Genomic DNA, 56,595 nt, shown 5'->3' with positions numbered 1-56,595 from the left:
CGTGACGATCCGTTCGCCTGGTGGGAGCAGCCCGTCTGTTGCCAGCTGTTGTTCTACGTGAAACGACTTCACTGCCTGACGGACGACGAGGTCGGTCTGCTCGTCGGTCCACGACGACTGCTCCCCGTGCGCGTAGACGGCGGCGACCCATCCGTCGAGATCGAGGTAGGCGGCGCCGGTTCCTTCGAGCAGCTCGTCGCGGATGTCGAGGGCCAACTCGCCGGGCGTTGCCCGGATGTGTTCGCCGCGGATCAACGAGTCGGTCACATGAAGCCAGGAGTCGGCGCTGGTGATCTGCCACCGGCGCGAGATGTGGAGCTTCTCCTCCACGGTCACGTCGATCCCGCCTCCGGGGCGTTCGGGGCTGTTCCAGTGCAAACGGAGGCCGGAGGTGATCGGCGCGCTCATTGCGAGCACCGACGCCCGCGGGCCGTGGGTCGGACCGTTCGACGAGGTGAGGATCGGCGGATCGAATCCGGAAGTCATGTGCAGCTCCTGGGTGGCGATCGCCCGAGGCGGTCCGCGAAGTGGTGAGAATCAGCCCGTGGAACGTAACACTTGTCCGAATCGGAGGTCGATCGGATGATCTACGACGAGCGGGCGGACAGTGATCCGGGGTTGTCAGGCGTCCAGGAGTTCGTTGGCAACTGCATTCAGCGAACGTCCGGTGCGCGCGGCGATCTCGGCGAGGCGCCGGTGGACGCGAGGTGTGGTGCGGACGAGGAATTTGCCTGAATGCCCGATAGGCCTCCGAAATTCAGTACTGTGATCGGAGGCGGAGGGAAGATTGCCCTCGAATGCCCGTGATGCGACTGACTTTGGTGGAGCCCGCACCCTATGACCACGACGCGGCAGAATAGCTGCGCGGATACGTTTCGTACGCCATTTTCATGTGATCCTTGCGGCGCAACGCCCAGCACGTCGGTAGATATGCGTCGTCGCCGGACGACGCCCTCAGCGGGCGGACCGCGGCGCGAACATCTTGCCGAAGTTCTCCATCCACTGTTTTGCCGGTTCGTCGAGGGTTCCGAGTTCAGCTGCGCGTTGACACCACTGGTAGGTCATCTGCCCGAACTTCATCGGGTTGTAGATGTCCTCTTCGCGGCTCCACAGGCCGTCTCCCGCGTAGGTCAGGATCGTCATGTTGGTCGCGGTGAAGACGGATCCGTCGCCGGGGTCGCGCATCGGATTGTCGATCTCGCAGATCACGCGGCCGGTCTCGGGGTCGGAGACGTGCCAGAGCGACGGGTACTCGGCCATGTGGCTCCCGGGGAACGCGAACATGGTCTTCTTGACCCATGTGCGGATCGCCTCGCGGCCCTTCATCGTGCCGTACGCGTGCTCGATGTAGTCGGCGTCCTCGGTGAACTGATCGGCCCATACGTCCCAGTCGTCGCTGATCGCGACCTCGGCGGTGGTCTTCTGGAACTGGGCGAACGCAGCGTCGAGCTCGTCGGCGGTGAAGCGGGGAGTCATGACTGCCGATCGTAGGTGGGCGAGCGCGAAGAATGAAGGGGTTCAGGCGGTTTCGTCTCGCGATTCCCGCGATTGCGCTGGATGCGTCTGCTCCCGGATCACGCGGTCACGAAGTGCCCGGTCACCAGCCCGGCCGTTTGCCGCTGCCAGTCAACCGAAACTCACTACATGACATAGACCGCCACTGATAAAAACGTATGTTCGATCCATGGGGTGCAAAGGGGGTTTGAGTTAGCCAGACAGGCTGGCGATCAGCAGTAGGCGAGAGTCGTTCGGTCAGTTGTGTGGACACGGTCGAATTGAGAAGACCCGGTAGCATGCGGCGCATGTTCGAAGTCGGGGAAGAGATCGCGGGGTACCGGGTCGAATCGGTGCTCGGAGCCGGCGGCATGGGCGAGGTGTACCGGGTTCGGCACCCGCGTCTGCCGCGCAGTGACGCGCTGAAGGTCCTGCGCTCCGCACACGCGGACAGCCCCGTCGTGCGGGCGCGGTTCGAGCGGGAAGCCGACCTCGTCGCGCCGTTGACACACCCCAATCTGGTGCGCGTCTACGACCGCGGTGTACTGAACGATCTGCTGTGGATCGCGATGGAGATGGTGCCGGGCACCGACGCGTCGCGGATCATCAAACAGTCACCGGGCGGGCTCGACGCCCGGTTGGTCGCCAATATCGTCGACGGCGTCGCCGCGGCGCTCGACGTCGCTCACCGCAACGGAATCCTGCACCGTGACGTGAAGCCGGCGAACATCCTCATCACTCCCGGCCCGGACCCGATCTTCCCCGAGGCCATCAAGGTGACCGACTTCGGCATCGCGCAGGCGATCGGCGACGCCGAAGGCAACCTCACCGGAACCGGGACCACTGTCGGCACGATGCGCTATTGCTCGCCGGAGCAGATCGACGGTCGCGCGGTGGACGGCCGCGCCGACCTCTACTCACTCGCTGCAACAGCGTTCGAGCTGCTCACCGGCAGCTCTCCCTACGATTCGCAAAGCTTGCAGGGCTTGATGACGGCGCACATGTTCGCGGAGCCGCCGCGGGCCAGCGAACGAAACCGGTCGTTGCCGCCGGCCGTCGACTCAGTCCTGGCCGCTGGACTCGCGAAGGACCCGAGTCAGCGTCCCCCGACGTGTGGGGCGTTTGCTCACGCACTGCGAATCGCACTGTTCGAGGGCCGAGCCGTGGTGGTTCCGCCGTCGTTCGCGAACACCCCGGGCGCGCCGGTCCGCCAGGGGAATCCGGCCGCGTTCGCTCCGAACTTCGCACAGACGGGCGCTTTCCAGAGCCCGCAGCCGACCTCACCGGTGAAGTGGTACCGACGGACTCCCGTCCTGGCGACGGCGGCGATCGCTGTCGCGGCGGCCGTCGGCATCGGTGCCGGATTCCTGTGGACGTCCGGTACGGCGCTCGCCGCACCTTCCGGTTTTACTGCGGCATCGTCGACAAAGGGTGTGGAACTGTCGTGGAACAGAGTGGACGGCGCTGACAGCTACTTGATCAAGGAAGACGACACGGTGATCAAGAAGGTCACAGACACGTCGTTCACCATCGGCTCGCCGTTCCCAGGACGGCACACATACTCGGTCGCAGCCCGAAGCACCACCAAACAAGGCTCGGGCTTCTCGTCGTCCGATCCGGTCGAGGTGATCTTGACCTGGGGCGCGATGCGAGAGGTCGCGTCGATGTACCCCGACCTCGTTCCTTCGACGCCGGTGAGTACAAACGCTTTCGAGTCGCTTCGGTGCCGCGGGTCGGGGCCGCATCTGTCCGACGACTACCCGAACCAGGCGATAACGTGCCAGAAGAAGGACGGCGACACCGTCGTCTACCAGGTGTTCATCGTCGGACTCGGTGACGACACGAACGCGCGGTACGCCGCAGGCAGGGAGCTGCCGTTCACCGCGAAAGATGAATCGGTGACATCGGCGCAAGGCAGCAAGGGCTATGTGACGACCGGTTCGCAGGACGGCGCCGCTCGATCAGTCTGGACGTTCTCCAAAGAGGACGACCCGCGGAGCAGGACGTTCGTCGAGGTGGAGTTCCCCAACCCGAAGGACACTGCGAAGGCTCGCGAACTGCTCGGAAGGCTGCCGTTCTGATGGATGCTCACAACTCTGGGAGCGCGCAGGCTCAGCCGAGTAACCGACGAATCCACCTGGTCATCGCGGTGGCTGCGGTTGCAGTGCTGGTTGCATGTCTTTTGATCGTCCGGTTCTCGGCCGGTGGTGGCGGACCGGTCGACTCGCCGTCAGGCCTGAGCGCGTCGGGTGACGGCGCCGTGGCGAAGATCGCCTGGACTGGAGTCAGCGGCGCAGACTCGTACCAGGTGATCCGTGACGAGACCACAGTCGTGTACTCGGGGTCGGACACTTCGTTCGTCGACAAGACCGCCACCGAAGGCAAGCACACGTACACCGTGGTCGCCGTGGCAGACGACGTGGTGTCGGCTCCGAGCGCGTCGAGTGACGCTACGGTCGGCCCCAGCTGGGGCGAATACTCACCGCTGGTGGCACTTCTGCCCAAGGTCTTGCCGCAGACGCCTGATGCGACCGGGTGGAACGAAGTGCAGTGCGGATGGCTCCTGTCCGCGTTCGACGGCGAAGTCGGCCCGACCGAACTCGGCAGCGGAAAGATCTTCGGGCGAGCCCGTATGTCGTGTCATAGTTCGGCCGTTGCACTTGCGGTGGCCTGGCTCGATTCCAAAGACGCAACTGATTCGGTGTTCAGTGCAGCTTCTGCAAAACCCGGTGCGCAAGCGATCCGCTGGCGATTCGGCACAGGCTACTTCGACGTCGCGAATCATGCTGTCTACCTGCGTCCGGACAATCTTGAGAACATCTGGATAGGGATCGGCACGACCACCGGGACCAAAGATCAACTTCTGGCTTTCGCCAACGATCTTCCCTTGGAATGACGATCTCCACTCGTACGATTCGGCTCGACATCGATGACGCGACCAAGGAGTCACGGATGCAATTCAAGAAGTTCGCGGCAGCGGTGGCGGCCGTCGGTGCGTTGACGTTTCTCACCGGCTGCGGCGACGACACAGCCGCTGAGGCGCCCCAGACGACGGCGGCGACTGTGCCCGACGGTTTCCCGAAGGACGTACCCGTGGTCGGGACGATGTTCACCCCCTACGACTCGCAGGTCGAGGACGCCGTCGGCATGGAAGTGGTCGGGGCGACTGCGACGTCGTTCGACGACGCCGTCACGAAGCTCCGCGCAGCGAAGTACGAGGAGGTCCTGTCTCCGGGCCCTGCGAAGGAGCAGCGGGATGCGACCTTCGCGAACGCGAAGTACACCGTCGCAGTATCGGGTGTGGAGTCCGCAGGTCGGTTCCGGCTGACCTACAGCGTTATCGTCGCGGGCTGACGTGGGCATCTTCCGTCGCCGGCGGAGCGGACCGTCCGCGCCGCAGCCGTCCGACCGGCCCGACCAGGTGTTCGGTCGGTTGTCGGTCGACGACGTCGCTTGGATTCGGGGCCTTGCTCAGCGGACACTCGGCGAGAACGGGGTGGAGGCGACCGTCGACGAGGCGGGCGCCGATCTCATCGGGTCCGACGGCATGCGCTTCGCGCTCGACAATGTGATGACGACGTGCGCGAGCGTGCCGCGGTCGGACTGGCCGCAGATCGTCACCCACCACTTCGCTGCGATGGCCCGGACGACGGGCGCACCGAGTGTGCGTGACCTCGGCCGGGACGAACTCTTCCAGCGTGTCCGGACCAGACTCCTGCCCGTCGACGCCCTGCACATGAACGGCCTCGACCTCGCGACGCACTCGCGTCCCGTCGCCGCCGACCTCGCCGCGGTCTTGTGCGTCGACTTCCCGGAGACGGTCAGCTACTTCGACAGCACCGTCGCCGAAGGGCTGCCGATCGACGAACTGTTCCGAGCAGGTCAGATCAACACCGATGCCGAACCGATCGAGGAGATCGGGACCTCGGACGACGGTGTCCTCACCTTCGTGGCCGGATCCGTCTACACGGCGTCGAAGACTCTCTCGATGGCGAACCTCGTCGATCGGGTGTTCGGCCGCGACATGCCGCACGGCGTCGTGTTCGCCGTCCCGGATCGGAACTGTGTGCTGCTGCATCCCGTGGAGTCCATCGACGTGCTCGGTGCGATCTCTCATCTTGCCGGCACCGCCGAACGGATCTTCACCGACGCCGCGTGGTCGGTGTCGCCGAACGTCTACCACTGGTATCGAGACACGATCACCAGAATCTCGACAGTCGACGACGACCGTCTCACCATCGTGCCGACCGACGAGCTCGTCGAGATTCTCGGGCGGCTCGCGGGCTGACAGACTGCCCGTTTAACATTCCCCGAACCGGCGGGTATCGCGCCCAATTGCGGCCGAATCGGTGAATTCGGGGAATGTTGGACGGCGCGGCGCGTCCGCCACGTAAACGACCGGAATGACGTTTCTGGGTCGAAACGTGAGACAGTCGACGTCAACTCAGTCGTTGTAGTGGGGAGAACTGCGTCGTGCGGAAAAAACTGATCATCGCTGGTGGGGCGGCGGCCGCAGTCGCCGTCCTGCTCGGAGTCACGTTGTCCGGCGTTCTGGCGCCGTCCATGGACGGGACGCCCGCACCGAACGAGGCCATGCGTGCCCTGCAGGGTGTCAACGCGGCGTCGTTGTCACTCGCGGAGGCGCCCGGCGCCACGTACGACGGCACGATAACGCTCGGCACCGGGTCGAAGTCGACGATCGACATCACGAAGATGACCGTGACGGCGACGGGCGACCTCCGCGGAAAGGTCCGGCAGGGCGGCGGCTCCGCCGAAGTCCTGCAGATCGGAAACCTGACTCTCGTCAAGGGCGACTCCGCCTTCTGGACGGCCCGGCCCGGCCCGCGGCAGCCCGCAGGCGTGCTGACCGAGAAGTCGCTGTCCGACAAGTGGGTGACCATCGGTTCGAAGTTCCTCGACGTCGACCTCGGGGTCGCACTGCTTCCGTCCCGACTCGGCTTGCTCCTCGGCCAGCAGGACGCGATCCTCGGCGACGCTGAGGTGACCGGGACCAACGTCGGGCGTCTCACCGAGACACCCGACCGCCGAGTCGCGTCGGGAACCGACCGCCCGAACATCACCGAGGTGGAGGTCGAGGACGCAGACGGCGGCGTCGCCGGCACGCGTAGGTTCACCGCCTCGTCGATGAGCATCGGCGTCGACGACACCGGAGCGCTCGCCGGACTCCGCGGCCCGATCGGGCCGCGCGTCGAGGCCGATCTGCGCGTCACACCCGCCACGTCGGTCGCAGTCAAGGACTTCTACTCGTCGGCGAAGTCCGCCGTCGCCGAGGGGCGGATCGGGTCGTCGACGATGACGATCGGCGACCCGACAGGCAGCCTCGACTGCAACGGCCCGACCTGCTCCATCAACTACGACCTGACCAATGCGAACTCCGGTCTCGTCGGCGGAACGGTCACAATCGGGTTGACCACGGATTTCAAGGCCGTCGATCGCAAGGTCGGATCGTGCAGCGGGAGCGGAACGATGCCGATCAACGGCCGCGGCCACGTCGCCTGCACCATCCGATACACGCAGACCTCCGACATGACGTCGCAGTCGCGGTTCACCGTCACAGTGAACGGCACCGTCGACCCCGTCGCCATCGACGCCGCGGCCACCACCGGCAACCGCATCGCCGAGGCCGCCAATGGCTGGGAGATGACCGCACCGAAGGTGAGTGAACCCGCCCGCCGGTACAACCGGCAGATCACACACGCCCCGTCGAGCTACACACTGAAGGTCGGCGGATTCAACTTCGACGGTCGCGCGAGAGACGGCACGCTGCTCCTCTCCTACGGTGTCGGGTACGACGGGCACCTCCTTCCCGATGGCGCGATCGACCCGGCGTGGCAGGGCACCGAACAGGTCCTGTCCCAGGCCCGCGACGCCCTCGCCGCGGCAGGCGACACCCAGGTGCGTCTGGTTTTCGCCGAACAACGCGCCGCAGACGCGGTGAACAGAATGCTCATCGCGAACAAGCTCGAGCGTGTCCAGGTGGTCTTCGTCCCACTCAACGCGGAGGCTTAGGGCGGAGCGATGGCTGGCCGCACTCTGCGGTATGCGTCCAACGTGACGACGCGTCGATCGCCGTCATAGCAGTGGTGATCCTCCCGATCGGTGTGTCCAAACGGATCGTGATGGGGTTGGTGGTCGTTCCGGTCGCCTTCGTCTGGATCTGGTTGATCTACCCGGCCGTGGCGGCGATTCCTGGCATCGCAGTCTGCATGGTCACCGTTGCTGTGAGCCGTCGGCGTGCGCGCCGCGACACGGCCGACGCGCAGGTGGAAGTTGCGTACACCACGAACCTCCCATAGTGTGCGGCCTGTCACATTGCCAACCGACGGAGGCCGTTCTCGTGTCTGACCTGACTCAACTCCAACTTCTCAAAGAGCTGGAGCCCGTCGCCGAGAACGAGCTGAACCGGCACCTGTCGTTGGCGCGCGAATGGCATCCGCACGACTACGTCCCGTGGGACCAGGCCCGCAACTTCGCGGCGATGGGAGGCGAGGACTGGGAGCCCGAGCAGTCGCAGCTCAGCGAAGTCGCCAAGGCGGCGATGACGTTGAACCTCCTCACCGAGGACAACCTGCCGTCGTACCACCGTGAGATCACCGACTACTTCTCGCCCGACGGCGCCTGGGGCACCTGGGTGGGACGCTGGACCGCTGAAGAGAACCGCCACGGCATCGTCATGCGCGACTACCTCGTCGTCACGCGCGGAGTCGACCCCGTCGCGCTTGAGCGCGACCGCATGACCAACATGACCAAGGGCGCCCACTCCGACGACCTCAGTGGACTGCTCAAGGGCGTCGCATACGTGACCGTTCAGGAGCTCGGAACGCGTGTCAGCCATCGCAACACCGGCAAGGCGTGCAACGATCCGGTCGCCGACCGTATGCTGCAGCGCATCGCGGCCGACGAGAACCTGCACATGATCTTCTACCGCAACATCTGTGCCGCAGCGCTCGAACTCGCACCCGATCAGGCCATGGAGGCGATCACCAGCGTCCTGGTGAACTTCGACATGCCCGGAATCGGCATGCCGAACTTCCGCAAGATGAGCCTCATCATGGCCAAGCACGGAATCTACGACATCCGCCAGCATCTCGACGACGTCGTATGGCCCGTCATGCGCAAGTGGAACATCTTCGAGCGCAACGACTTCGGGGCTCGCGGCGAAAAGGCTCGCGAAGAACTCGCGGCGTTCCTCGAGCAGACCGAACTCGACGCCAAGCGCTTCGAGGAGCAGCGTGAACGGTTCCTCGCACGCGAAGCCGCTCGGCGGGAGAAGGCGTCCGTTTAGGACGTGTCGAATGTCGCCATGTGCTGATGGCATCGTGACGGCTGTCCGGCGCTACTGTGGGAAAGCACAGAAACTGAAACCTGTTCCCTGTGCTTGTAGCAAGATGCGACGTTAGGGGTCCACATGGAGCGGTTGAGCGGTCTGGATGCGTCATTCCTGTACCTGGAGACCCCGTCTCAGGTGATGAACGTCGCCGCTATCCTGCAGCTCGATCCGTCGACTGTGGTCGGCGGCTATTCGTTCGACAAGATGCGCAACGAGATGGCTCGCCGCGTCACCGCGATGCCGTCGCTGCGTCGCAAGCTCGCCGATTCCCTGACGAACGTCGACCATCCGGTGTGGATCGAAGACGACGACTTCCGGATCGAACGGCACGTCCACCGGATCGCCGTCCCGTCTCCCGGCCGCGTGCAGGAACTCGCGCAGATGTGTGGGCACCTCATCGGGCAGGTCCTCGACCGCAAGAAGCCGCTGTGGGACCTGTGGGTGCTGGAAGGCATGGAGGACGGCAAGATCGCGGTCATGCTCCGGATGCATCATGCGGGTGTGGACGGCGCGACGGTCGCCGACATCCTCGGTGAACTCGCGACCCTCACCCCGGAGCCGCCGGAGCTCGACGTCGAGAAGATGGCGCGCACAGCCGGCCCGGCATCACGTCGTGACATGGCCGTCGGAGGCGCCGTCAACTACTTCCTGCAACGACCGGTCGCCGCGTTGAAGTTGATCCCGAAGACGATTCCGGTTCCGTTCGAGTGGATCCGCAAGGTCCGCTCCGGTGAGGGCATGCCTGCTCCGTTCCTGGCGCCGCGGACCAGGTTCAACGCGCCGCTGTCGCCGCGCCGTTCCATCGCGCTCACGCAGCTTCCGCTCGACGACGTCAAGAAGGTCAAGGACCACTTCGGCGTCAAGATGAACGACGTCGTCCTGGCGATGGCCGGCGGCGCGCTCCGCGAGTACCTGGCCGCGCACGACGAACTGCCCAGCGATCCGCTGGTCGGCATGGTGCCCGTCTCCGTTCGAGGAGCGGAGGAGAAGGACCTCGTCGAGACCGGAACCAACAAGGTCACGGGCATGTTCACGCGACTGCCGAGCGACGTCGAGGATCCGCTCGAACGACTCCGCGAAGCAGGCGTGTACGCGACCATAGCCAAGCAGCACCTTCAGGACATCGACGCCAACATCCTTCGCGGGTTCGCCGAGTTCGCGCCCGGGAACTCGATGGGCGCGCTGATGCGGCTCTACGGCGATCGGCGCCTGTCAGCGCTGCACCCGCCGGTGTTCACCGCGATCGTCTCCAACGTGGCCGGACCCGCGTTCGACATGTACATGCTCGGCGGGCGCGTCGAATCCGTGTACCCGCTGGCGCCGATCTTCCACGGTCTCGGTCTCAACATGACGGTGTTCTCGTCAGCAGGGAAGCTCAATGTGGGCTTGCTGACCTGCAGCGACATCGCTCCTGACATCTCGACGATGACTAAAGCGTTCCATGATCAGCTCGATCTCCTCCTCGCCGCCGTCGAGCGCGGTGAGCAACTGCCTGAGCCCGCGTCGGAGCCTGAGCCTGAGCCGACGGAGGGCTGACGTGGGACTGCTCGCTGTCTACCTCGGCGTTCCGCCCGACGCCGACGAGCGTCTCGGCGACCTCGATCCCGACGGAGTCGTCGACTTCGTCGAAGGGCTGCTCGAGGGTGGGGCGCCGTCGGTCGACGTCGACAAGGCGTGGGACGGCCTGCATTTCCTGCTCACCGGCACCTCTGCGTCCACTCCGATCGAAGACGACGCCCTCAGCGAAGCCGTCGTCGGCGTGTACGAGTTCGAGAGTGACGACTTTCTCGGACTCACCCCGACCGCTGATCTGCCTCGGGTGATCGCGGCTCTTGAGGCAGTCGACATCGACGCGCGGCTGTCGTCGGCCGACTTCAGCGCATTCCACGCCGCTGAGCTGTATCCGAACATCTGGACCGACGACCGTGCCGTCCTCGAATCGATGCTCCGCGCCGCATTCGGCGACCTTCTCGCCGTCCACCGCCTCTGCCTCGCCGACAGCCTCGACCTCCTGGTCTCGATCTACTGACCTTCCCTGTCGCCCCGTTGTGCCGCCCCGCGGACGTCTGCTGCACTGCTCGTTGAGCCGCCCGCGGACGTCTGCTCCGCTGCTCGTTGAGCCGTCTCCGAGGCGTTAGCCGAGGTGGCGTGTCGAAGCGTCGTGAGGTGTGCTGGGACGCAGTCGCATGTGAGCATCTGTTCTTCGTGCGCAAGGTTCCCCGAAATCCGGGTTTTGTGCTGTTTTGTGCGCGTTCTGCGTCAGTTCGGGGAACCTTACGCGCGGCGCGTGGTCGAAGCGGGTGTCACTGCCTGGTTTCAATGTGCTGGCTCGCTTCGACACGGACCTGCGCTATCGCTCCGGTCCGGCTCAACGAGCAGTGGGGTGGCCTCTTGCTCATTGCGCCGGGGAAGCGTGTCGAAGCGTCGTGAGTCGCGGCTGGACGACTACCGATCGCCGTGGAGCTCTCGGAGCCAGGCGGTGGCGGGAGCGTCGGAGGGGGAGCGCCAGTCGCCGCGGGGCGAGAGTGAGCCGCCCGACCCGATCTTCGGGCCGTTGGGCATCGCGGTGCGTTTGAACTGGTTCGACATGAACCGCTTCAGGAACACTTCGAGCCACTTGTCGATGATCTCGCCGGTGTACTCGTTGCGCTGATCGTCGGTCATCATGTCCGACCACGGGCCGCGGGTCTTGTCGCCCCACGCCTGCCTCGCGAGGTACGCGATCTTCGACGGCCGGTATCCGAAGCGGGTGAGGTGGTACAGGAAGAAGTCGTGCAACTCGTACGGGCCGACGGTGTCCTCTGTGCTCTGCACGTTGCCCGCGGCGTCGGCGGGGACGAGTTCCGGCGAGATGACGTCGTCGACGATCTCGCGGAGCGCCTCGATCGTGGCGTCCGCATATCCCGACGTGGCGATCTTCCACCGGATCAGGTGCCTGACCAGTGTCTTCGGCACCGATCCGTTGACGTTGTAGTGCGACATCTGGTCGCCGACACCGTAGGTGCACCAGCCGAGTGCGAGCTCCGACAGGTCGCCGGTGCCCAACACGATCCCGCCGAGATAGTTGGCGAGACGGAACAGGTGCGATGTGCGTTCGCCCGCCTGGACGTTCTCGAACGTGACGTCGTAGACGGGCTCGCCGTCGGCGAACGGGTGACCGAGGTCGGCGAGCATCTGGGTGCACGACGGCCGGATGTCGAGTTCGTTGCCCGTGACGCCGAGCGAATCCATCAGGACGTGGCTGCGGGCGAGCGTTGCGTCACCGGTGGCGAAGCCGGGCATCGTGTACGCGTGAATGTCCGTGCGCGGCAGCCCGAGCAGGTCGAACGCCTGCACGGCGACGAGCAGCGCGAGGGTCGAGTCGAGTCCACCGGAGACTCCGATGACGATCTTGGAGATGCCGGTCGCGCGGAGGCGGGCCACAAGTCCCTGGACCTGGATGTCCAACACTTCGCGGCACCGTTGGTCGCGGTCGGCGGCGCCGGTCGGCACGAAGGGGAACCGCAGGACGGTCCGCTTCAGATCGTCGACGCTGTACTCGGCGTCGATCTCGAAGGGGATCCGGCGGATCGCGCGGGCCTGGTCGGAGAAGTCGCCGACCTGGTCGCGCATGCTGATCAGCCGTGAACGTTCCTGGCGGATGCGGTCGAGGTCGATGTCGGCGACCACCAGCTGCGGGTCCATCGAGAACGTCTCCGAGCGTGCCAACAGCGTCCCGTTCTCGGCGATCAGCGCGTCGCCGTCCCAGGCGAGGTCGGTCGTCGACTCGCCGAAACCCGACGCGACGTACAGGTGCGCGGCGACGTTGCGCGCCGAGTGCGACGTCGCGAGCGCCCGGCGGTACTCCTCTTTGCCGACGGTCACCGGGCTGCCCGAGAGATTGACCAGCAGGGTCGCGCCGGCGAGCGTCGCCCACGTCGACGGCGGGATCGGCACCCACCCGTCCTCGCACACCTCGACGTGGAACCGCAGACCGGGGACGTCGACAGCCTCGAACACGAGGTCGGGCCCGAACGGCACCTCGTACTCGCCGAGCGTGATCGAGTCGACGACCGCGTCGCGGGCTGCGGCGAAGTATCGCTGCTCGTAGAACTCGCGGTAGTTCGGCAGGTACGACTTCGGCGCCACACCGAGGACCTCGCCGTCGTGGATCACGACCGCGCAGTTGTAGAGGCCGTCGTCGATGCGGAGGGGCGCTCCGACGAGAACCACCGAAGACACACGCCGCGTCGCGTCGACGACCGTCATCAGGGCGTCCATCACGTCGTCGAGCAGGGCGTCTTGCTGGACGAGGTCGTCGATGCTGTACCCGCACAGGCCGAGCTCCGGGAACGCGACCAGCGCCGCGCCCTCATGGTGCGCACGGTTGATCAGTTCGACGGTGCGCGCCGCGTTCTCCAGAGGATCGGCGAGAGCGACGGGTGGGACAGCGGCTGCGATACGGGCGAATCCGTGTGAGTAGACCGACACGCCTTCAAGGTTAGTGCCCGTGCGACGATGGACTCATTCCATCCGTCACCAGTCAGGGGTGTGTTCATGTTCGGTGTCGTCAAGCGGTCGGCCGTGGTGGCCGTCGTCATCGCCTTCGCGGCCCTGGTCGCGGGTGTTCTCGCGGGACCGGCCGCCGCCCACTCTGCGCTCACCGGATCGTCGCCGGAGAACGGCGCGTCGATCGCCACGGCGCCCAACAAGGTGACGCTCACGTTCAATGAGGACCTGCAGCCCGCGTTCGCCACCGTCAAGGTGGTCGGGCCCGACAACAACTTCTGGCAGACGAGCGAGCCGATCATCGAGGGCCGCACGGCGTCGGTGACGCTCAACGGTCTCGGCCCCGCAGGCGACTACGAGGTGAACTACCGAGTGACCTCGGCAGACGGGCACCCGGTGTCCGGGCAGACGACGTTCACCTTGACCACGGCGGGAACCGGAACGCCGGGCGCCGCGGTACCGGCCGACTACCAGGCGCCTGAATCCAGCGAGCACGGAATCAAGGCGTGGCCGATCATCCTCGGCGTTGTGGCCGCGGTGATCGTGATCGGCGGCGCGGTGGTGTTCACGCTGGTCAAGCGTCGTCGATGACTTCGTGACTCGCGCACGCGCAGCCGTCGTCGCGGCGTCGGTCGTCGCGGTGATCGTCGGTGTCGGGATCGCGGTCGGTCTCGCCGCTCCGGAGCCTTCCGTGTGGGCCGACGGCCTGGCGCTGTCGTCGGTGTGTCTGTTGCTCGGACTCGGCTTGCTCGGTTTCGTCGACGCGGAGCCGTCACCGAGCGTGATCGCCGCCGTCGCCACCGCGTGGGGCTCGACGTCGCTCGTGTCGGCGTGGCTGCAGGTGGCGCAGCGGGCGGGTGTCTCCGCGGTGGACGTCGGAGTCGGCGATTTCACTGTCAGTCTGGAGACGGGACTGCCAGTGGTGGTGAGTGTCGTCGGGGCTCTCGCAGTGTTGGCCTGGGCGTGGTGGACGCCGTCTGACGTGTACGTTGTCGGCGCGATCGCCGCGGTCGGGATTCTGTCGACGTCGGTGACCGGGCATGCCGGGCAGTCTGCGTGGATTCCCATCGCCGTCGGCGCCCACGCATTGGCTGCGGCCTGGTGGGTCGGGACTCTCGGCGCACTCGTGCTGACCGTTCGGGGACGCGGCGGATGGGCGCGGTCGCTCCCGGCGTTCTCCGATCGCGCACTGCCTGTGGTCGCAGTGCTGACTGCGACGGGACTGATCGCCGCGGTCGGGCGTATCGGGCTCGACGCCGACTGGTGGCAGGCGGGCTACGGACGTGTGTTGCTCGCGAAGATCGTGCTTCTCGCGGCTGTGGCCGCGGTGGCCCGGTGGCATCGGTCGGTGTGGGTGGCGAAAGCCCGACGCCACGGCGCGGACGAAATGTTGTCCATCCGGAACGCCGGTATCGAGATCGTTCTCCTCAGCGTAGTCCTCGGCCTCGCCGCCGCGCTGTCGGTCACGGGGTAGGTGGAGGGCCTTCGACTCGCTGCGCGGGTCCTTAGCGAGACGAAGGGCGATCAACGAGCAGAGAACGCGTGGAGCCCTACTGCTCGTTGAGCGAGCGAAGCGAGTCGAAGCGTCTGACGGTCATGCAGTCGTCGGCCTCGGCTGCGTGATGTTGGTGTGCCAGCGGAAGACCTTTCGCTGCGAGGTGCCGGGGCGTCAGGTCCAGGCGGCGAGGAGGGTGTCGAGGATCTCGATGGCGTGATCGAGGCCCGACAGGTGGCTCTGGCCGGGCATCGAGTGGAGTTCGGCGTTCGGCAGGAGCGCGACCATGTGAGCACCGTGCTCGTACGGGATGATGTTGTCGGCGTCGCCGTGCCACCAGTGGATGCTGGCCTGCACGTCGCCGATCCGGAATCCCCAGTCGCGGACGAACAGCTTGAGGTCGGCGAACGGCGCCTCCATGCGACGGCTGCCGCCGTGCAGGAGGTCGTCGAGGAACATCGCACGGAACTCCGGTCGCGACAGCAGTTCGCGGTCGGCTTCGGGGGAGAGCCGCCCGTAGATGCTGATCGCGGGGTCGGCGATCGGGCGTGCCACGCCGAGCGCCATGCTGAGCGCTTTGCCGATCGGTCGGCCCGCGACGTTGAGCAGTGGTACGGCGTACTTGGCGATGTCGACGGCGCCGCCTTCCACTGCGTCGGGGCCGTTCACGGGCGCGACACCGCCGATGATCGCGGTCGAGACGATGCGGTCGGACAGCACATGGGAGACGGCGAGCGAGTACGGTCCGCCGCCGGACAGTCCGATCACCGAGAACCGGTCGATGCCGAGAGTATTGAGGACCGTCTGGAAGTCCTGTGCGAACTCGGCGATGGAGTCGTACGAGTGGGCCGTCGACGATCCGACGCCTGGTCGGTCGAGGCCGATCAGGCGGAAGCCTCGGACCTCGGCGTATTCGCGGGCCTCGGAGGGGATCTGGCGTCGGGCGCCGGGCGTGCCGTGCAGCCACACGATCGCCGGACCGTCGGGGTTGCCGAACTCGGAGAAGCCGATGCGGCGGGTGCGGGTGTCGCCGACGGCGATCGAGCCTTCGAGCTTGGGGCGATCGATGGGAATCACGACGCGCAGTATGTCAGATAAACGGCCTGGACTGATACGGATTCACAGATTCGTCCAAGGCGTCGCGTGTAGTTTCGATCGCATGATCGAGTCATCAGTCGCGGGCCTCCGTCGTCGTCTCGCGGACGCCGTCGGCATCGCCCGGCGCGGAGTGGGGCACGCACTCCGGCCGTACCCGGTCGCTGACCTGCCCACCGGCCGCCGCATCGACCTTCCCGGCCGTGGGACCACCTACGTGACCGAGTCGGGTCCCGTCGACGCCCCCGTGGTGTTCCTTCTGCACTCGGTGAGCACAACCGGACTGCTGTGCTGGTATCCGGTGGTCCCGAAACTGGCCCGGGATTACCGCGTCATCACGGTCGACCACCGCTGGCACGGTCGAGGCATCCGATCGTCCGATTTCACCCTCGCCGACTGCGCCGACGACGTCGTCGCGGTCGCCGACCAGTTGGGTGTCGACAGATTCATCGCGGCAGGCTTCTCGATGGGCGGCGGCATCGCACAGCTCGCGTGGCAACGTCACCCCGACCGGGTGTCCGGACTGGTCCTCTGCTCGACGGGGCCGTACTTCTCCAGCATCGATCCGCGACGGTTGGAAGCCGAACGTCGGATCGGGCGCTGGCTCCGACCGGTGGACAAGATCCTCCCCGCACCGTCGGACGCCCGCCTCGACAACTGGCAGGGGCACCCGCTGCTGTGGGCGTTGGCCCACGTCGTGTCGACGCCGCTGAGTCATCAGGGCGACTTCTCCGCGGCCATGGCCGAATTCGATGCGCGCCCTTGGCTTTCCGACATCGACGTCCCCGCCGCCGTCGTCGTGTCGACGCGCGACAAGATCGTCCAGCCCGACCGTCAGCAGCTGTTGGTCGACGGGATCCCCGGGGCGCGGCGGTTCGACGTCGACGGCGGGCACGCGTGCTGCGTGATCGGCGCCGAGTTGTTCATCCCCGAGTTCCTCAAGGCGGTCGACGCAGTCAGTCACGCTCACGTGACGGGGTGACCGAGGGCCACCACATCCGGTCGCCGAGGATCACCATGGTCGCCGGGACCAGCACGGACCGGACGATCACGATGTCCAGGAGCAATCCGAGCCCGACGGTGAATCCGATCTGCACCAGGTTCAGCGTGGTGCCGCTCATCAACGCGAACATGGTCAGCGCGAACACCACACCCGCGGTGGTGATGACGCCGCCGGTGCTGCCGAACCCGCGGATCATGCCCTGCATCATCCCGCGGCCCGTCGACTCCTCGCGGATCCGTGACGCGAACAGCATGCTGTAGTCGGCGCCGACGGCGATGAGCGCCATGAACGAGATCGGGGCGACGGACCAGTCCAGCGGGATTCCGATCACGTGCTGCCACACGAGTGTCGACACGCCGAGGACCGCGGCGAACGACAGGACAACAGTTGCGACCAGGATCAACGGTGCGACGATGCTGCGCAGCAGGACCGCCAGGACGATCGTGACCGCGAGGATCGCCACGAGACCGAATACCAGCATGTCGCGGGTCAGCTGGTCGTCCATGTCTGCCGACAGCGAGGCGAGACCGGTGCTCGTCACCTCCGCATTCGAGAGCCCGGTGCCCGCGAGGGCGGCGGCCGCGGTCGGTGCGATGTCGCGGCTGCGTTCAAGGGCCTCCGGCCCGTACGGGTTGATCGACCAGGTGACGACCATTCGCGCCGTGCGACCGTTCGGTGAGATCAGCAGTTTTGCACCTTCGACGAACCGTGGATTGGTCAGGGCCTCCGCAGGGAGATAGAAGCCGCGGCCCGGGCCGGCGGACGTCGCGGCACTCATGTCCGTCAGATAGTCGGTGGCGGTCCGCAGCCCGGCGTGGAGCTTGTCGGTCAGCGACGTGAGCCTCGCGGTGCCTTCGTTCACCTGGTGCAGCCCGTCGGCGAGTTGCGCCATGCCCGTGGACAGTTCGCCGACGCCCGACCGGAGTCGGACGAGGTCGGAGCGGACCTGGTCGGGAGTTCGACCGTCGAGCTGCCCGAGGAGTCCTTGCAGCCGGCCCAGCAGGTCTTTCAACGCGGAGACGGATCGGCCCGCGCGGGCGGACGCTTCCGCGGGAACGCCTGCCGCGCTGCGAAGAGCGGTCAGCGTAGTGCGGGCCCGACCGCCCGTCGCCGCGTTCAAACGGTCGAAGGCCACCCGCGCTGCCGCACAGGCCGGGTCTGCCGAGCACGATGCGGAGCTGCGTGACCGGAGCAGGGGACCGAACAGGTCGTCGAACTGGTCGAGCGCGGGCTGGACCGCGACTGCCGTCCGTCGGAGGTCGGCGAGGACCGGTCCGATGCCGTCGAGCCCCGCGCGGAGTTCCGTAGTGGCGCCGGCCAGGTCCGTGCGCGAGTCGGTCGCAGCGGCGACGAACCGCTCCGCGGAGTCGAGGGCGTCGAGGACGCCGGTGGCCATGCTGATCACCTGGTCGGTGCCGTCGACGAGCTCGGGCATGCGGGCGTTCGCGGAATCCGCGCCGTCGGTGAGCTGCTGCACGCCCGACGCGAGTCTGCGGAGGTCGGGGCGTGCGTCGCCGAGTTGTTTCGCGGCGTCCCCCAGCTGAGATCCGACCTGACCGGGGACATATCCGGCAGCCGACTCGGTGAGCGGTTTGCCGTCGGGACGCGTGATCGAGCGGACGGAGGCTACTTCGTCGAGGCGTGCGACGGCGTCTGCTGCCAGTTCGAGAGCCGCGAGGTCGGAGGTATTCCGCAGGTCGTGATCGGAACGGACGATCAGGTACTCGGGTGCGATCGCATTGTTCCCGAAGTGCTTGTAGACCTCGTCGTAGCCACGCGTGGAGTCGTTGGCGTAGACGAACATCGACGACTCGTCCCAGTTGCGCTGATGGGTGAACAGGATCGCTGAGCACGACACCAGGAAGACCAACGATGCTGCGGCGTACACGCCGGCACGTCGGACGATGCGTGTTCCTCGTCGCTGCCATCGCCGCTCCGACGCCGCGCCCGGTTCGGCGAGTCCACGTCGTCCCGCGAGCGAGAGCAAGGCCGGCGGCAGCGTCAGGGCGATCAGCAGTCCGACGATCACGGCGATGGCGGTCGGCGGCCCCGCTGTGCTGAACATGCCGATCTTGGTGAAGGCCATCGATGTGCATGCGACCGCGATCGTCAGCGCAGAGGCCACCAGGATCGGCCCGGTCCGGCCGCTCGCCGTCGCGACGGCGTCGCCGACGGGCAGTCCCGAGCGCCGCCCTTCGTGATAGGCGGAGAGAGTGAAGATCGCGTAGTCGGTGACGGCGCCGAGTACGAGCGCCGTCATGATCGCGATGGTGAAGTTCGAGACCGACAACAGGTCGTGTCCACCGAGGAACGAGATGATCGGTCGTGTCACGGCGAGGCCGACGCCGAGCGTGATCAGTGGGATTGCGGCGGTCGCGAAACGTCGGTAGACCGCGAACAGGATCAGGGTGATCAGCACGATCGAGACGCCGGTGATGATCAGGAGTGAGACGTCGATCGCGGAGAACAGGTCGGCGAGTGCCGCGGTCGGGCCGGTGTAGTCCACCTGCAGGGTCGACGGCGGTTCCGCGTCGTCGATCACCTGCCGAATCCCTTGCGCTGCATGGTGGGCGCGTGTCGAACCGACAGATCCCTCAGCGGCGACGAACAGCGTGATCGCCTTGCCGTCGGGACTGGCGGCGGCTTCCCTGGTGATCGGGTGCCCCGCGAAGTCGAGGAGGTAGGCGACGTCGTCGCTGTGCAGGAGACGCTCGACCAACCGGCCGTAATACTGCTCGTCCCGCTCGGAGAATCCGTTCTCGTCGACCATCACGATGCTGCTGACCGCGTTCGACTCGGGCGACCCGAAGTCGCGTGCCATCTGCTCGAGATGCTGGTTGGAGTGGAGTGACCGGGGCAGGAAGTCGGCGGACGTCTTCGACACCGTCGTCTCGAGCTGGGGGATCGACAGGTTGAGCACTGCGGCGAGCAGCACCCAGAAGCCGACGACGATCCATGCGCGGCGATGCGTGAATGCCCCGAGTCGGGTGAACGTGCGGCTTGGGCCGTGTGCCATCTGCTGTCCTCTGTTCCGTGGATTGCTGTGACCATAAGTCACAGCAGAACGATCGGTCTACGGTGAGCGCATCACTCGCGATCCTGAATGTGATCGGAGGCACTATTGGGGTCGATCGGTGTGGCTATATGCGTCCCGTCCGCGGTGTGGCAGGCGTTGCCAGGTGCGCACGCCTCGGGCTGCGGCGTGTGGGTTGGTTCGCGCCCTGTAGGGTGGACTCGCTGCATGCCCCTATAGCTCAGTTGGTAGAGCTACGGACTTTTAATCCGCAGGTCGTAGGTTCGAGCCCTACTGGGGGCACAGTGAAAGGCCAGGCCAGGAATGTTTTCCCTGGTCTGGCCTTTGTTCTACCTGGGGCCGCCCCGGCACCACCCCGGTGCCTGTGGGGCAGATGCGTGCCGAGTTGGCAGGAATGTCGGACCTGCGTGAGATCATGCGATGGTGTGTAGCTGGATGCGAGACGCCTGGAATGGAATGTGGGCGATGACATCGGAGAATTGGTCAGCCGTAGGCTCTTGGGCGACTGTCGCGGTAGCCATCGTTGCGGCTATCGTCGCGCTGCGTCAGGTTCGCGAGGCGCGGATCGCGCGTGATGAGCAGGCGCAGCCGAATGTCGTGATGTACACGGAGCCGATGGAAGGCGACTGGCAGTTTCTGGAGCTCGTTATTAAGAACTTCGGTCAGACTCCTGCGTTCGACATCGAGGTGTCGTTGGATAGGCCTCTGCAGGTTAGCCCAGACCACTCAGCTGCGAGTATCGGAAATGTTGCGCTGCCATCCCGCATTCCCATACTTGCGCCCCAGCAGGAGTGGCGCGCTCTCTGGGATCACGCTCCGAGTCGATCTAAGGTCGAAGGCATTGAGAGCGTTCATAAAGGGGAGTTGACATATCGCGGCGAGCGCAAGAAGCGCCAGCATTGGTACGCGCCCTGGCAGACGGACTTCGACGTGTACCGATCGCCGGTGGAGCTGGATTTTAATCTGCTTAAGAACACTCGGCGGGTTGATCGGAAGACTGTCCACGATCTTGCTAAGACACTGGACGCACACCTAGCGAGTGCCGGAGCGGCGCTGGCGGAGATTGGCGCGACCCTTGAGTCGTACTCGGTGGACGAGCACAAGGGAATCTGGGTGTATCCCGCGAGTCCTGAGGACGAGCGTGCCTCTCGCGAAGAACAAGCGCGACTTCGGGCGGAGGACTTGCGTCGCACCCGCGAGGTGGCTGACGCGATTCGGAGGCAGTTGATTCCCCGCGAATCTGCATCGCCGGATGTCCAGGATGTTCCACAGCACGCATCGCCACAGGTATCGGAGCCGGATTCCGAGGAGTCGGGCAGCGGGGAGGTGTCGGACGACGTGGAGCCGCATGATCAGCCGAATAGCTGAATGACGTTGGACGGCGGCGCGTCTACTGCGGCGGCCTGCTGGCTGGCAGCCGGGGCGGTCGGCTCGGGCAGGTTGTTCATCGCGCCGCCGTCCTCTTCCGGAATCCAGTCGCCGTAGGTGTCCAGGGTCAGCACGAACGAGCCGTGGCCGAGCCATTTCGACACCTGCATGAAATGGACGCCGGACGACAGCTGCATCGTCGCGAAAGTGTGACGTAGATCATGCGTGCGGACGCCGAGCTGCGCGGGCTGGTCTGCGGTGGCCGGACGACTGGCAGGCAGGCCGACGGCCTCCAGCGCGGGCTTGAGAATCGTTCGGTACCAGGCGTCCATCGTGATGGGATTCGACCAGTCGTGCGGGGCGGCGAAGCGCTCGCCCTTGATGCGGTGCCCGCCGCCGAGTCGACGGTTCGGCCACAGCGGGGCCGTGGGCTCGTCGGCAAGGGGATGGGTGTCAGCGGGTAGGCGTGGAGCCTTTCAGTCAGCCAGGAGGGCAGCGGGACGGTACGGCGGGACTTCTTGGACTCGGGCGTGCCCGTGATCCAACCGCGGCCACGACGCGCCTTGGTCCGTTCGACCCTGACCGAGCACGGATGGGTTGGCCGGGGCGCGTCGTGAAGTGCAAGGTCGCGTACCTCCAGTCCGGCGTTCTCTGCGGCGCGGACACCACTGTAGGCCGGGAAGTTCACCATCAGCGCGTAGACGGGATAGGCGGGCAGGTCGTCGATCTCGCCGGCGACAGCCGCCGACACGTCCGCCACTTGCTGCGCGGTCAGCGGATGCGCCTCGAAGGCGTTGGCTTCGCCGGTCGCTTGCGCCTTGCCTTGGCTGTCGATCCACTCCTTGGCGTAATGGCCGAACGGCAGGTTCGCCCGCGACCCTCCGATTCGCCGGCCCTATTCTTTGACCGTCTCCCTGACCTGGGTGGTCGGTGGCGCGTGGGATGATCTGCCAGTGACTGTCATCGCAGCTGTTCAGAATCTCGGAGTGGCCAAATGCCGTGCTGCGCTCGCGCAACGAATGCTCGTCGAACAACAGAAGTGACCTCCGCGCTGGGGCGGTGGTGGCTTACCGGGGTGTCGCTCGTCGCAGCGGGTGCGCTCGTCGCAGTGTCACCGGACGACGCGCGCGGCCTTCTCGAGCGGCTCGCGCCAGTCCTTGTGTTCGTCGTCGCGATGTCGATCGTGGTCAACACCGCGTCCGATGCGGGCGCGTTCAACGCAGTCGCGTCAGGCCTGCAGCGCATCCGATTGCCAGGACTGTCTGTATCCGCGGCTACCTGGGCGCGAGTTGTTGTACTCGCTGTGGTCAGCACTGTCTTCCTGTCGCTCGACACGACAGCGATCATGGTGACTCCGCTGGCGGTTGCCCTGGCTCGCCGGGCGGGGGTCGGAATGGCTGGCATCGGGCTCGCCGTGGTGTGGATTGCCAATATCGCGTCGCTCCTGCTCCCGGTATCGAATCTCACCAACCTGTTGGCGGTGTCGGGTGGGGCGTTCACCAGCACTGGTGACTATCTGTCGATGATGTGGCGCCCCTCGTTGGTTGCTTTGGCGATCGCAGTGTTGGCTTCGTGGGTCGTCTACCGCGCTTCGGGGCGAAGGCAGTCCGAGGCGGACGCCGAGTACGACGTCGCCGCGGTCGGCGATCGAAACCCGCGTCTACGCACGAGCCTCATCGTGTTGGGGTGCATGCTTCCCCTGCTGGTCTCTCCGATTCCGTATTGGTTGACGGCGAGTGTCGGCGCGTTGGTGTTGGTGGTCGTATCGCTGCGGGAGGGTGGGCCGGGGGTGGCGCCCGCGTCGATTCCGTGGCGTTCATTGATGTTCGTCGTCCTGCTTTCGTCGACAGCCGCCGTCCTCCATTCGCTCGGTGCGACGGATTGGCTCGCTTGCGTGCTCAGCGGCAGGGGCGAGTCGTCGGGTGGGCTGCTACTCATCGGCGGTGTGGGCGCGCTGTTGGCGAACCTCATCAACAACATCCCGGCGTTCCTCGCCCTCGAAACGGCTGTGGGTGGTCATGCTGGGACTGCGGCACTTCTCATCGGCGTCAACGCCGGTCCAATCGTCACTCCCTGGGCATCGCTGGCGACCCTGCTCTGGCACGATCAATTACGTCGTAACGGTGTCGACGTCCCGTGGCGCGGGTACGTACTCGCGGGCTGCATTCTGATGCCGGTCGCGGTGATGGCACCGATCCTCGTGATCTAGCGGCACGTACGGCGTCCGGGTTGAGCCGAAACCGAAGTCGAAGGCGTCTGTCGGGTTGGTTCACCCGCGCTCGACTCGTCGCCAGGTGTAGGTGAACGCCACTGAAACGACTGCTGGCCTGCGGATTTGTGTTTCTCCGAGCGCGTGCCATAAAGTAATCCTCGCACCCAGCGGGAACAAGCACCGGCCCCCTTCGTCTAGCGGCCTAGGACGCCGCCCTTTCAAGGCGGTAGCGCGGGTTCGAATCCCGTAGGGGGTACGCAGATCGGTTTCACGCCGAGAAGCACCTGAAACACCGATTCGGTGATCAGGAGCGGATCGGCTAGGATCGAAACGCACAAAAGATACAAAAGAATATGGCCCTGTGGCGCAGTTGGTTAGCGCGCCGCCCTGTCACGGCGGAGGTCGCGGGTTCGAGTCCCGTCAGGGTCGCTAGGTTTCGGTTTTAGCCGACGCCGTCTGGCCAGGTAGCTCAGTTGGTACGAGCGTCCGCCTGAAAAGCGGAAGGTCGTCGGTTCGATCCCGACTCTGGCCACAAGAAGAACCACCCGGTAGCGGGTGGTTCTTCTCGTATCTCGGGTGCCGTCTCACGCAGCTGAGGGCTAGCCGCGCGGGGTGACCCCGAACGGGTTGTCGATCACGTATCGCCAATAGCCGTCGGCACCTCTCCGAGCCACGTCGGTGGCGGTGCCGCGGAGGTCGATCGACTGTCCGGACTGTGAACGTCCGATGATCGCCCAGTCGACGATGAGCAACGCAGTGTCGCCGGACTGGATGACGTTTCGGGGATTGACGGATATCGGAATTCCCAGAGAGAGATGTTCGGTGAGCGCGGCCTGGCGGTCTGCACCGACGGCGAGTCTTCCCTCGTCGGTGACCAGCACCGCGGACTCTTCGTAGACGCTCTCGACGATGGCAGGGTCTCCTGACTCGATAGAGGCCGCGAAGGCACGGGCGAATGCACCTGGGTGGTCGTCGGGAGTGATGGCCAACTCGGGGGTGACCGACGGTGGCAGACTATTCGTATCCATGAACTGAGCGAATCAGGGAGCGCTGTGGCTCACCAAACGGTAAGGGCGGTTGAGTGGGACCCGGAACTGGTCCCCACCGCGGACGGACGCACAGTTCGCCCCAGTGAGCAATGCCCTGTTGAAGTGGCGCTGGCCGCTATTGGTGGACGATGGACGACCCTGATCCTGCGTGACCTGGCGGTCGCAGACGGCCCCGTGTCGTACTCGGCGTTGGCTGACGGGCTTCCGGAATTGAGCGACAAGGTCCTCGTTGAGCGGCTCGCAAGACTCACCACGGACGGCTACGTGAACCGGGAATCGACCGGCGGCTATCCGACACGTGTCCACTATCGAATCAGCGCTCGCGGGAGGTTGCTGAGACCGCTGCTGATCGAGCTCTACCGAACCGGGACGGTGTTGAAGGAGACCGATCGACCTGACTCACACGGCTTTGAGGGTGCCTCCGTCAGCGATGAAGTCGGCGCCGGTGAGGTTTGAGGCGCGCGGTGATGCCAAGAAAGCGATGAGGGCGGCGGTCTCCTCCGGCTCGCTCAACCGTCCCGAAGCGATCGACATCGCCTCGGGCACGGCCCGGACGAACTCGTCCAGAGACACTCCGGATTGGTCTGCGAGGTGCCCGGCATAGCCGCTCGGGTCGCCCCAATTCGCGGTCCGCGTCGGTCCGGGGGTGACGGTGACGGATCTGAGTCCCTTATCGCCGAACTCCTCCGACAGCGCCTTGCTCATGTTCGTCAGCGCGGCTTTGGCTGCGCCGTAGTCGACCGGCTGGTACGCGGCACGGGCGCCGATCGACGAGACGTTGACGACCACACCGCGGCGCGACAGCAGCGACGGCAGAAACGCCCGGGTGACTCGCACTGTGGCGAACAGGTTCAACTCAAAGGTCTCGCGCCAGGCGGCGGCGTCGAGCGCGAGAAATCCCGCCGCATCCATACTTCGGGGTAGTACGGCGCCTAGGTTGTTGACCAGGATGTCGACCGGACCGACCATTTCGGCGACGTCGGCGGCCGCGGTCTCGTCGGTGAGATCGCGGGGCAGGAAAGAGACTCCGGTAATCGGAGCAGGCACGGTCCGCGCGATGCCGTGCACCGTGGCGCCCTCGCGGGCGAGCAGCCGGGCAGTCTCCAGTCCGATGCCCTTGCTGGCGCCGGTCACCACCGCGGTTTTGCCGGCCAGTTCGAGATCCATGGTCGCTCCTATGTGATTGCTGTGCTGGTGGTCAGAGTCCGCGCAACGCTGCGTCGGCCAGGGCGGCGAGTCGCGTTGGCGATGGGTCGATACGTGCGAGCACCCGGATCCCGTTGAGTGTCGCGACGAGGAGGTTGCCCGTCGATGTGCTGTCGACAGCGGGGTTGATCTCTCCGGTGACTTGTCCGTGCGCGATAGCTCGGCTGAATGCCTCGACCTGGTCGTCGACCACCTGGGCTAGTAGCGCACGCACCTGTTGGTCGTCCCGTGCGCGTTCGATCGCCGCATTCGTCACCATGCAGCCTCGCCGTTCGGCATCGAGCAGCGACAGTTCAACGACGCGTTCGATCGCCGCACGAAGCTTGGGCAGCACGTCGCCAGGCTGATCAAGGAGCTTGATGACCTGTGAAGACTCGTCGCGGATGTATCGCTCCAGCGCCCTGAGATACAGGTCTGACTTGCTGCCGAAAGTGTTGTAGAGGCTACTGCGTCCGATCCCCATGCCCGCTTCGAGTGCCGCGGGCGTGGCGTCGGCGTATCCGCGTAACCAGAAGACGTCCACAGCGGCGTCCGTTGCAGCGTCCGGGTCGAACTTCCTGGGGCGTCCCATGTGGCTCAGGCTACCAGTTATGTACCTCAAGGTACATAACTGGTGGGGGATTCCGAGTAGTAGGGCCGGTTTCTACGTAGCGTGAACCGATACTCGTGCGCCCGTAGACCGTTCGCTCAATGTTGTTTTGGACTCAAAGCCGCATGCCGCGGTGAACATCGAGTCAGGCTGTGGAAGTGTGGACACAGTCGAATACCCGTGTCGAGGAGAGATGATGACCGAAGGCGCCGACCAGGACACCGCAAATCCTGAGTTGACCATCGTCGACAACGTCGTCGACCGCGGATACACGGTCGAGCGGCTCGTCGAGAACCCTGTCGAAACAGTGATCGACAAGCCGATCACCCTCGAGCGCATCGTCGAACGACTTGTGATCGACACCGTCGACACCGTCATCGACAAGCCCGCCACCGTCTCCCGCCTCGTGGAGAAGCCTGTCGTCACCGTCGTCGACGAAGTGACCGACAAGCCCGTCACACTCAAACGGATCGTCGAACGTCCCATCGTCACTGTCGAGGACGAGCTGACAGATAAGCCGGTAAACGTCCAGCGACTCGTTGAGAAGCCTGTTGTGACGATCGTCGACGACGTCGTCGACAAGCCGGTCGAAGTCGCACGACTCGTTGAGCATCCCATCGTCACCGTCGTCGACAACGTGGTCGAGAAGCCCGTCGACGTGCCGCGCGTCATCGAACAGCCTGCCGTCACCATCACCGACGAGATCGTCGACAAGCCGGTGGAGCTGCCACGTCTGGTGGAGAAGCCGATCGTCACCGTCTACGACGAGATCGTCGATCGCGCGGTTGAGGTTCCGCGTCTGGTGGAGAAGCCGATCGTCACCGTCGTCGACAAGATCGTCGACACCCCGGTCGAGCTGACTCGTGTCGTCGAGAAGCCCGTCATCTCGGTGGTGGACGAAATCGAAGACGTCGCAGTTGAACTGCCGCGTCTCATCGAACGCCCCATCGTCACCGTCGTCGACGAGGTCAAAGAGACCGAGATCGAGATCTCCCGTCTGGTCGAGAAGCCGATCGTCACCGTCCTCGACCAGATCGCCGACAAGCCCGTCGAGATCCAGCGGCTCGTGGAACGCCTCATCGTCACCGTCGTCGACGAAGTGATCGAGCGGCCCGCCGAGGTGCAGCGGGTGATCGAGAAGCTGATCGTGGACATCACGGACACCGTTGTCGAGAAGCCGATCACTCTCGAGCGCATGGTCGAGAAGCCGATCGTCACGCTCGTCGACAAGATCGTGGAAGTGCCGGTCGAGTCGATCGTCGAAAAGGTCATTGAAAAGCCTGTCGAGAAGATCATCGAGATCACCGTCGAGAAGCCTGTCGAGAAGATCGTCGAACACATCATCGAAGTGCCCGTCGAGAAGAACGTGTACACGACGGTCGAGAAGGAGATCGAGGTCCCCGTCGAAGAGGTGATCTACAAGACGGTCGAGAAGCCCGTCGAGAAGATCATCGAGGTGGTCGTCGAACGTCCGGTCATCAAGGTCGTCGAAGTGCCCCGCGAGGTGGTCGTCGAACGACTCGTCGACAAGCCGATCGAGAAGGCCGTCGATCACGTCATCGAGCGCATCGTCGAGAAGCCCAATGTGGTCGAGAAGGTCATCGAGAAGCCCGTTGAGAAGATCGTCGAGCGCATCGTCGAAAAGCCCGACATCGTGGAGAAGGTGATCGAGAAGCCTGTCGAGCACGTCCTCGAGCGGGTCGTCGAGAAGCCCGAGGTGATCGAGGAGATCGTCGAGACCACGGTCGAGCGGGTCGTCGAGCGGGTGGTCGAGATGCCCAACGTTGTCGAGAAGATCGTCGAGAAGCCTGTCGACCGCGAAGTCGAGCGAGTTGTCGAAGTTCCGAACGTGGTGGAGAAGGTCGTCGAGAGGCCTGTCGATCATGTGGTCGAGCGGATCGTCGAGAAGCCGAACGTGATCGAGAAGGTCGTCGAGAAGCCTGTCGACCACGTCGTCGAGCGGGTGGTCGAAGTTCCGAACGTGGTGGAGAAGGTCGTCGAGAGGCCTGTCGATCATGTGGTCGAGCGGATCGTCGAGAAGCCGAACGTGATCGAGGAGATCGTGTCGCGCCCCGTCGACCACACTGTCGAGAAGGTCGTCGAGGTTCCCAACATCGTCGAACAGATCGTGTCGCGCCCCGTCGACCACGTCATCGAGAAGGTCCTCGAAGTACCCGAAGTGACCGAGGAAATTGTCGAGCGTCCCGTCGAGCGGATCGTCGAGAAGATCGTCGAGAAGCCCAACGTCGTCGAGAAAGTCGTCGAGAAGCCCGTCGATCACGTGGTCGAGCGGATCGTCGAGAAGCCCAACGTTGTGGAACAGATCGTCGACAAGGCTGTCGAGCACATCGTCGAGAAGATCGTCGAGCGGCCCGAGATCGTCGAGAAGGTCATCGACACCCCGGTGCACCGCGAGTTCGAGAAGCACGTGCAGACACCGGTGCTCGTCGAGAAGGTCATCGAGAAGCAGGTCAACGTCGTGTCCGAGCGGATCATCGAGAAGCCTGTCGAGCACGTCGTGGAGAAGGTCGTCGAGAAGCCCGTCTACCGCGAGGTGGAGCGGATCATCGAGAAGCCGATCGAGAAGATCGTCGAGGTGGTCGTCGAGAAGCCCGTCATCGTCCGCAAGATGGTCGAGAAGGAGGTCGAACGAGTTGTCGAGGACGACACGTCGACACGGACTGTCACGCACGACGCGTCCCCGGGCGAGCCTGTGCAGCCGCACTTCCTCGACAAGGCGCCGTCGACGGGCGACCGCTGGATCGACGCAGTCACCGGTGAGCACCCCGACGACGGGACCGCAGGGTCGCAGTCGGAGGAGGCGATCGCTCGCGACCGCGTGGAGCCGCAGTACCAAGCCCGTCGCGCCAAGCACCGCTCGGCTGACTAAGGCGATCGCGCTACTGGTACCTCACAGCCCGTCCGATGCCTCAGGGAGGCATGCGCGGCCTGTGAGGTGCCACGAGGGCGTGTCTCCTAATTCGCTTCGCGGGGTCTCGACGGCCAGATGCACTCCCCGCGGCGTTGTCGTCGGTCGTGATACCTACCGGTATCCCTCCCTCCTCCGCCTTGCGGGGCGCACACCTGATCCGCCGATCCCGAGCGGCGAATTAGGAGACACGCCCTAGCGATGTCTTGACCCTTCGGTCGGCGGGGTTCAACGCCAGGCGAAGACCGGCTGGTCGTAGTCGGCGACGCGGACCGGATCGCCGTGCAGTGCGACTCGCGCGAACTGATAGATCACTGCTGCCGTCGGGGCGTGGATTCGCCGACCGATGAGCGGCAGGGACATCACCGGACGATCCGACTCCGGAATGGTCTCGAAGATCGGCGCCACGGTGGCCAGCTCGTCGAGATCGATCAGAAACACGCGCTCCACCTCGGCCGGGTTCGGGCGGAGCGTCACCTCGTCGTCGCACCAGACGACGGTCGGGGATATCACGAAGCCGGACCTGGTCGCGTAGTCGTCGAGGTCGCCGAGGATGGAGTCCGGGCCGAGATGGATTCCCATTTCCTCCTCCAACTCGCGCAGGGCCGCGTCGTGCGTGGTCTCCCCGTCGTCGAGCCGTCCGCCCGGCAGCGCGAACTGTGCTGCGTGACGGCGCATGTCGGACGGGCGACGTGTCAGCCAGATCCCTCTCCCGCCGTCGGCCACCGGAGCCACGACGATCGCCACGGCAGCGGCCCGGGTTCCAGGTCGGAGCGGTATTCTGCGCACCTCGAAACCGTCGAGTCGAGCCCTCAGATCATCGCGTAGCCCCATCAGTCCAATGTAACGTCCATCACACACGGAAGTAAACGGACCGTGGTCCGGTTACATTGATTGCAAGCGATCGCCACACGGCAGACCGCAGGCCCAGAACCTCATCAACGCGCACTTCCAAGGAGACAACGATGACCACCGCACTCGCACCCACCGAACTGACCGCAGGCACCTGGAACATCGACCCGACCCACTCCACCGTCGGCTTCACTGTTCGCCATCTCATGGTCTCCAAAGTCCGCGGCACCTTCGGTGCGTTCACCGGCACCATCGAGATCGCCGAAGACGGCAGCCCCGCAGTGAACGCCACCATCGACGTCACGTCGATCGACACCCGCAATGAGCAGCGCGACCAGCACGTCCGTTCGGCTGACTTCTTCGACGCCGGCAACCACCCGACCGCCACGTTCGTCTCCACGTCGGTCGAGGCCGACGGTGGCGACTACCTCGTCCACGGTGACTTCACCCTCCGCGGCGTCACCAAGCCCGTCACCCTTCAGATGGAGTTCAACGGTGTGAACCCGGGCATGGGCCACGGCGCCGTCGCGGGTTTTGAGGCCAAGACCGTCATCAACCGCAAGGACTTCGGCATCGACATCGAGATGCCGCTCGAGACCGGCGGCACCGTCGTTGGCGACAAGATCACGATCAACCTCGAGATCGAAGCCGTTCGCGCCGCCTGACCTCAACGCATGATGCGCGTCGAGTGATCGCGCACACCCTGTCACCTCCCAGGTATTCGGTACTCTCTCCAGAGATCGAAACAACCTGGGAGGTGATGCGTTTCATGACAAAACGTCAGCGAGAGAAGGCGCATCGCATCGCCGACCGGATGGATCGCCGTTTCAAGACGATGGTCATGCTCGGCGGGCTCAACGCACAGGGGCGCGACCGTGACGAGGTGGAGATCCTCGAACTCGACCCGCAGACGCGCAAACGATTTGCTACCCGTGGCCTGCTGATCGGCGGCATGATCGTCGCGGGTGCCAAGGTGCTCATCGGCGTCGAGACGTTCGTCGCGGTGCTGCTCGCCTTCAACGGCGGACGTTTCGAGATCCACACCGACGCCGACATGGGCGCCGTGCTGGCAGCCTTGCTCGTCGGCACCGTTGCCAGCGTCGTGGCCTCGATCTTCTTCCTTCTTCCGCAGTACCGTTGGTTCGTCACCGCGGAGCCCGCCGACGCACGTCGCAGACGGGACGTGGTCCGCATACCTGCGAGTCTGGTCGTCGCCGACCTCCTCGGTTGGATGACGGCGTTCGGCGTGTACGTGACGATCTCCGACATGCGACTGGTGTTCGTGCTCGCGGTGGGCGGCGCGTTCGCGCTCGCCGCGATCACCTCGTGCTCCCTCACGTATCTCTTCGCCGAGAGCGCTGCGCGACCTCTCGCCATTCTCGCGATGCGCGGGTCCACGTCGACTCGCGTCGTCCATGGTGTCCGTGAGCGGATGATCGTGGTGTGGGTCGTCTCGTCGGCCGTGCCGATGGTCGGCCTGCTGCTGGTGAACCTCGGTCGTGGCCTCGGCTGGGTCCCTCCCGTCGCAGGCACCGTCGACTGGACGGTGATCCTGCTCGCGATCATCGCGCTGACATCCGGCGCACGTGTGGTCGGTCTGGTGAACCGAGCGATCGCCGACCCGCTGAACGACATGCGCGAAGTGGTCGAGGCCGCGCGCAACGGTGACATCTCGCAGCGTGTCGCCGTCTACGACGCCTCCGAGCTCGGCGTGCTTCAGGCGGGCTTCAACTCGATGCTCGACGGCCTGGCCGAACGTGAACGGATGCGCGACATCTTCTCGCGGCACGTCGGAGATCACGTCGCCCAACTCGCCCTCGAACAGGACGGCGAACTCGTCGGATCCAATACCGACGTCGCGGTCATCTTCGTCGACATCACCGGGTCCACGGCTTTCGCCGCGGACCGTGATCCACGTGAGACGGCCGTGGTCCTCAACGCGTTCTTCTCGATCGTCGCTGACGTCGTCGACCGGCACGGCGGCTTCATCAACAAGTTCGAGGGTGACGCCGCATTGATCGTCTTCGGTGCGCCCGCGCCCCTGCGTGACCCGGCACTGGCCGCGTTGACCGCAGCTCGTGAACTCGGCGCGGAGCTCAGTGAGCGTCTGCCCCTCGAATGGGGGATGGGCGTCGCGTACGGACGCGTGTTCGCCGGCAACATCGGGGCGAGGACCAGGTACGAGTACACGGTGATCGGCGATTCGGTGAACGAGTCGGCCCGCCTCTCCGACCTTGCGAAAGAGGGCTATTCGTCGGTCTATGCGAGTCGCGCCGCGATCGAGGCGGCCGCGGAGGACGAGGCTGTGCGGTGGAAGCGAGTCGACCGGCAGGTGCTGCGAGGCCGTGCCCACGTGACTGAGATCTTCGCGCCGTCCGAACTGCTCGTTCGCCACGAGCCGCCGTCTCTCGGTAGTGTTCTCGCCGATCTGGTCAAGTTCGCCATGCCCGGCGAACGGACGTCGAGGGTCACGACCAAGGAGGCGTAAACGTGGGTGGCTGGAGCCGCGACGACATTCCCGCACAGCACGGCCGACGCTTCATCATCACCGGCGCGAACAGCGGGCTCGGTGCCGAGACGGCGAAGGCCGTTGCCGCTGCGGGCGGCCAGGTGACCTTGGCCTGCCGCAATGTGGCCAAAGCACGGACAGTCGCCGAACAGATCGGTCCGGCCGCCACCGTTGCAGAACTCGATCTCTCCGACCTGGCCTCGGTGCGTGCCTTCGCCGACACCGTCGACGAGGCGGACGTCCTTGTGAACAACGCAGGCATCATGGGCGTCCCGTACGGGCGGACGATCGACGGCTTCGAGATGCAGATGGGCACCAATCACCTTGGGCACTTCGCGCTGACGGCGCTGTTGATTCCGAAGATCACCGAGCGAGTGGTGGTCCTCTCGTCGATCGCCCATCGCTTCGCTCGCATCGACGTCGACGACCTCGGCTACGACCGACGCACGTACCGCCGCGCCATCGCGTACGGCGACTCGAAGTTCGCGAACATGCTGTTCGGGCTCGAGCTCGCCCGCAGGTTCGAGGCGGCGGGTTCGTCGAAGATCGCCGTTCTGGCCCACCCCGGCTACGCGTCGACGGGTCTCCTCGGCAAGACCGAGACCACGTTCGACTACGTGATGAAGGCGGGCGATCTGTTGCGCGTCGGTCAGACGCCCGCGATGGGAGCTCTGCCGCAGCTCTTCGCGGCCACGTCGCCCGCGGCACGGAACGGCACGTACTACGGTCCTCGGGGCCTTGGCGGACTCCGCGGCAAGCCGACGGTGGCGCGGACCAGGCGGGCGGCATCCGATCAGGATCTTCGCGATCGGCTGTGGTCGGAGTCGGAGCGCTTGACCGGAGTCGAGTTCCCCGCCGTATGAATCTTCGAACAGGTGTACGATCACCTGTATGGCCGCGGGACTTCAGGCGTCGTTGTTCGACACGGACTCAGACGCGCCTGCGCTGACCTCGCTCGCGCGCGGGATGCGGCGGACCGAATTGGCCGACGGCGCCTGGGTCGATCTGCGGCCCGGTTGGCTGCAGGGGTCGATGGAACTGTTCGACGGTCTCCGTGCCGATGTGCCGTGGCGAGCCGAAGAACGTCGGATGTACGACGCGACAGTCCCCGTGCCACGTCTGCTCGCGATGTACCTCGATCGGGATCGATGGCCGCATCCGATCCTTCGCGTTGCGCGTGCCGATCTCAGCGACTACTACCGCGACGAGTTGCCGTCGGGCTTCGCGACGGCGGGCCTGTGCCTGTACCGCGACGGTTCCGACAGTGTCGCGTGGCACGGCGATCGCATCGGCAAAGGCAGGTCGCAGAACACCCTGGTCGCCATTCTGTCGCTTGGCGCTCCCCGGCCACTGCTGCTGCGCCCGCGCGGCGGGGGAGCGTCCCGCCGATTCGTCCTCGGGTCGGGCGACCTCCTCGTCATGGGAGGAAGCTGCCAGCGGACGTGGGATCACGCCGTCCCGAAAGTCTCCGGTGCCGGCCCGCGGATCAGCGTCCAGTTCCGTCCCTCCGGCGTCTTCTGATCGGCTTCTACAGCGTCCGCAGTCGACGGGCGGCTTCGGCGATCGCGTCGTCGCTCTTGGCGAAGGCGAAGCGGACCATGTGACGCCAGGGGCCGGCATCGTCGACGAACGCGCTGATGGGAACGGCGGCCACGCCGATGCGTTCCGGGAGTTCGCGGCAGAACGTGTCGCCGTCGGTCACTCCGAGCGGCCTCGGGTCCGCGCACACGAAGTACGTGCCCTGGCTTCGGTGAACGTTGAAACCTGCGTCGGTCAGTGCGGTCGACAACATGGTGCGCTTCTCGCCGAGGGCGACGGCGTCGTCGCGCACCCAGTCCATCTCATTCCGCAGCGCGTGGGCGATCGCCGGCTGGAACGGACCGCTCCCTACGTAGGTCAGATACTGTTTGGCGGCCCTCGCCGCGGCGATCAGCTCCCGCGGACCGCTGATCCAGCCCACCTTCCACCCAGTGACGTGAAAGGTCTTGGCGGCGCCGGAGATCCGGAGAGTCCGCTCCTTCATGCCGGGCAGGGTTGCCAACGATCGGTGGACCGCCCCGTCGAAGACGAGATGCTCGTACACCTCGTCGGTGATCGCGACGACGTCGTTCGCGATGCACAGTCGTGCGATCTCGGCGAGATCGCCGTCGGACAGGATGGTGCCGGTCGGGTTGTGCGGCGAGTTCACGATCACCGCGGCCGTCGTCGGGCCGAACGCCGCAGCCAACGCATCACGGTCGAGTCGGAAGTCGTCGCCGTCCGGAACCAGCGGGACGGTTCGGCGAACACCTCCCGCAAGGGCGACAGTCGCCGCGTACGCGTCGTAGTACGGCTCGATCATCACCACCTCGTCGCCCGCGTCGACGAGTCCCAGGACAGCGCCTGCGATCGCTTCGGTGGCGCCGACGGTGATCAGGACGTCGGTGTCCGGGTCGTAGGCGAGGCCGTAGTCGTCGAGTTGCTGGGCGGCGACGGCGTCACGCAGTTCGGGGATCCCCGGGCCGGGCGGGTACTGGTTGAATCCGTCGGTGATCGCGGCGCGCGCGGCGTCGAGCATCGACTCCGGACCGTCTGAGTCGGGGAACCCCTGTCCCAGGTTGACGGCGTCGTGCGCCACGGCGAGTGCCGACATCTCCGCGAAGATCGTCGACGTGAACGGCTGCATCCGGGCGACCAAGGGCATGGCGTCAGGGTACGCGTGCTGACCTTGCTGTCAGTGCAGACAACGACGACCAGCGGAGTATTGCTAGCCTACCCTCATGTCCAGGCCGCGGATGTTAGCCGCACTCAGCGTTCTGCTGGTCGCTGCGGCCATCGCGTCGATCCTGTTCGCGACGCGGTCGGTGTCGGTTGCCGAAGTGGTCACGTCGCTGTGGCATCGTGACCCGAACGACGATCTCTACATCCTGGTCCGGGACGAGCGGATACCCCGGACTCTGATGGCGATAGTCGTCGGCGGCGCCATGGCGGTCGCGGGCGCCGTGATCCAGGGTTACACCCGGAATCCGCTCGCCGACCCCGGGATTCTCGGCATTTCGAACGGCGCCGGTTTTGCAGTGGTGCTGGCAGCGATGCTGTTCGGTGCTCAGAGCTCCGCGGTGTCGGTGCTGTTCGGACTGGCCGGAGCAGCCGTCGCCGCACTACTGGTATTCGGCATCGGCACCCTCGGTGCGGGCGGGAGCCCCATGTCGCTCGTGTTGGCGGGCGCGGCACTGACCGCGTTCTTCGTCTCCGCGACAACCGCGGTTGTCCTGTCCAACAAGGAGAGCCTCAACCAGTACCGTTTCTGGAATGCCGGATCGCTCGTCGGACGCGGGCTCGACGTACTCGGCCCGGTACTCATCCCGATTGTGCTCGGACTCGTCCTCGCCTTCGCGGTGGGCCCGGCGTTGAACGCATTGGCTGTCGGCGACGAGACGGCGACAGCGCTCGGAATCCGCATCGGCTGGGTCCGCACCGCCTGTTTCCTCTCCATCACTCTTCTGACCGGCGCGGCGAGCGCGGCTGTCGGTCCGATCGTGTTCGTCGGGCTGGTGATCCCTCACCTCATCCGCGGAGTGACCGGCCCAGACCATCGATGGCTCCTCCCGTTGTGTGTACCCGCAGGCGCGGTGTTGCTGCTGGTGTCGGACGTGATCGCACGGATCGTCCTGCGTCCGGCGGAGATCCCGGTCGGTGTGGTGCTCGCCTTCGTCGGTGTGCCGTGCTTCATCTGGTTCATTCGCCGACGAAAGCTGGTCGCAGCATGACCATGGAACGCACGACGTCACCTCCGCTGCCGCGTCGTGGCGAGGTCGTGTTGCCGGTACCGAGAATGCGGGTCCGCTGGTACGGCGTGGCAGTCGCCGGGATCCTCACCGCGATCCTCCTCGTCGAGATCGCGTTGGAATTGTCGGTCGGCGAGTACCCGATTCCCTTCGGAGACGCGTTCCGGATCATGTTCGGCGGCGGCGACGATATCGAACGACTCATCGTCGACTCCAGGCTCGCGCGTGCTCTCGTTGCGCTCGGTGCGGGAATCGCACTCGGCTCGGCAGGTGCATTGACTCAGACGATGGCGAAGAATCCTCTCGCCAGCCCCGACGTCATCGGAATCACCATGGGTGCGAGCGCAGCCGCGGTCTTCGTGCAGGTGACTGCCCCGAACTTCGCGGGTGTGTGGAGTGTCCCGATCGCGGCAATGGCAGGGGGCGTGGTCACCGCGACCGTCGTCGTCGTGCTGTCCGCGGGAGGTGGCGTCGACACCATGCGGCTGGTGCTCGTCGGTGTGGCGGTGAATGCCCTCGCCGCAGCTGTCGTCTCGTTCCTTCTCGTCAGCATCGACCTCCAAGACGCGTCTTCCGCAGTCTCGTGGCTGGCGGGCAGTGTCACGAACAGCACCTGGGTAGAGGTCAGTCCGCTCTGGGCGGTGATCGTCGTGTGTGCGGTGGTCGCGGCGGCGACGTCGTTCGACCTACGGGTGATGCGCCTGTCCGACGCGTCGGCGCGGGGTCTGGGTGCTCCGGTGGGCGTCCTGACCCTCGTCTACTGGGCCGTTGCGGTTCTGCTCGTGTCGGCTGCGGTCGCGGCGTCGGGTCCGATCGGCTTCATCGCGCTGGCCGGTCCGCAGATCGCACGCCTGTTGTTCCGCGCGCCCACACCTCCGCTGATCGGCGGCGCACTCACTGGGGGCGTCCTGTTGTTGGGGGCGGATCTACTGAGTCGGTTGGTGTTCTCCGACCTGGCAGTCGGGGTCATCACCGGTGTCCTCGGGGCTCCGTTCCTGCTGGTGTTGCTGGTGATCATGCACAGAAAGGCCACGGTATGACAGGCAAGTCCCTGCACGGCTCGGCGGCGACGCACACGCTGTCGGCACAGAGGATCAGGGTCGGGTACGGCGACCGAACTGTCATCGACGACCTGTCGGTGAACATCGCGCCCAACGCCCTCACCGGGGTCGTCGGACCGAACGGTTGCGGAAAGTCGACCCTGGTCAAAGCTCTGTCGCGGCTCAACCCGGTGTCAGCGGGGGCGGTGATGCTCGACGGTGAGCCGATCACGACGATGTCGACCCGCGCCCTCGCTCGCGCGATCGGTGTGCTGCCGCAGAACCCGATCGCGCCCGAGGGGATACTGGTCGCCGACCTGGTGGCTTTGGGTCGGCATCCCCATCAGAACTGGATCCGGCAGTGGTCGGGGCGCGATTCCGACGAGATCGTTCGTGCCCTCGAACAGACCGGTGTGGGAGATCTGGCGGACCGCCGAGTGTCGGACCTGTCCGGAGGTCAGCGGCAGAGAGTGTGGGTCGCAATGGTCCTCGCTCAGCAGACCGACATCTTGCTGCTCGACGAACCCACGACCTTCCTCGACCTGGCACGAAGTCTCGAATTGCTCGACCTCGTGGACATGCTTCATGTCGAGCAAGGGAGGACGGTCGTGATGGTGCTGCACGACTTGGCTCTGGCCTGCCGATACTGCGACGAGTTGATCGTGATGCGCGACGGATCGATCGTCGTCCAGGGAGCCCCTCGGGACATCGTCACCGAGGAACTACTGTGGGACGTCTTTGGTCTTCGCAGCAGGGTGATCCCCGATCCGGTGTCTGACCAGCCGTTGGTCGTACCTGTCGGGGAGCGACGAGTGCGCCCCAGCACCGTTTCTTAATGAGGTTATGCTCACCTATGCTTAGGCGATCTAGTGCTCAATGACCACCCATCTCCTGGAGGACACATGACCAACCAGCCGAGGCGCACGATCGGTGTCATCGCCGTCGTCGTCGCACTCATCGCGGCACTCGTCGCCTGTGGAAGCGACGACGAGTCGACCAGCGGGTCGAGTCAGGTGACTCCGGAAGCGGGCGCTCTGCCTGTGACTTTGACCCACAAGTTCGGGCAGACGACAGTCACCAGGGCGCCCAGCCGCGTGGTCTCGCTGGGCTACTCCGATCAGGATGCGCTCCTCGCGCTTGGCGTCACGCCGATCGCCGTTCGCAACTGGGAAGGCATGGCACCGGAGGGCGAACCCGCCGGACCGTGGGCGATCGACAAGGTGACCGGCGACAAGCCGAAGATCATCACCTCCGACACGGTTTCGTTCGAGGAAGTCGCCGCACTCAAGCCGGACTTGATCGTCGCCGTCTACTCCGACGTCGACAAGTCGTTGTACGACCAGCTGAGCAAGATCGCACCGGTCCTGGTCCAGAAGGCCGAGTTCGACGACTACCAGCAGCCATGGGATGTCACGACTGAGGAGATCGGCAAGGCGGTCGGCAAGCCTGAAGCCGCAAAAGCACTCGTCGCAGGTGTGAAGGGTCGCATCGCGGACCTAGCCGCACGTCATCAGAACTGGAAGGGCAAGACCGTCTCGATCGCGACCTACGACGGTACTGATCTCGCCGCATTCGCAGGCGCAGATCCGCGAGTCGCGTTCTTCACGGCGCTCGGCTTCGCGCCGAACCAGGCTGTTGACGCGGCGGCGGGCGACAAGTTCTACGCCAAGCTCTCGATCGAGGAAGCGCGGAAGCTCGACACCGACCTCATCGTGTGGGACCAGTTGTCCTACGCCCCGAAGGGCAAGGCGACGATCACCGAACAGACCACACTTGCGAATCTTCCGGCGGTGAAGGACGGGCGGAGCGTGTTCCTCGAAGGCGAACTCGAGAAGGCGTTCGGTTGGCAGACCGTTCTCAGTCTTGGGTACGTCGTCGACAACATCGAGCAGCCGCTGGTCGCCGCGACCAGCTGAACTCGCCTTGCTCGTCGAGCAGGCACCGCGAGTCCTCGCCTCAAGGAGTAGGGCCGACTAGAGGTCGGCGGCGTCGATGATGCGGTAGGCGTAGCCCTGCTCGGCGAGGAAGCGCTGCCGATGGGCGGCGTAGTCGGCGTCGAGGGAGTCGCGAGAGACGACGGAGTAGAAGTGCGCCTGCCCGCCGTCGGCCTTGGGGCGCAGGAGACGCCCGAGGCGCTGCGCCTCTTCCTGCCGCGAACCGAACGTGCCCGACACCTGCACGGCGACGGACGCCTCCGGCAGGTCGATGGAGAAGTTCGCCACCTTGGAGACGACAAGCGTCGACAGTTCACCGCGACGGAACGCGTCGAACAGCTTCTCTCGTTCGGCATTTCGGGTGGAACCCTGGATCACCGGGCAGTTCAGCGCTTCGCCGAGTTCTTCGAGCTGATCGATGTATGCGCCGATCACTAGTGTCTGGGCATCGGAGTGGCGGCCGAGGATCGACTTCACCACCGACATCTTCGACCGCGCCGTCGAGCAGAGCTTGTACTTGTCCTCGGCTTCGGCGACGGCGTACTGGAGTCGCTCCTCGTCGGTCATCGTCACGCGGACCTCGACACAGTCGGCGGGGGCGATCCACCCCTGCGCCTCGATGTCCTTCCACGGTGCGTCGTACCGCTTGGGGCCGATCAGGCTGAACACATCGCCTTCCCGGCCGTCCTCGCGGACGAGTGTCGCGGTGAGTCCGAGCCTGCGGCGTGACTGGAGGTCGGCCGTCATGCGGAACACCGGTGCCGGAAGGAGGTGGACTTCGTCGTACACGATGAGTCCCCAGTCTCGGGAGTCGAACAGGTCGAGATTCTTGTACTCGCCCTTCGACTTCCGAGTCATCACCTGATACGTCGCGATGGTCACCGGGCGGATCTCCTTGCGTTCGCCCGAGTACTCTCCGATCTCGTCTTCGGTGAGCGATGTGCGAGCGACGAGTTCACGCTTCCACTGCCGACCCGCGACCGTGTTCGTCACCAGGATCAGAGTGGTGGCAGCGGCCTTCGCCATCGCGGCGGCGCCGACCATCGTCTTACCCGCACCGCACGGCAGGACGACCACTCCCGAGCCCCCGGCCCAGAACGAGTCGGCGGCAAGTTCCTGGTAATCGCGCAGTGCCCAGCCGTCCTGCACCAGGTCGATCGGGTGCGCTTCGCCGTCGACGTACCCGGCGAGGTCCTCGGCAGGCCAGCCGACCTTGAGCAGCACTTGCTTGAGGCGTCCCCGCTCCGACGGGTGCACCACGACGGTGTCCTCGTCCAGGCGATCGCCCAGCATCGGTGCGACCTTCTTGTTCCGGAGGATCTCCTCGAGCACCGCACGGTCGAACGAGACCAGCGTCAGCCCGTGGGCGGGATGCTTCACCAGTTGAAGCCTGCCGAACCGACCCATGGTGTCGACGATGTCGACGAGCAGCGGCTGGGGGACGGGAAACCGGGAGTAGGTGACGAGAGCGTCGACCACCTGCTCGGCATCGTGGCCCGCGGCGCGCGCGTTCCACAGCGCGAGCGGCGTGACCCGGTAGGTGTGGATGTGTTCGGGCGCGCGCTCGAGTTCGGCGAACGGAGCGATCGCCGCCCGCGCCTTGGCGGCGTCCGGGTGATCCATCTCCAGTAGGAGGGTCTTGTCCGATTGCACGATCAACGGTCCGTCAGTCACCCGACCATTGTTCCTTCCCGGCGCAGGTCCCGGCCACCTCGGGTCCGTTCGGGTCTACAGGAGTTCAACGCGGGTGATGCGGTGGAGGGCGAAACGGACGTCGGCGTCGCCCGCCTCCTCATCGGCGACGAGTTGCCCGGCAGCCAGCGATCGAGCCTTCACGACGTGTCGGCTCGCGCCGCCCTGGGCGTCCACGTACCCGATGCGTAGCCGTCGGCCTGTCTGGAGCGCGAGCTGGATCAGGGTGGACGTGGTCTCTCCCGAGCCGGACGTCGCCTGCGCGGTGATCGGGCCGTCGGCCCGGTCGGCGGTGCGCATGCGGGTCACCACTGTGCTCGCCTGTCCTGGGCCGATCCGCCCTCGTTTCGCGGGTCGTCTGGAGCCCGACTGGCGCGCGGGTACCCGGACACCCGCACTACGGAGATCGACGAGCGAGCCTGACGAATCCTCGCCCGCGGGCGCGAAGCCGGCACCGCGGAGTCTCTCGATCACTTCTCGCAGGGGCGCCGCCGACACCGCGACGGTGGGGGCAAGCGCTCGAAGCGCGAGCTCTGCGGCGGCGTCGCTGCGCAGGACTTCGGTGAGCATCGCCGCATCGTCGCAGCGGACGAACGACGACGCGACGCCGACCCGGAGGCTTCCGTGACGGCGGGCGACGTCGTCGATGAGATACGTCAACGACTGCGGCACCGGAGTCTTCGAGTGTTCGGTGAACAGAGCTGACAGTTCTGCCGCGGTGCGTCCGGCATCCAAGGCACGGCGTACACCGTCCTCGGTCACGCGGTACACCGATGCGGCGCCACCGGATTCGAGGTCGGCGACCAATGCCAGCCGGTCGGCGAGCGACGGTGTCAGCGGGCCGGGCACGGTGACCGTGAAATCGGCCTGGACCAGGAAGTAGTCGATCGGTTCGGGCAGTGACGACGCCATCGTGGCGACGAGCGCAGTGGAGTCCTCGGCGTCCGGATCCAATTCGAGCAGCGCTCGGCCGGCCGACGTGAGACTCCCGTGCGCCACTAGTCCGAGTTCGGTGGCCTCGCGCAGCGTCTCGCCGACCACACGACGCGAGAGCCGCCGGAGCTGGCGCGGATGCCGCCACCCGAGCAGTGCGACCAGGTCGTCGACGCTCACCGGTACCGATCGCTCGGTCTCGGTCAGCGGAGCGAGCACGGTGCGCCGCAGCAGCGGTGCGGCCGCGTCGAACGACTCCGACACCAGCGCGCCGATGATCGCGCCGTCGCGGTCGGTCTCACCGATCTGCCACGGGCGACGAGGCAGATCGAGCCACGCGGTCGCCATGGTGGCCCAGCGACGTTCCGGATCCTGGTGTCGCCAACCGTCGACCGCGGTGGTCGGAGCGAACACCTCGTCTGTAGACAACGCGTCCATCGTCTCGGGCACACCGGCGCCGATCAGGCGGGCGGCGGCGAGGACCTCGACCAGCAGGCCGATTCGGGTGACGCTGACTCCGAGGGACTTGGCGAGACGGCGGAGCTCGCGCACTCCCATGCCGCCCGACCGCAGGACCGCGGCCGGGGCGTCGCCGAGCGCTCCGATCAGGTCCGCGGTGTGTCGGAGCAACTCCAGAGCTTCTCCGGCACCGGCGGCGTCGACGTCGAATCGGGACGGATCCCCGGCGAGCACCGGTTCACGGAGCGTCGCCGTGATCAGCGGCGGTTCGCCGCGCAGCACCTGCCCGACCTGGGGAGGAAGCTCGACCGTCTGCTCGTCGACTCGAGCCAACAGATCGGCGGCGAGGAGCCGGGGGACCGGCGCAGAGGGGTCAGCGTCGGGCGCGGCGTCCCGCGACCGTCCGAGGGCCGGTCCCTGAGCCAGCGTGGTCAGCAGTTCGCGTGGACGTTCGTCGAGTGCGGCCACTCGGTCGGCGATGTCGGATGAGTCGACCGAGGCCATCGGCCCGAGGAGATGAGGAGCACGCCAGGGGAGTGCGGACGGGAGGTGGCTCGCCGCCACCCAACTCGTCGCCTTACGACCGGACGACAGCCCGGACGGCCAGATCAGGGCCCGCTCCGACAGATACGTCAGCCGCGCGTCCACATCGGCGCGCAGTGCACGCCGACCGAGTCGGGAGACGATGTCGTCTCGACTCACCGGTCCGAGTAGATCGTGATGGCTGTCCCCGGGCCGCTCCCTCTCTGCCAGCCGAGCGCAGTCGAGGAACGCCTCGACGACCGCCACGCTGAGAAGATCGAGCCCTTCACCCGCGAGCGCGATCGACGCCGCCGACATCGCGCGTTGCGCCAGCACGCCTGTGCCGCGCGGCGGCGGCGACGCGAGGTCGGGGCGTCGGACCAGCAGTTCGACGAGCTGGTCGTCCGACCGCGACGCCAACTCGTCGGATGACGTGCGCAACGACGGGTCCGGACTCATTCGGTCCATGTTACCGATCGGGACAGATGTACCCGGGTGTGTAGTCCCGCCGGACCGTCGCATGGCAGAATGATCCACGTGGCTAAGAAGAATGGATACGTGGACGCGGGTTGGCCCGAAGAGGCCGGAGACGACCACGCTGTGACCGAACTCCTCGCGCACCTCTCGGGTGCACTGTCCCCGTTCGGCGACACGCAGTTCCCGCTGCCTGTCGACGACCTCCCCTACATTCACGCGAAGACCGTCGTCAATCGCTGACGCCACTCGCAGACACTCCAACGGCCCCGCTCACTGAGCGGGGCCGTTGTTGTTCTGTGGGTCGACGACCGTCGACTGTTACGACCTTTCGACTCGCTTCGCTCGCTCAAGGAGCAGGGGGGGGCGCCAAACAGCACCGTGAGCGAGCGAAGCGCGGCGTAAGGCCGTGCCCAGCAGCGAGGCGAAAGGCGAAGACCCCCACTCCGGAGATCGGAGCGGGGGTCTTCGGGTGATGCTTGGGGTGAAGATCAGAACTTCAGGAGGCCCTTGTTCTGGTTGAACAGCTTGACCTGGTCCTTGGTGAGGTCGTAGCCGGAGTCCTTCGCGGCCTTCCATGCGTTGCGGACCTCGGGGCTGACGTTCGAGTCGTCGAGCGCCTCGTCGACCTGCTTCTTGGCGTCGTCGCTGGTCTTGGCGTCGCCGGCCTTCGACAGGTCGAAGCTCTTGTCCTCAGCCTTGGGGGCCGTCTTGGGGGCAGCCTTCGGGGTCGCAGGAGCGGTGCGCGCGCTCGGGCCCGAGAGGACGGTGCCGCAGGTGGGCCATGCGCCCTTGCCCTGGGTGGCGAGAACGCGCTCGCCGATGGCGATCTGCTGCTCGCGGGTCGCCTGGTCAGCGGTGGGGGCGTACTGGCCGCCACCGTTGGCGGTCCAGGTGCTCGGGCTGAACTGCAGGCCGCCGTGGTAGCCGTTTCCGGTGTTGATGGCCCAGTTGCCGCCCGACTCGCACTGTGCGACCTGGTTCCACTCGGCGTCGGTGGCAGCCGAGGCGTGGCCTGCTCCGCTGAGGAGGGCTGCACCGCCGCCGATGCCGCCGATGACTGCCGAAGTGACGGCGATCTTGGCGAAAGTCTTGGTGTTGCTGGTCGTCTGCTTCGAGTGACGTCCGGTCATAGTGTGTTTTCCTCTCTCCACGCGCCTACGAGGTGAGCTGTCGGGTTCGGGCGAGAGGTGCCCGGCCGGCGGGTTCGGCGTGTGGCCTAGCCGCGGACTTAACCCCAAGGCGGTCGATTGCTCGTCCGCCGGGTCTCACGGGGAGATGGTGGGTCCCCCGTCCTCGCTCCTGAATTGCTGTGTTCGTTTCCCTGTCCGGCGGAGCGAGGCTTGGCGCGGTCGGACAGGGCTATTCGGTTGGATGGACATCACCTTCGATGACGACCGACCTGAACACTACGGGTTGGTACTCGCCAGTTCATCTGTTGTTTCGAGGCGCATTTCTACCGGCGAGTAACGCGTTTCGGACACCTGTCGGCGTCGTTGCAGTTCACGCAGCTGACACCCGGTCTGTATCCGGTTCGTTATCGTCCCGTTATGTGACAAGGATCACATTCAGATTGAGACTCGCGCCACGTCGTTGGCTCAGGATTGTGTTCGGCGGGCTTCGAGGGCGCGGAAAGTCGACGCGTGAAATACGAGTGGTTCGACGCTCGGATCGCTGCGCAGAGCATGAATCTGCAGGAGGACCACGTGGTGGTCGCCTGCGGGGATCTCCTGTAGCACCGAGCAGTCGAGGTGAGCCGCGGCCCCGGAGATCATCAGGGCTCCCGATTCGGTGACGAATCGCTTCACCGAATCGAATCGCTGCTCCGGCGGACCCGCCAGGCGGCGGCAGATCTCACCCTGGTGTCCGGCGAACACGCTGACCCCGAGACGTTCGGCGGTCGTCAGTCGAGGCCACGTGGTCGATCCGTCGCGAACGCACACCGACACCAGCGGCGGATCGAGCGACACGGTGGCGAAAGAACTCGCCGACATCCCGACGTCCTCGCCGTCGGACGTCCGGCGACAGACCGCGACGACGCCGGTCGGGAAGCAACTGAACGCCCGCTTCAGCGCGGCTTCGTCTGATGCGGGCAGAAGATCGGTCATCGACTGCGCCGACCGGAGCGCAACGCGAAGACGAGCCCGAGCAGGAAACCGGCAGGAGCACCCAACGCCACGACGTACAGGGTCGTCACGAGAGCGGTCGAACTGTCGCGTACCGGCGGCAGCAGGAGCGCCAACGACGCGACCATGCCGATTGCGAACAGGATCACCGCAGTGGGCAACAGGCGCGACGGCTTCTGGGTCTCCATGACTTCCACGGTAAACCAGCAGAGTAGAATCGGTTCCAGTGCGTCTCCGCTCTCCTGTCAGCGAGCAAGGGGCGCCTTTTCCATAGCTGGCAGTAGAGATCATTGAGGGTGAGTGCTGTGCCAACCGGCCGAGTGAAGTGGTACGACGCCGACAAGGGCTTCGGGTTCCTGTCGCAGGACGACGGCGACGACGTGTACGTCCGCGCGGACGCGTTGCCGTCCGACGTCGCCGACCTGAAGGCCGGTCAGCGAGTGGAGTTCGACATGGCCGCGGGCCGCCGCGGGCCGCAGGCACTGCGGGTGTCGGTGCTCGAACCCGCGCCCAGCGTGGTCAAGAACAACAGGGAGGCGTCGCGTCGGGAGCACAAGCGCCCGGACGTCGAGCGCAAGAGCCCCGACGAGCTCCACGGCATGATCGCCGACCTCATCACGCTCCTCGAAGGCGCCGTGCAGCCCAGTCTGCGCAACGGCCGCTACCCGGACCGCAAGACGTCCCAGCGCATCTCCGAGGTGGTCCGAGGCGTCACGCGCGAGCTCGACCGCTAGATCGACGATTCAACCGACGAACGCGGCCTTCACGAAGGCCGCGTTCGTCGTTGACGGGAATTGGCTTCCGCTCAGGCGCGGGTGTCGGGCAACTCGGTGACGTTCGTGACCGTGTAGCCGTCGGGGCGGGCGTCGACTGAGAAGACACCCCGCATGAGAATCGATCCGTCGGGGGAGTTCAGGCCGTTGGGAGAGTTGTCGAGGACGGTGGCCACCGACTGAATGTCGACACCGAGCAGGACCCGATCGGGGGTGCTTGTGAGTTCCATCGTGTACTTCGAGTCGGAGCGGTTCAACGTGACGACTCGCTGCAGGCCTTTCGGCGTGGCGTACTGCGCAAACGCGAACCACGGCCCGGACGCGATCTCTTCGGGGACCGTCAGCAGCATCGTGGAGCCGACCGGCGTGGCCGCACGCGCCACTTGGGTCGGGACCTGCTGCGCGGTCCGCGGGTCTGCGGGCGTGCAGTCGGTCATGTCTCGCTCGCACCAATACGCGGGCTGCACCTGGACAAAAGTGTCGCCTGCCTGGACTGAGACGGTCGGCACGTGATCGTCGTCGGACGTGACGACGAGGACCGCGGTGAGCCCCGCGATGAGGACGACCACAGCCGCCGCGGCAGCGGCGAGGATCGTCAATGCCTTCTTGTCTCCGGGGTGCTGCACGAGAAATCCTGTCGGTCGTTCGGTGGAATCGAAAGTCAGCGGGCGGTTCGGCGTGTCGGTGCGCCGCTCGGTCCGGTCGGCGGCTGCGCCTGGAACGGAACCGTGGGGGCGGCGTGATCGGGCCTGCGGCCGCCGAAACCGGGAACCATCGTCGCACCTCGACTGGTCAGCACCGTTTGCACGAAGCCGATTCCGACGAGAACCGCGACGACTGTGAAACCGATCGAGAGAGTCGTCGGCAAGACCACGCCGAGGCTCGCGCCGATCACCCAGCACAGCTGCAGGACGGTCTCAGAGCGGCCGAACGCCGATGCGCGAGACTCTTCGGGGAGATCGTCCTGGATCGCCGAGTCCATGCAGACCTTCGCGATCGCACTGGTCGCGGAACCGATGAAACCGGCCACCACCACGAACACGAGCGAGCCGAAGATCGCAGCGAGAACACACGCGACGAAGGTCGCTCCGGTGGCGAGCAGCACGATCTTCGTCGGATGCTTCAGTTCGAGGCGCGTGCCGAGGCCGTTGCCGAGGAAGTTGCCGACACCCGCTGCCGCGCCGACGGCGCCGAGCATCAGCATCTGCTGCCAACCCGACGTGGTGGGCTGGGCCTTTGCGTAGAAAGCGATGTACAGCGTCAAGAACCCGGTCAGAATGCGGATGGTGCCGTTGCCCCAGAGTCCGGTGACCACGGTCCGACCCAGCGGTTGGCGCATCTTGGCGGCCAGTTCGCGGGAGAAGCTGCCGCCCTTGGGCTGGGGCGCGGTGTCCTCGGCATTCGGATTGCCGCGGTAGGTGATCGTTGTCGGGACCTCGCCCTCCGTCGACTCCACCCATGCCGGGATCTTCATGCAGAAGTACGCGCCCGCGGCGGCGACCAGACACAGCCAGACCATGGCGCCGGGAACATGGAACGGCAACGCCTTGGCCAGCAGGAGCTCGAGGATTCCGGCGATCGCGCCGCCGACCATCGTTCCCGCGACCAGGCCGAACGTGGTGAGTCGCGAGTTGACGCGCACCAGGTCGATGCTCGGCGGAAGCACGCGGGGCGCAACGGCGGATTTGAGGACGCCGAACGATTTCGACAGCACCATGAGGCCGAGCGCCGCCGGGTACAAGACCCACGGCTTGTACTCGAGCTGCATCTTGTCCGAATCCCACGACGAGTTCACGATGATCAGCAGGCCGAGGACCACGCGCAGTCCGAACGTCGTCGCCATGGCAATGCGTCGACCATGCTGAAGCCTGTCCAAGACAGGCCCGATGAGGGGCGCGATCAGCGCGAACGGTGCGATCGTGATCGCCAGATACAGTCCGACGCTCACCTTCGACTCACCGGTCGCCGCAGCGAAGAACAGGGTGTTCGCCAATGCGATCGCCATCGCCGCGTCGACAGCGGTGTTCGCGATCACCGGCAGGGTGAGCGCGGTGAGGCCGGATCGGTCGGCGCCGTCGGCGGTCGCCGCACGATGCACCATCTGTGCGCCGCGCTCGGTGAAGTACTTCGACCGACGAGCCATCACACGGACGACGGTGACCTTCTGCGGCGGAACGTACTCGGCGTCCTTGCGTCGGCTCGCCCCGTCTCGATCGAACGCCGCGGTCTGCTCGTCGAGCGGATCCGACTGCGGCGGGAGCGGCGGAAGGTGCGGATTGTGGGTGCGCGGCGGCAGATATCCATTGCTCGCGGGACGCCCGTGATGGGATTCCGGCGCATCGAACCGCTGAGTGGGGACGCGAGGAGACCGCCGCGGTGCGTCGGCCGGGTAGTTGGCCTGACCGGGGTGCGGCGCGGGGCGGCGAGGACGCCGAGCCTGCGGGTCCTGCGGCATCGGGTTCCCCCGGCGGGCGCCGCCGGGCTGGGGACCGCCGGGCGGGGGATTCTGGCGACCGGCCGCCCCACGGTCGTCACGAGATCCACGGGTGTTCACACCATTGATTGTTCCTCATCGGCCCGACAACGGTGGGAACCCATTCCCCTGACGTGCGTCGGCGGGCCCGACTATTGCACACTGGACGGGTGACTGTTGCATTCGAAGCTCCTCGACTCGTCGATGCGGTCGACGTCGCGCGTGCCGCGCTCGTCGCCGAAGGTGAGCAGCCGGGCGCACACACAGGCGCCCGAGCCGAGGGCGATTACGCCGCGACGCACTACTTCGACGCCGAACTGCCCGGTTACCGCGGGTGGCAGTGGTGCGTGGTCGTGGCGGGTGCACCCGACTCGTCCGAGGTCACAGTCAGCGAAGTCGCACTGCTTCCCGGCGGGGGAGCGCTCCTGGCCCCTGACTGGGTGCCGTGGGTGGAGCGCATCGCGCCAGGGGACCTCGGACCAGGCGATCAACTCGCCGCGCCCGCCGACGATCCACGGCTGGTGCCCGGCCAGATCGACACCGAGGACGTCAGCCTCATCGACGCCGACGAGATCGGCCAGGTCGACGCAGAGATCGGCCTCGGCCGCAGACGACTGCTGTCGTTCGAGGGACGTACCGACGCCGCGCAGCGCTGGTTCGACGGCGAGTACGGCCCGGCGTCCGCGATGGCCCGAAACGCACGCCACTCGTGCGGCACCTGCGGCTTCTACTTGCCGATCGCAGGCGCGCTGCACTCCGGGTTCGGTGTCTGCGCCAACGAGTTCGCCGCGGACGGACGAGCGGTGTCCGTCGAGTATGGATGCGGCGCGCACTCGGACGTGACTGAACCGTCCGGCGCGGGCAGCCCGGCCTACGACGCGTTCGACGACGGCGCGATCGAGATCGTCGCGCAGGCCGTATCCGGTGCCGCCGACGCCTGATCGATCCACTGCCGATCCGTTCGGGACGGCAGCACTGCGTGACGCCACGCTGCGCGCATGGCGGTCGTCACCGACTCGCATGGCAGAGGACGCGGCAGCTGAGACGGAACTCGCCGACATCGGGTATCGCGGCCGACTCCTGACCGAGCTCGCCGCGAATGCCGCCGACGCCGCAGGGGACGACGGCGTGTTGTGGATCCGCCGTGACGGCGACGTGCTGCGATTCGCGAACACCGGTACTCCGTTGACGCGTGACGGTGTCGAGTCGTTGACGGCACTGCGCGTGTCACCCAAATCGCACGCGGCGACTGTGACCACCGTCGGACGGTTCGGCGTCGGGTTCCGGGCGACGGCATTCGCCGCCTCGGTGACTGTCGCGTCCACCACCGGGTCGATCGAGTTCAGTCGGGCGCGGACCGTCTCCGCGACCGGATCACAGGATGCTCCGTCGCAACGTCTCGCGTGGCCGTCCGCCGCCGAACCTCCTCCCGGATTCAGCACCGAGGTGTCGATCGACGTCGGAGACGACGCAACGGCACTGTTCGAGGGTTTCGCCGCGCACGTGCCCGACCTGCTGCTCGAACTCCAGGCGCTGTCGCGCATCGAGTTCGACGACACGGTCTTCACCCGCACCGTCGAGGGCGACCACGTCGTCATCGCCCGCGACGGCGCCGAGTTGCAGCGTTGGCTCACCGCACGGGTCGACGGGACGTCGTGGATGGTGCGCATCGTGGACGGGGCCGTGGTGCCGTGCCGTGACGAGGTACTCCGCAGTCCGACACCCACCGCCGTCGAACTGGCCCTGCCTGCGCGTGTCATCACAGATCTTCCGTTGACTCCGGATCGGCGGGACGTACACCCGGACGCCGACGTGGCGGCCGCGGCACGCGGGTACGCAGACCTCGTCGCGCTCGCGCCGGATCGCGACAAACACCTTCTGGTGCCGCGCCCGACGGTGGGCTCCGGGCGGGTCGACGCCGAGTTGCGCTCGGCGATCCTGTCCGACCTCGCCGACGCCCGATGGGTCCCCGCCATCGGCGGTGACGCGTTGGCACCCGAACGCACGTGGGTGCTCACCGGATTGTCGGACAGGTTGGCCGAGGTGCTCGGCGAAGTGATGGCGCCGCTGGCGCATCCCGACGTGTCCGACCGGGTCAGCGCGGTGGCGCTCGTTCGGCTCGGCGCTCGTGAACTAGGACTCGCGGACATCGCCGACCTGCTCGGCTCCACGGTGCGCGAACCCGCCTGGTGGGCGACTCTGTACGCCGCACTCGCAGACCGCGTCCACACCGGTGACGAGCGGGAAGAACTCGGCGCGCTGCCCGTCCCGCGCATCGACGGGCGCACTCACATCGGGGCGCGTGGCCTGGTGGTGGTCGACGGCCTCGGATCCGACGACGCCGCCCCCGACTGGATGGCGATAGTCCATCCGGACGCGTACGACCCGCTTCTCGATCGGCTCGGGCTCGAGCACTGCTCGATCGCCGACGTTCTCGCCGATCCAGCCCTTGCGGCCGCGATCGATTCCGCCGACGACCACGCCGAGCTCGCCGACTCTGTTCTGCGTCTGCTGAGCGCCGGAGGAATAGCGGAGCAGCAGCCCGGTCTGGGGCGGATCGAGATCAAGGCAGTCGACGGGGACGACTGGCCGGCAGACGAACTGCTGCTGCCCGACGCCCCGATCGCAGACCTGCTCGGTGACGACTCACCCTTCGGGGTGGTCGCCGCCGACGTCGTCGAACGATATGGACGGGCCCCGCTGCGCGCGCTCGGAGTGGGGTGGGGTTTCGGGACCGTCCACGACGACCTGCCGACCGGCCCGGACCACGATCTGCCCGACGAAGAGCAGTGGTGGGACGAGTTCGAGGTTCCCCCGGAACGTCTCGACGCGGTCCGCGACCTCGACCTCGTCGATCCCGGGCGATGGACCGACGCGCTGGCGCTCCTCGCGGACGACCCGTCCACGTCTCAGCTGGTGCACAGCGGCTACACCCGGTGGTGGCTTCGGCGATACGCCGAGATCGACGGCGTTCCGCTTCGCAGGCTCCGGAGCGTCGACGACCTGCGCTTCGCCGGCGTCTTCGATGTGGCTCCGGACTCGGACAGGTACCCGTCGCTGCTGGTGGGCGACGGCCCTGACGATTCCGACGACGCACAGGACTGGATCGACGCCCTCGCGGACCCTGAGCGTCAGATCAGCGCGGGGGTCGCCGCGCGGGCGCACGCGGCACTGGTCGCCGCCGTTCGTGACGGCCGCGTGGAGCCTCGTCGTCTCGAGCCGCCTGACGGAGTTCGAACCCTCGACGGATCGGTCACCGATCGGCCCGTGGTGATCGATCAACCGTGGTGGACCGCGGTGGTTCCCGCGGACCGGTCCGTGCTCCCGGGACCGTTGGTGTCCGAGTCCGATGCGCAGATCCTCGGTGACCTCCTCGACGCCGATCTCGCGAGCAGCCTGTGTCGCGCTGTCCCGGTCGGGCAGGGGCGGATCGTGGACGCCGACTCCGCCGAGGCCGTCTGGATCACCGCTGTCGGCGGCCGAGAGTCGCGAGGACCGATCGTCGTCCACGACCGGCTGATCGTCGCCGTCGACCTCGACGGTGAGGAGCGCCATGTCGCCGTCGAGCAGTGGGTGGACGACGCCGGAACCACACACTCGGTAGGTTGGACGCGTGATGGCTCCGTTCAGCGTTGACCACCGCGTGACAGACGCGGTGGTGTCCGGCCGTCACGAACCCTGGACGTCGCTCATGCAGTTCATCACCGTGTGGGGTGACACACTGACGCTGTCGCTGGTCGTCATCGGTGTCGTGGTGCTGTCGTGGCTCGCCGGACGGATCGATTTCGCCGTGCTCATCGTTGTCGCATCACTGACCGGCTACGGGCTGATGGTGCTGCTCAAACTGATCTTCTCGCGTGATCGACCGCCGGTCGCAGACCGGCTCATCGACATCGGGGGCGCATCGTTCCCGTCCGGGCACGCCATGATGTCGATGATCGTCTACGGTCTCGGGGCCGTCATCCTGCATCGCGTGTACCCGCGCGTGCGACGTCATGCGTGGTGGCTGCTGGCCGCGCCACTGCTTGTTGTCGGCGTCGGGTTCAGTCGCGTCTACCTCGGCGTCCACTGGTTCAGCGACATCATGTTCGGCTGGCTGTTCGGCCTGATCTGGGTCACGGTGTGGGTCGCCGTGCACGTCCAGGGCTCCAAGCGGAGACAAGCGGCACGAGCAGCGGCCCGTGCGGCCGCGACCGAGCGGGCCGCACGCATGGCGAGCCTCTCGAGTTAGGGCGTGTCTCCTAATTCGCCGATCCCGAGCGAAGCAAATTCGGAGACACGCCCTAGTCGAGACCTTCCTGAGCGCTCGTCGAACCGCGACGTACCGCGGCCTTCTGCGCGAAGACCAGTAGCGTGCCCGCGACGCCGACGACCAAGCCGACCAGACACACGGTGAGCGCGCGGTCACCGCCCAGATCCGTCAGCCAGACCACGACTGTGGCGACGAGCCACACCACCATGCCGACGACGATCACCGGCTCTGGTGCGCGGAGTCGCGCGGGAAGCTCGGGGATCGGTGTCTCATCGGCCATGCTCACAGGGTAGCTTTTCACCAGTGGTGCGCAGTTGGCGCACCGACGTTCCTGCATCCGTTACGTGAAGGGTGAACTGATGACCGATGCCGCTGGAAAGCCTGCCGGTGGTGTGCTGGACCGCTATTTCAAGATCTCCGAACGAGGGTCCACGATCGCCAGGGAGGTGCGCGGCGGTCTCGTCACGTTCTTCGCGATGGCGTACATCGTCGTCCTGAACCCGATCATCATCGGTGGTGAGCACAACACCGACGCTGCCGGAAACTTCCTCGACCCCACCCAGGTGACCGCAGTGACGGCGCTCGTAGCGGGTGTCATGTCGCTGCTCTTCGGGTTGATCGCGAACTTCCCGTTCGCCTTCGCCGCCGGTCTGGGCATCAACAGCCTCCTGGCCGTGACGATCGCCCCGCAGATGAGCTGGCCTGCGGCGATGGGTCTGGTGGTGATCGACGGCATCATCATCGTGATCCTCGGTTTCACCGGAGTCCGGACCGCGGTGTTCAACGCGGTCCCCAACGAACTGAAGGCTGCGATCGCGGCGGGCATCGGCGCGTTCATCGCGCTCGTCGGCCTCGCCAACGCGGGCTTCGTCACTCACGGCCCCGAGCACGGACCGCCGGTCAGCCTCGGCGTGGACGGCTCGATCGCCACTGTCCCGACTCTGCTGTTCTGCATCGGTGTGCTGCTGATGGGTGTCCTTGTCGTCCGCAAGGTTCCGGGCGGTCTGCTGCTGGGCATCATCGTGATGACCATCGTGTCGATCATCGTCGAAGCCGTCCTGGACCTGAAGTCGGGTGAACAGGGCGGATGGTCGATGAACGTTCCGAAGCTTCCCGACGGGGTCGGTGGGGTCCCCGACCTGTCGCTCGTCGGTGACGTCGATCTGTTCGGCGCCTTCACCGGTGCGTTCGAGCACGTCAGCATTCTGATCGCCTGCGTCTTCGTGTTCAGCCTCGTGCTGTCGAACTTCTTCGACGCAATGGGCACCATGACCGGCCTCGGCAAGGAAGCCGGCCTCACCGACAAAGACGGAAACCTGCCGGGCATCGGCAAGGCGCTGGCGGTCGAAGGTGTCGGCGCCGTCGCCGGCGGCGTCGCATCGTCGTCGTCGAACACGGTGTTCGTCGAGTCGTCGTCGGGTATCGCCGAAGGCGCGCGCACAGGTCTGGCGAACGTCGTGACCGGCGTGCTGTTCCTGGCCGCGATGTTCTTCACACCGCTGTACAAGATCGTCCCGATGGAGGCGGTCGCGCCGGCCCTGATCGTGGTCGGCGCGCTGATGATGGCGCAGATCAAGGAGATCGACTTCAGTCGATTCGACTACGCGCTTCCCGCGTTCCTGACGATCGTCGTCATGCCGTTCACGTACTCGATCGCGAACGGTCTCGGAGTCGGCTTCATCGCGTGGGTCGTCATGCAGTCGGCCCGCGGCAAGATTCGCCAGGTGCATCCGCTCCTGTGGGCTGTCGCGATCCTGTTCCTCGTGTACTTCGCCCGCGGACCGATCGAGAATTTGATCAACTGACGCAGCGTCGTTCAACCGTTACCGCTCAGCGGGGGTAGACCTTCAATGGGTCTGCCCCCGCTGAGCCGTAACGGGCGAACGCGGGTTCAGAAGAAGGTGCCCGCGAAGGGAGCTCGCGGTACGTCGAACATGCGCGCCAGGACGTCGAGGTGCTCTTCGGTCGTGTCGATTCGCCCTGCCAGGGCGAGCTCCCGGGCCGAGATTCCGCCGAGGTAGATGCTCGACAACGTCGCGATGTCGAGTACGGCATCGGCGGCCTGATCAGTGCGCGAGACCGTCGCGCGACCGCCGACCACGACGACCGCATAGCGGCCGGCACGATCGGAGTAGGTGTCGGCGACGTCGAGGACGATCGAGCCGTCGACGCCGTACGAGCGACGACTCAACGCGTCGACGACGTCGAGGATCGACACCCAGAGAGTGTCGGGGCGGCCCGTCACCGAGACGGCACGTGAATCCGTCAGGAGGTGCCCGAGGGTGTCGTCCACCGGGATCGCGGCGTCGATCGAGGTGATCAGGTCGAGTCCGGTCAGGACTCGCCAGAGATCGTCATGCGCCTGAGTGGTGACCGCGACGAAGTCCTCGACAGTGGCCGAATGGTTGCGAGCATCGGTGCGGTAGGAGGCGTAACCGTCGGCGTGCAGAAGATAGTGCAGCCCAGAGGTCTGGGAGTTCCGGCGGAACGTGCGATCGGCGAAGATCGACGGCCACCAGGTGTCCGGGCGTCCGATGGCCCCGGGATGCTGTGCGGCCCATCGGGCGTGGATCTCGGGAGCGCGCGTGGCGATCTCGTCGGGCGTCCCGTAGCGGACTCGCGAGTCCTCAGGGGCCTGGCGGCGGAACACGACTGCGGACGGATCGATGCGTGCCTGGTGCGCGAAGACGGCTGGACCGAAGCCGAAGCGCTCGTAGATGGTGCCCTCGGAGGCGGTGAGAATCGCGACGCTCAGATCGGCTGCGCGCCATGTGGCGAACTGCGCGTCGATCATCCTGCGAAGCAGGCCTCGCCTGCGGTGCGTGGCTGCGACGGCGACCCAGGAGAGGCCCGCGGTCGGGACGACCTCACCGCCCGGAAGCGTCATCGGCAGGACGAAGTACATGGAGAACCCGACGATCCGGCCGTCGTCCCGGACGACGAATGTCGCGTCGTCAGGGAACTTGGCGCGGAACTCGGCGATCTCGTCGGTCGGAAGCGGAGCGGGAAGCACAAAAGCTCTGGCGTCCGCTCCGATGATCTCGGGCCAGTCGGCTTCGGTCGCGGGGGACATCGTCAGCGAAGTCACATCACTACTCTGTCATTTTCTCTGCAGGCGTCCGCATGTGCCACCGTATAGACGTGAGCACCCGTGCAGCCATCGAGGTCATCGACATCACCGACCCGCTCGACGCGCGAGTCGACGACTTCCGCGACCTGAACTCAGTCGACCGCCGTCCCGACCTCCCGGCCTTGCCTGGAGGACGGGTCGGAAAGGCTCTGGTCATCGCCGAGGGCGTGCTGGTGGCGCAGCGGATGATCGCGTCGCGGTTCGCACCGCACGCCTTCTTCGGCGTGGATCGACGCCTGGCGGAACTCTCCGACGACGTCGTCGAGCAGCCGGGCGGAGTTCCGTTCTACCGTGCGAGCGCCGAGGTGATGGCCGAGGTGATCGGTTTCCACCTCAATCGGGGTGT

The 56,595-nt window shown here is 66.1% G+C and carries 52 protein-coding genes, 4 tRNA genes and 1 riboswitch (2 of these 57 cut by a window edge); of the genes, 35 read left to right on the top strand and 21 right to left on the bottom strand.

The window, feature by feature from the left end:
- From WFK36_RS18240 to WFK36_RS18230, 3 genes are all read right to left on the bottom strand, one after another.
- On the bottom strand, nucleotides 1-486 hold the 5' portion of the coding sequence (locus WFK36_RS18240) for a DUF1266 domain-containing protein (protein ID WP_336793376.1). The gene continues 303 nt to the left of window position 1, outside the view; 486 of the gene's 789 nt are visible here — the first part of the coding sequence; its start codon is at nucleotides 484-486; its stop codon lies off the left edge, out of view.
- 135 nt (nucleotides 487-621) lie between these two features.
- Nucleotides 622-834, bottom strand: a complete 213-nt coding sequence (locus WFK36_RS22785; RefSeq protein ID WP_353107979.1) for a toxin-antitoxin system HicB family antitoxin — start codon at nucleotides 832-834, stop codon at nucleotides 622-624.
- Between the two features lie 120 nt (nucleotides 835-954).
- Nucleotides 955-1,476, bottom strand: coding sequence for a nuclear transport factor 2 family protein (locus WFK36_RS18230; RefSeq protein ID WP_336793374.1), 522 nt, complete (start codon nucleotides 1,474-1,476; stop codon nucleotides 955-957).
- 326 nt (nucleotides 1,477-1,802) lie between these two features.
- On the opposite strand from WFK36_RS18230, the gene WFK36_RS18225 reads away from it, so the two are divergent.
- The 9 genes from WFK36_RS18225 to WFK36_RS18185 all read left to right on the top strand — a co-directional run bounded on the left by WFK36_RS18225 (nucleotide 1,803) and on the right by WFK36_RS18185 (nucleotide 10,874).
- On the top strand, nucleotides 1,803-3,575 hold the full coding sequence (locus WFK36_RS18225; protein ID WP_336793373.1) for a serine/threonine-protein kinase: 1,773 nt from the start codon (nucleotides 1,803-1,805) through the stop codon (nucleotides 3,573-3,575).
- Entirely contained in the window at nucleotides 3,575-4,390 is an 816-nt protein-coding gene (locus tag WFK36_RS18220) for a hypothetical protein (protein ID WP_336793372.1), read from the top strand. The genes WFK36_RS18225 and WFK36_RS18220 overlap by 1 nt, the downstream gene beginning before the upstream one ends.
- 56 nt (nucleotides 4,391-4,446) lie before the next feature.
- Entirely contained in the window at nucleotides 4,447-4,848 is a 402-nt protein-coding gene (locus tag WFK36_RS18215; protein ID WP_336793371.1) for a hypothetical protein, read from the top strand.
- 1 nt (nucleotide 4,849) lies between these two features.
- The gene (locus tag WFK36_RS18210) at nucleotides 4,850-5,782 is read left to right on the top strand and encodes a hypothetical protein (RefSeq protein ID WP_336793370.1); all 933 of its coding nucleotides are present in this window, start codon (nucleotides 4,850-4,852) and stop codon (nucleotides 5,780-5,782) included.
- Nucleotides 5,783-5,967: 185 nt separating this feature from the next.
- A complete protein-coding gene (locus WFK36_RS18205; protein ID WP_336793369.1) occupies nucleotides 5,968-7,524 on the top strand; it encodes a hypothetical protein in 1,557 nt (518 codons plus the stop codon).
- Between the two features lie 74 nt (nucleotides 7,525-7,598).
- The gene (locus WFK36_RS18200; RefSeq protein WP_336793368.1) at nucleotides 7,599-7,811 is read left to right on the top strand and encodes a hypothetical protein; all 213 of its coding nucleotides are present in this window, start codon (nucleotides 7,599-7,601) and stop codon (nucleotides 7,809-7,811) included.
- 41 nt (nucleotides 7,812-7,852) lie between these two features.
- On the top strand, nucleotides 7,853-8,800 hold the full coding sequence (locus tag WFK36_RS18195; protein WP_040520616.1) for an acyl-ACP desaturase: 948 nt from the start codon (nucleotides 7,853-7,855) through the stop codon (nucleotides 8,798-8,800).
- A 123-nt stretch (nucleotides 8,801-8,923) separates the two neighbouring features.
- Nucleotides 8,924-10,381, top strand: a complete 1,458-nt coding sequence (locus tag WFK36_RS18190; RefSeq protein ID WP_336793367.1) for a WS/DGAT/MGAT family O-acyltransferase — start codon at nucleotides 8,924-8,926, stop codon at nucleotides 10,379-10,381.
- A gap of 1 nt (nucleotide 10,382) precedes the next feature.
- A complete protein-coding gene (locus WFK36_RS18185) occupies nucleotides 10,383-10,874 on the top strand; it encodes a DUF1877 family protein (RefSeq protein ID WP_336793366.1) in 492 nt (163 codons plus the stop codon).
- Nucleotides 10,875-11,290: 416 nt separating this feature from the next.
- Here the strand turns inward: WFK36_RS18185 and WFK36_RS18180 are convergent, their stop codons facing one another.
- Complete coding sequence (locus WFK36_RS18180; protein ID WP_336793365.1) at nucleotides 11,291-13,315, bottom strand: NAD(+) synthase; 2,025 nt, start codon at nucleotides 13,313-13,315, stop codon at nucleotides 11,291-11,293.
- A gap of 66 nt (nucleotides 13,316-13,381) precedes the next feature.
- On the opposite strand from WFK36_RS18180, the gene WFK36_RS18175 reads away from it, so the two are divergent.
- Together WFK36_RS18175 and WFK36_RS18170 are read left to right on the top strand one after the other, a co-directional pair.
- Complete coding sequence (locus WFK36_RS18175; RefSeq protein ID WP_336793363.1) at nucleotides 13,382-13,924, top strand: copper resistance CopC family protein; 543 nt, start codon at nucleotides 13,382-13,384, stop codon at nucleotides 13,922-13,924.
- A 4-nt stretch (nucleotides 13,925-13,928) separates the two neighbouring features.
- Nucleotides 13,929-14,807, top strand: coding sequence for a CopD family protein (locus WFK36_RS18170; protein ID WP_336793362.1), 879 nt, complete (start codon nucleotides 13,929-13,931; stop codon nucleotides 14,805-14,807).
- Between the two features lie 195 nt (nucleotides 14,808-15,002).
- Here the strand turns inward: WFK36_RS18170 and WFK36_RS18165 are convergent, their stop codons facing one another.
- The gene (locus WFK36_RS18165) at nucleotides 15,003-15,905 is read right to left on the bottom strand and encodes an alpha/beta fold hydrolase (protein WP_336793361.1); all 903 of its coding nucleotides are present in this window, start codon (nucleotides 15,903-15,905) and stop codon (nucleotides 15,003-15,005) included.
- Between the two features lie 82 nt (nucleotides 15,906-15,987).
- Here WFK36_RS18165 and WFK36_RS18160 point away from each other — a divergent pair, with 82 nt between their 5' ends.
- Nucleotides 15,988-16,905 (top strand): alpha/beta fold hydrolase, encoded by a 918-nt coding sequence (locus WFK36_RS18160; protein ID WP_336793360.1) that lies wholly within the window; start codon nucleotides 15,988-15,990, stop codon nucleotides 16,903-16,905.
- On the opposite strand, the gene WFK36_RS18155 is transcribed toward WFK36_RS18160, so the two are convergent.
- Nucleotides 16,880-19,942 carry an MMPL family transporter gene (locus tag WFK36_RS18155; protein WP_336793359.1) on the bottom strand — a complete coding sequence of 1,021 codons (3,063 nt, stop codon included), beginning with the start codon at nucleotides 19,940-19,942 and terminating at the stop codon, nucleotides 16,880-16,882. The two genes, WFK36_RS18160 and WFK36_RS18155, sit on opposite strands and share 26 nt — an antisense overlap.
- Before the next feature lie 227 nt (nucleotides 19,943-20,169).
- Between WFK36_RS18155 and WFK36_RS18150 the strand changes: the two genes are divergently transcribed.
- Together WFK36_RS18150 and WFK36_RS18145 are read left to right on the top strand one after the other, a co-directional pair.
- Nucleotides 20,170-20,242, top strand: a tRNA-Lys gene (locus WFK36_RS18150).
- 183 nt (nucleotides 20,243-20,425) lie between these two features.
- Nucleotides 20,426-21,328, top strand: coding sequence for a hypothetical protein (locus tag WFK36_RS18145; RefSeq protein WP_336793358.1), 903 nt, complete (start codon nucleotides 20,426-20,428; stop codon nucleotides 21,326-21,328).
- Here WFK36_RS18145 and WFK36_RS18140 read toward each other — a convergent pair.
- Entirely contained in the window at nucleotides 21,313-21,660 is a 348-nt protein-coding gene (locus tag WFK36_RS18140; protein WP_336793357.1) for a site-specific integrase, read from the bottom strand. The two genes, WFK36_RS18145 and WFK36_RS18140, sit on opposite strands and share 16 nt — an antisense overlap.
- 707 nt (nucleotides 21,661-22,367) lie before the next feature.
- Between WFK36_RS18140 and WFK36_RS18135 the strand changes: the two genes are divergently transcribed.
- From WFK36_RS18135 to WFK36_RS18120, 4 genes are all read left to right on the top strand, one after another.
- A complete protein-coding gene (locus WFK36_RS18135) occupies nucleotides 22,368-23,537 on the top strand; it encodes an ArsB/NhaD family transporter (RefSeq protein WP_336793355.1) in 1,170 nt (389 codons plus the stop codon).
- A gap of 186 nt (nucleotides 23,538-23,723) precedes the next feature.
- Nucleotides 23,724-23,796: transfer RNA gene (locus tag WFK36_RS18130), tRNA-Glu, on the top strand.
- 99 nt (nucleotides 23,797-23,895) lie between these two features.
- Nucleotides 23,896-23,969, top strand: a tRNA-Asp gene (locus WFK36_RS18125).
- 29 nt (nucleotides 23,970-23,998) lie between these two features.
- Nucleotides 23,999-24,072 (top strand) — tRNA-Phe (locus tag WFK36_RS18120).
- 67 nt (nucleotides 24,073-24,139) lie between these two features.
- Here WFK36_RS18120 and WFK36_RS18115 read toward each other — a convergent pair.
- Entirely contained in the window at nucleotides 24,140-24,568 is a 429-nt protein-coding gene (locus WFK36_RS18115) for a YybH family protein (protein ID WP_336793354.1), read from the bottom strand.
- Between WFK36_RS18115 and WFK36_RS18110 the strand changes: the two genes are divergently transcribed.
- Entirely contained in the window at nucleotides 24,506-25,045 is a 540-nt protein-coding gene (locus tag WFK36_RS18110) for a winged helix-turn-helix transcriptional regulator (protein ID WP_336793353.1), read from the top strand. The genes WFK36_RS18115 and WFK36_RS18110 overlap by 63 nt on opposite strands.
- Here WFK36_RS18110 and WFK36_RS18105 read toward each other — a convergent pair.
- A complete protein-coding gene (locus tag WFK36_RS18105) occupies nucleotides 24,989-25,756 on the bottom strand; it encodes an SDR family oxidoreductase (protein ID WP_336793352.1) in 768 nt (255 codons plus the stop codon). The two genes, WFK36_RS18110 and WFK36_RS18105, sit on opposite strands and share 57 nt — an antisense overlap.
- A 31-nt stretch (nucleotides 25,757-25,787) precedes the next feature.
- Nucleotides 25,788-26,366: a TetR/AcrR family transcriptional regulator gene (locus tag WFK36_RS18100; protein WP_336793351.1), complete on the bottom strand. Its 579-nt coding sequence runs from the start codon at nucleotides 26,364-26,366 to the stop codon at nucleotides 25,788-25,790.
- A 211-nt stretch (nucleotides 26,367-26,577) separates the two neighbouring features.
- Between WFK36_RS18100 and WFK36_RS18095 the strand changes: the two genes are divergently transcribed.
- Complete coding sequence (locus tag WFK36_RS18095; protein WP_336793350.1) at nucleotides 26,578-29,274, top strand: hypothetical protein; 2,697 nt, start codon at nucleotides 26,578-26,580, stop codon at nucleotides 29,272-29,274.
- A gap of 267 nt (nucleotides 29,275-29,541) precedes the next feature.
- Here WFK36_RS18095 and WFK36_RS18090 read toward each other — a convergent pair whose 3' ends face one another.
- Nucleotides 29,542-30,147 carry an NUDIX hydrolase gene (locus WFK36_RS18090; RefSeq protein ID WP_336793349.1) on the bottom strand — a complete coding sequence of 202 codons (606 nt, stop codon included), beginning with the start codon at nucleotides 30,145-30,147 and terminating at the stop codon, nucleotides 29,542-29,544.
- A gap of 131 nt (nucleotides 30,148-30,278) precedes the next feature.
- Here WFK36_RS18090 and WFK36_RS18085 point away from each other — a divergent pair, with 131 nt between their 5' ends.
- The 4 genes from WFK36_RS18085 (at nucleotide 30,279) to WFK36_RS18070 (ending at nucleotide 34,195) form a co-directional block, all read left to right on the top strand.
- Nucleotides 30,279-30,830 carry a YceI family protein gene (locus WFK36_RS18085; protein ID WP_336793347.1) on the top strand — a complete coding sequence of 184 codons (552 nt, stop codon included), beginning with the start codon at nucleotides 30,279-30,281 and terminating at the stop codon, nucleotides 30,828-30,830.
- 104 nt (nucleotides 30,831-30,934) lie between these two features.
- Nucleotides 30,935-32,653, top strand: coding sequence for an adenylate/guanylate cyclase domain-containing protein (locus tag WFK36_RS18080; protein WP_336793346.1), 1,719 nt, complete (start codon nucleotides 30,935-30,937; stop codon nucleotides 32,651-32,653).
- A 2-nt stretch (nucleotides 32,654-32,655) separates the two neighbouring features.
- Nucleotides 32,656-33,537, top strand: coding sequence for an oxidoreductase (locus WFK36_RS18075; RefSeq protein WP_008381181.1), 882 nt, complete (start codon nucleotides 32,656-32,658; stop codon nucleotides 33,535-33,537).
- A 28-nt stretch (nucleotides 33,538-33,565) separates the two neighbouring features.
- Nucleotides 33,566-34,195, top strand: coding sequence for an alpha-ketoglutarate-dependent dioxygenase AlkB (locus WFK36_RS18070; RefSeq protein WP_336793344.1), 630 nt, complete (start codon nucleotides 33,566-33,568; stop codon nucleotides 34,193-34,195).
- Nucleotides 34,196-34,202: 7 nt separating this feature from the next.
- Here WFK36_RS18070 and WFK36_RS18065 read toward each other — a convergent pair whose 3' ends face one another.
- Entirely contained in the window at nucleotides 34,203-35,357 is a 1,155-nt protein-coding gene (locus WFK36_RS18065; RefSeq protein ID WP_336793343.1) for a pyridoxal phosphate-dependent aminotransferase, read from the bottom strand.
- Between the two features lie 76 nt (nucleotides 35,358-35,433).
- Between WFK36_RS18065 and WFK36_RS18060 the strand changes: the two genes are divergently transcribed.
- The 4 genes from WFK36_RS18060 (at nucleotide 35,434) to WFK36_RS18045 (ending at nucleotide 39,397) form a co-directional block, all read left to right on the top strand.
- Nucleotides 35,434-36,423 (top strand): FecCD family ABC transporter permease, encoded by a 990-nt coding sequence (locus WFK36_RS18060; protein ID WP_336793342.1) that lies wholly within the window; start codon nucleotides 35,434-35,436, stop codon nucleotides 36,421-36,423.
- Entirely contained in the window at nucleotides 36,420-37,481 is a 1,062-nt protein-coding gene (locus WFK36_RS18055) for a FecCD family ABC transporter permease (protein ID WP_336793341.1), read from the top strand. The genes WFK36_RS18060 and WFK36_RS18055 overlap by 4 nt, the downstream gene beginning before the upstream one ends.
- Entirely contained in the window at nucleotides 37,478-38,317 is an 840-nt protein-coding gene (locus WFK36_RS18050; RefSeq protein WP_336793340.1) for an ABC transporter ATP-binding protein, read from the top strand. Before WFK36_RS18055 ends, WFK36_RS18050 begins: the two co-directional genes overlap by 4 nt.
- A gap of 66 nt (nucleotides 38,318-38,383) precedes the next feature.
- Nucleotides 38,384-39,397: an iron-siderophore ABC transporter substrate-binding protein gene (locus WFK36_RS18045; protein ID WP_336793339.1), complete on the top strand. Its 1,014-nt coding sequence runs from the start codon at nucleotides 38,384-38,386 to the stop codon at nucleotides 39,395-39,397.
- A gap of 57 nt (nucleotides 39,398-39,454) precedes the next feature.
- On the opposite strand, the gene WFK36_RS18040 is transcribed toward WFK36_RS18045, so the two are convergent.
- Together WFK36_RS18040 and WFK36_RS18035 are read right to left on the bottom strand one after the other, a co-directional pair.
- Nucleotides 39,455-41,089 carry a DNA repair helicase XPB gene (locus tag WFK36_RS18040; RefSeq protein ID WP_336793338.1) on the bottom strand — a complete coding sequence of 545 codons (1,635 nt, stop codon included), beginning with the start codon at nucleotides 41,087-41,089 and terminating at the stop codon, nucleotides 39,455-39,457.
- Between the two features lie 54 nt (nucleotides 41,090-41,143).
- Nucleotides 41,144-43,480 (bottom strand): helicase-associated domain-containing protein, encoded by a 2,337-nt coding sequence (locus WFK36_RS18035; protein WP_336793337.1) that lies wholly within the window; start codon nucleotides 43,478-43,480, stop codon nucleotides 41,144-41,146.
- A 78-nt stretch (nucleotides 43,481-43,558) separates the two neighbouring features.
- On the opposite strand from WFK36_RS18035, the gene WFK36_RS18030 reads away from it, so the two are divergent.
- A complete protein-coding gene (locus WFK36_RS18030; RefSeq protein ID WP_008381186.1) occupies nucleotides 43,559-43,738 on the top strand; it encodes a hypothetical protein in 180 nt (59 codons plus the stop codon).
- A gap of 248 nt (nucleotides 43,739-43,986) precedes the next feature.
- Here the strand turns inward: WFK36_RS18030 and WFK36_RS18025 are convergent, their stop codons facing one another.
- The 3 genes from WFK36_RS18025 to WFK36_RS18015 all read right to left on the bottom strand — a co-directional run bounded on the left by WFK36_RS18025 (nucleotide 43,987) and on the right by WFK36_RS18015 (nucleotide 45,809).
- Nucleotides 43,987-44,628, bottom strand: a complete 642-nt coding sequence (locus WFK36_RS18025) for a transglycosylase family protein (protein WP_008381187.1) — start codon at nucleotides 44,626-44,628, stop codon at nucleotides 43,987-43,989.
- A gap of 6 nt (nucleotides 44,629-44,634) precedes the next feature.
- A riboswitch (cyclic di-AMP (ydaO/yuaA leader) is annotated at nucleotides 44,635-44,817 on the bottom strand.
- 276 nt (nucleotides 44,818-45,093) lie between these two features.
- Nucleotides 45,094-45,603, bottom strand: a complete 510-nt coding sequence (locus WFK36_RS18020) for a flavin reductase family protein (RefSeq protein ID WP_336793335.1) — start codon at nucleotides 45,601-45,603, stop codon at nucleotides 45,094-45,096.
- A complete protein-coding gene (locus WFK36_RS18015; protein WP_008381189.1) occupies nucleotides 45,600-45,809 on the bottom strand; it encodes a hypothetical protein in 210 nt (69 codons plus the stop codon). The genes WFK36_RS18020 and WFK36_RS18015 overlap by 4 nt, the downstream gene beginning before the upstream one ends.
- A gap of 117 nt (nucleotides 45,810-45,926) precedes the next feature.
- On the opposite strand from WFK36_RS18015, the gene WFK36_RS18010 reads away from it, so the two are divergent.
- Entirely contained in the window at nucleotides 45,927-46,355 is a 429-nt protein-coding gene (locus WFK36_RS18010; protein ID WP_008381190.1) for a cold-shock protein, read from the top strand.
- A 71-nt stretch (nucleotides 46,356-46,426) separates the two neighbouring features.
- On the opposite strand, the gene WFK36_RS18005 is transcribed toward WFK36_RS18010, so the two are convergent.
- Nucleotides 46,427-47,020 (bottom strand): DUF2771 family protein, encoded by a 594-nt coding sequence (locus tag WFK36_RS18005; RefSeq protein ID WP_336793333.1) that lies wholly within the window; start codon nucleotides 47,018-47,020, stop codon nucleotides 46,427-46,429.
- A gap of 35 nt (nucleotides 47,021-47,055) precedes the next feature.
- Nucleotides 47,056-48,849, bottom strand: a complete 1,794-nt coding sequence (locus WFK36_RS18000) for an MFS transporter (protein ID WP_336793494.1) — start codon at nucleotides 48,847-48,849, stop codon at nucleotides 47,056-47,058.
- A gap of 188 nt (nucleotides 48,850-49,037) precedes the next feature.
- On the opposite strand from WFK36_RS18000, the gene WFK36_RS17995 reads away from it, so the two are divergent.
- The 3 genes from WFK36_RS17995 to WFK36_RS17985 are packed head-to-tail and all read left to right on the top strand — an operon-like array spanning nucleotide 49,038 to nucleotide 53,098.
- Complete coding sequence (locus WFK36_RS17995; protein WP_336793332.1) at nucleotides 49,038-49,808, top strand: DUF3027 domain-containing protein; 771 nt, start codon at nucleotides 49,038-49,040, stop codon at nucleotides 49,806-49,808.
- Nucleotides 49,792-52,503: a sacsin N-terminal ATP-binding-like domain-containing protein gene (locus WFK36_RS17990; RefSeq protein WP_336793331.1), complete on the top strand. Its 2,712-nt coding sequence runs from the start codon at nucleotides 49,792-49,794 to the stop codon at nucleotides 52,501-52,503. Before WFK36_RS17995 ends, WFK36_RS17990 begins: the two co-directional genes overlap by 17 nt.
- Nucleotides 52,484-53,098 (top strand): phosphatase PAP2 family protein, encoded by a 615-nt coding sequence (locus WFK36_RS17985; protein ID WP_008381198.1) that lies wholly within the window; start codon nucleotides 52,484-52,486, stop codon nucleotides 53,096-53,098. Before WFK36_RS17990 ends, WFK36_RS17985 begins: the two co-directional genes overlap by 20 nt.
- A 52-nt stretch (nucleotides 53,099-53,150) precedes the next feature.
- On the opposite strand, the gene WFK36_RS17980 is transcribed toward WFK36_RS17985, so the two are convergent.
- A complete protein-coding gene (locus WFK36_RS17980) occupies nucleotides 53,151-53,399 on the bottom strand; it encodes a DUF2530 domain-containing protein (RefSeq protein ID WP_008381200.1) in 249 nt (82 codons plus the stop codon).
- A 79-nt stretch (nucleotides 53,400-53,478) separates the two neighbouring features.
- Between WFK36_RS17980 and WFK36_RS17975 the strand changes: the two genes are divergently transcribed.
- A complete protein-coding gene (locus tag WFK36_RS17975) occupies nucleotides 53,479-54,924 on the top strand; it encodes an NCS2 family permease (RefSeq protein ID WP_008381202.1) in 1,446 nt (481 codons plus the stop codon).
- 86 nt (nucleotides 54,925-55,010) lie between these two features.
- Here WFK36_RS17975 and WFK36_RS17970 read toward each other — a convergent pair whose 3' ends face one another.
- Nucleotides 55,011-56,207 (bottom strand): GNAT family N-acetyltransferase, encoded by a 1,197-nt coding sequence (locus tag WFK36_RS17970; RefSeq protein ID WP_336793329.1) that lies wholly within the window; start codon nucleotides 56,205-56,207, stop codon nucleotides 55,011-55,013.
- Nucleotides 56,208-56,242: 35 nt separating this feature from the next.
- Between WFK36_RS17970 and WFK36_RS17965 the strand changes: the two genes are divergently transcribed.
- Nucleotides 56,243-56,595: the 5' portion of a TrmH family RNA methyltransferase gene (locus WFK36_RS17965; protein WP_336793328.1), read on the top strand. The gene runs 562 nt beyond the window's last position; 353 of the gene's 915 nt are visible here — the first part of the coding sequence; its start codon is at nucleotides 56,243-56,245; its stop codon lies beyond the right edge, outside the window.

This window comes from Gordonia malaquae, assembly GCF_037148075.1.
Lineage (GTDB): Bacteria > Actinomycetota > Actinomycetes > Mycobacteriales > Mycobacteriaceae > Gordonia > Gordonia malaquae.
Note: the sequence above shows the minus strand (reverse complement) of the source record. Positions and strands in the feature narration are given on the sequence as shown.

What these genes read in the sequence shown, in the direction of transcription:
- WFK36_RS18230 (WP_336793374.1), bottom strand. Translation starts at nt 1,476, where the DNA reads ATGACTCCCCGCTTCACCGCCGACGAGCTCGACGCTGCGTTCGCCCAG.
- WFK36_RS18225 (WP_336793373.1), top strand. Translation starts at nt 1,803, where the DNA reads ATGTTCGAAGTCGGGGAAGAGATCGCGGGGTACCGGGTCGAATCGGTG.
- WFK36_RS18220 (WP_336793372.1), top strand. Translation starts at nt 3,575, where the DNA reads ATGGATGCTCACAACTCTGGGAGCGCGCAGGCTCAGCCGAGTAACCGA.
- WFK36_RS18215 (WP_336793371.1), top strand. Translation starts at nt 4,447, where the DNA reads ATGCAATTCAAGAAGTTCGCGGCAGCGGTGGCGGCCGTCGGTGCGTTG.
- WFK36_RS18190 (WP_336793367.1), top strand. Translation starts at nt 8,924, where the DNA reads ATGGAGCGGTTGAGCGGTCTGGATGCGTCATTCCTGTACCTGGAGACC.
- WFK36_RS18175 (WP_336793363.1), top strand. Translation starts at nt 13,382, where the DNA reads ATGTTCGGTGTCGTCAAGCGGTCGGCCGTGGTGGCCGTCGTCATCGCC.
- WFK36_RS18160 (WP_336793360.1), top strand. Translation starts at nt 15,988, where the DNA reads ATGATCGAGTCATCAGTCGCGGGCCTCCGTCGTCGTCTCGCGGACGCC.
- WFK36_RS18155 (WP_336793359.1), bottom strand. Translation starts at nt 19,942, where the DNA reads ATGGCACACGGCCCAAGCCGCACGTTCACCCGACTCGGGGCATTCACG.
- WFK36_RS18145 (WP_336793358.1), top strand. Translation starts at nt 20,426, where the DNA reads ATGACATCGGAGAATTGGTCAGCCGTAGGCTCTTGGGCGACTGTCGCG.
- WFK36_RS18140 (WP_336793357.1), bottom strand. Translation starts at nt 21,660, where the DNA reads ATGGACGCCTGGTACCGAACGATTCTCAAGCCCGCGCTGGAGGCCGTC.
- WFK36_RS18115 (WP_336793354.1), bottom strand. Translation starts at nt 24,568, where the DNA reads ATGGATACGAATAGTCTGCCACCGTCGGTCACCCCCGAGTTGGCCATC.
- WFK36_RS18105 (WP_336793352.1), bottom strand. Translation starts at nt 25,756, where the DNA reads ATGGATCTCGAACTGGCCGGCAAAACCGCGGTGGTGACCGGCGCCAGC.
- WFK36_RS18100 (WP_336793351.1), bottom strand. Translation starts at nt 26,366, where the DNA reads ATGGGACGCCCCAGGAAGTTCGACCCGGACGCTGCAACGGACGCCGCT.
- WFK36_RS18095 (WP_336793350.1), top strand. Translation starts at nt 26,578, where the DNA reads ATGATGACCGAAGGCGCCGACCAGGACACCGCAAATCCTGAGTTGACC.
- WFK36_RS18090 (WP_336793349.1), bottom strand. Translation starts at nt 30,147, where the DNA reads ATGGGGCTACGCGATGATCTGAGGGCTCGACTCGACGGTTTCGAGGTG.
- WFK36_RS18085 (WP_336793347.1), top strand. Translation starts at nt 30,279, where the DNA reads ATGACCACCGCACTCGCACCCACCGAACTGACCGCAGGCACCTGGAAC.
- WFK36_RS18080 (WP_336793346.1), top strand. Translation starts at nt 30,935, where the DNA reads ATGACAAAACGTCAGCGAGAGAAGGCGCATCGCATCGCCGACCGGATG.
- WFK36_RS18070 (WP_336793344.1), top strand. Translation starts at nt 33,566, where the DNA reads ATGGCCGCGGGACTTCAGGCGTCGTTGTTCGACACGGACTCAGACGCG.
- WFK36_RS18065 (WP_336793343.1), bottom strand. Translation starts at nt 35,357, where the DNA reads ATGCCCTTGGTCGCCCGGATGCAGCCGTTCACGTCGACGATCTTCGCG.
- WFK36_RS18060 (WP_336793342.1), top strand. Translation starts at nt 35,434, where the DNA reads ATGTCCAGGCCGCGGATGTTAGCCGCACTCAGCGTTCTGCTGGTCGCT.
- WFK36_RS18055 (WP_336793341.1), top strand. Translation starts at nt 36,420, where the DNA reads ATGACCATGGAACGCACGACGTCACCTCCGCTGCCGCGTCGTGGCGAG.
- WFK36_RS18050 (WP_336793340.1), top strand. Translation starts at nt 37,478, where the DNA reads ATGACAGGCAAGTCCCTGCACGGCTCGGCGGCGACGCACACGCTGTCG.
- WFK36_RS18045 (WP_336793339.1), top strand. Translation starts at nt 38,384, where the DNA reads ATGACCAACCAGCCGAGGCGCACGATCGGTGTCATCGCCGTCGTCGTC.
- WFK36_RS18035 (WP_336793337.1), bottom strand. Translation starts at nt 43,480, where the DNA reads ATGAGTCCGGACCCGTCGTTGCGCACGTCATCCGACGAGTTGGCGTCG.
- WFK36_RS18025 (WP_008381187.1), bottom strand. Translation starts at nt 44,628, where the DNA reads ATGACCGGACGTCACTCGAAGCAGACGACCAGCAACACCAAGACTTTC.
- WFK36_RS18020 (WP_336793335.1), bottom strand. Translation starts at nt 45,603, where the DNA reads ATGACCGATCTTCTGCCCGCATCAGACGAAGCCGCGCTGAAGCGGGCG.
- WFK36_RS18015 (WP_008381189.1), bottom strand. Translation starts at nt 45,809, where the DNA reads ATGGAGACCCAGAAGCCGTCGCGCCTGTTGCCCACTGCGGTGATCCTG.
- WFK36_RS18000 (WP_336793494.1), bottom strand. Translation starts at nt 48,849, where the DNA reads ATGCCGCAGGACCCGCAGGCTCGGCGTCCTCGCCGCCCCGCGCCGCAC.
- WFK36_RS17985 (WP_008381198.1), top strand. Translation starts at nt 52,484, where the DNA reads ATGGCTCCGTTCAGCGTTGACCACCGCGTGACAGACGCGGTGGTGTCC.
- WFK36_RS17980 (WP_008381200.1), bottom strand. Translation starts at nt 53,399, where the DNA reads ATGGCCGATGAGACACCGATCCCCGAGCTTCCCGCGCGACTCCGCGCA.
- WFK36_RS17975 (WP_008381202.1), top strand. Translation starts at nt 53,479, where the DNA reads ATGACCGATGCCGCTGGAAAGCCTGCCGGTGGTGTGCTGGACCGCTAT.